The following is a 56497-nucleotide window of genomic DNA, read 5'->3' as shown; positions in this document are numbered from 1 at the left end:
GATCTCGAGCACGGAGCCGCCTCTGACCGCGACCGCCCCGTCACCACCCATCGTCACGACCACGAGTCCCGGCCCGGCCGCGACCCACTCCCGAGCGGCGTCGACCGGCGCCACACCGGGCAGCAGGAACGCGACGTCCTCGTCACTCGCCTTCACGACGTGTGCGCGCGCGATGCAGTCGAGCGCCGCCTGACGGACGCGGGCCGCGTCGTCGATGAGCGACGGCCGGATGTTCGGGTCGTAGGTGATGAGCGCCGAGGGACGACGCGCCTCGACCAACTCGCGGAGGCGGTCGGCACTCGGCTCGAGGACCGAGGCGATCGAGCCGGTGTGGACGACGGCGGCGTCCGGCGCACCCGAGGCCTCCAGATCGAGCGAGAGGTCGAACTCGTAGGTGGCCGCGCCTTCGGCGTCGAGGGTCGCCTGCGCCGTGGACGTCCGGCCGGTCGGAGCCGACACGAGGGTCACCGCGGACGCGTCGAGCCAGGAGCGGATCGCCGCGCCTCGCTCGTCGTCGCCCACATGGGTCACCAGGGCCGGGACGCGGCCCAGCCGACCGAGGGTGATCCCGACGTTCGCCGGGCTGCCGCCGGGACTCTCCGCCTGCGTCCCGTCGAGCCGCCGGACGATGTCGATGAGGGTCTCGCCGGCGATGAGGACGTCGGTCGTGGGGGCTGCGTGCATGGCATCTCTCTCTGCTGGGTCCTGGGTTCGGGTGGCGTCAACCGGCGTCGGTCGACACCGCGGCGATGAGCGAGTCGCGCTCGATGATCGGCATGGTGACCAGCTCGTGTCCGAGGGCGTGCTGACCGAGGAGCATCGAGGCTCCGAGCGCGCCGATCTCCTGGTAGGGCAGCCGTGCGGTGGTGAGGCCCGGGCGCAGGTAGCCGGCGAGGATCTCGTCGTCGAAGGAGACGACGGAGACGTCCTGCGGAATCCGACGTCCCTGTTCGAGCAGCACCTGGTAGGCACCGAAGGCGACGCCGTCGTTCGCCGCGAGGATGGCCGTGACGTCCGGGTGGCGCTCGAGGAGCGTGGCCGTCGCCTCGTAACCGGGTTCCGGCTGCCACTCGACGATGTCGACCCGAGCAGGTTCGATCCCGGCCTCCGCGAACGCCGCGGCGATGCCTGCGAAGCGGAGTGCCACCGTGGCCGTCTGTCGCGGATCGTTGATGACGTCCTGCGGCAGGTCGCCGACCACGCCGATCCGTCTGTGGCCCGCGTCGACGAGCCGTTTCGCGACCGCGTACCCGGCCGCACGTTCGTCGGGCAGGACGTTCGCGTGTCCCGAGGAGGACGCTCCGTTGAGCACGACGACGGGGACACCGGTCGAGGTGGCGGGGAGGTCGATGAGGCGGGCGCCGAGGAGGCCGATGAGGATGCCGTCGACCCGGTGGTCGATCATCGTCTCGAAGGCGCGGGCGAGACCACCTTCGATCCCCTCGGTCTCCGCGATGAGCATCGTGTGGTCGTGGGCCTTCGACACCTCGAGCGCACCGCCGATGAGCCCCGAGGCGTGCCGGGTGAGCGTGACCTCGTCGGAGATGAACCCGATCGTCCTGGTCTTCCCGCGGCGCAGCACCTGGGCCGCGGGGTTCGGGCGGTAGTCGAGCTCCGCTGCGGCGGCGCGTACCCGTTCGACGGCGTCCGCGGACAGCCGGGAACCGGGGCGGTCGTTCATGATCATGCTCACCGCGGCCTTGGACATGCCCGCGCGCTCCGCGACGTCCGCGAGGGTCGTGCGGCGGCGTTGCGTGGACATGACACTCCCTCGTGCGGTTTGCTGAATCAGTTCAGCATATCGCGCGGAGCTGTGTTATGTTTCGTCTGCTGAATCCGTTCAGCACCTCCATTCACGGCTCATCGTCCGCGCCCTGCGAACGGTCGGCCCCGATTTCGCAGGAGCAACAACGTGGTTGATCTGAGTCGCAGGGCGGCACTCGCCCTGCTCGGTCTCGGTCTGGCGGGCACGGCCATCTCCTGGCCGCGCCTCACCGGCGGAGACATCCCCGGCCGAGGTGACGACGCCCTCACCGTCGCCCTCTTCGGCACCGCCCAGGACGCCGCTGCCCGGCAGTCGCTCGTGGACGGCTTCCAGAAGCTGCACCCCGACATCCCCGTCCGGATCATCGCGATCCAGGGCCAGGACTGGGGCAACTTCTTCGCCAAGATCCTCACGATGGTCGCGGCCGGCACCCCGCCGGACATCGTGTCGGTCGCCACGGAGGGCACGCAGCTGTTCGCCGAGCGACTCGCCCACCCGATCGACGAGTACGTGCAGCGCGACGCCGCCGAGCTGCAGGAGTACTTCGACGACGTGAACCCCTCGCTCATCGAGTCGTTCATGTACAAGGGCAACCTGTTCCAACTGCCCGACAACTTCAACGCGGCGAACATGTACTACAACACCTCCGCGTTCGAGCGGGCCGGCCTCGAGCGCCCGCGCGACGACTGGTCGGTCGAGGACTTCTTCACCGTCGGCCGCACCATGCAGGCCAGTGCCCCCGGCTCGTTCCTGCCGTACTTCTGGAACAACCGTCTCTGGGGCGGCGTCGTGCCCTGGTTGTACATCAACGACACGAGCTTCCTCACTGAGGAGAAGGCACCCGGCGGCGACTGGATGTGGTCGAAGTTCTACCCGGACGAGACCCCGCGTGGTGGCGGATACCTGTGGGAGAACGCCGACGCACTCAGCGACCGCACCGTCGAGAGCTTCGAGGTCCTGCAGCGCATGGTCTCCGAGGGCATCGCCGCGAACCCCGCCCAAGGCGGCGGCAACGAGCTCGTCTCGCTCTTCTCCCGCGGCTCGGTCGGCATGACGCCGGCCGGCGGGTTCTGGGTCAAGGGCCTCAACGACGCCGGCCTGGGCGACGACGAGTACGACGTCACCTACTTCCCGAAGATGCGCGGCCAGCGCCACCAGTTCGGAGCCGGCGGCTACGCGATGATGCAGACCTCCGAACGGAAGGACGAGGCGTGGGAGTGGATGAAGTACTGCATCTCCGTCGAGGGCATGTCGATCGCACACAGCCAGCCCGACTCGTCACTGCCCCGGAGGTCGCTCAACGCCGAGCTGTACGGCGGTGACATCGGCCCGAAGCACTGGGAGGTCTTCTACGACACCCTCGACCGGTTCCCGACGACCGGCCCGATGCCCGCGCCACCCCAGCAGGCTGCCGTGGAGTCGGCTCTCATCAAGAACGTGGTCGGCACGATCACGAACGGCCCGAACGGCGTCCGCCGTGGCCTCGAGACGATGCAGCGGGACCTCGAGCTCGCACTGAAGGGACGATGATGGCACTGCAGTCACCGACGGCGACCCGGGCCCTGGTCGTCCCGCCCGAGGCCGAGACCGGACGCCGGAAGCGTGCCCCTCGCGGCAGCCGACTGCTCGTCTGGGTGTTCCTCGCCCCGACGCTCATCGGCCTCGGACTCTTCAGCTTCGTCCCGATCATCGGGTCGTTCGTCCTCGCCTTCTTCCGGTGGGACATCATCTCGGCACCCGAGTTCGTCGGCGTCGGCAACTTCGTCGACCTCGCCGCCAACCCCACGGTGCGCGTGTCCTTCCTGAACACGGTCGGCTTCGTCGTGGTGGCGGTCACGCTGCAGCTCGCCGTCGCCCTCCTGCTCGCGATCCTCGTGCAGTCGCGGATGCCGGAATGGTTGCGTACCTTCTTCCGCTCCGCACTGTTCTTCCCGTTGGTGCTGTCGGCCGCGTCCGTGTCGCTCGTGATGTCGTACCTGTTCAACCAGGAGTTCGGCCTCGTCAACGAGTTCCTCGGACTCTTCGGCGTCGGGAACATCGGCTGGTTGACGACCGGGTTCGGCGCGAAGATCGTCGTCCTCCTCGTCTACGTGTGGCAGAACTTCGGCTTCACCTTCCTGCTGTTCATCGGTGGACTGGCCGCGATCCCGCGCGAGGTCTACGAGGCGTCGTCCCTCGACGGCGCGTACGGCTGGAGCCAGTTCCGGAACGTCACCCTGCCCCTCGTGAGCCCGACCATGCTCGTCGCCTCCGTCATGGCCATCATCAGCGCCCTGCAGATCTTCGACCAGCCGTACGTCCTCACGCGCGGTGGGCCGGGAGACGACACCCGCACCGCGGTGATGGTGATCTACGAGTCCGCGTTCCAGCAGCTCGACTTCGGTCTCGCCGCAGCGATCGGCATCGTGCTGACGCTCCTGATCATGCTCGTCACCGCCGCACAGTTCCGACTGAGCAAGCGTTTCGTCTTCTACGGATGAGGTCCCAGATGTCCATCGCAGCAGTCACCCCCGACTCATCACGCCGCCGACTCGCCACGGCCGGGAAGTTCCTCGTCCTCGTCATCGCCGCGTTCCTCACGCTCGCGCCCGTCGTGTGGACGCTCATCACCGCGCTCACCCCCGCGAACGTCGCCACCGGGCAGACCGAGTTCGGCCCGGGCGCGTTCATCGACGTCTTCCAGAAGATCCCGATCCTGCTCTACACGTGGAACAGCGCACTGGTGACGCTCCTCATCGCGGCCGGACAGATGCTCAGTGCGGCGATGGCCGGCTACGTGTTCGCGCGCTTCGACTTCGGCGGCAAGCGCATCCTGTTCGGACTGATCCTCGCCACGATGATGGTGCCGATGCAGGTGACGATCGTCCCCGTGTTCATGCTCATCCGCGGCATGGGACTGTCGGACACGCTCCTCGCGCTCATCATCCCGATGATCCCGACGGCGTTCGGCACCTTCCTCATGCGGCAGTACTTCATGGGGTTGCCGCCGGAGCTCGCCGAGGCGGCGCAGATCGACGGGGCGGGACCGTGGAAGATCTTCTTCCGCATCTACCTGCCGCTCGCCGCCCCGGGCCTCGCGATCGTCGGCATCCTCGCGTTCAACTACCACTGGAACGAGTTCTTCCGACCACTGATCCTCACGATCAGCGAGCAGAACTTCACCCTCCCGCTCGGGCTCGTGACCCTGCAGGGCAACCTCGGCACCGGGTCGGTCGCGACCGTCCTCGCCGGTGTCGTCCTGTCCATGATCCCGGCTGCGCTGGTCTTCGTCTTCGGCCAGAAGCCGCTGCGCGAAGGGCTCACCGCCGGCGTCAGCAAGTGACCGACACCACCGCCCTCCCCTCGATCCGACCGATCTCGAACCGAAAGGAAGCCATGACCGGCCTCCACGCAACGCACGTCCTCGACCGCGGCTTCCCGCTGCTGCACCCCCGACCCGAGGCCGGGTGGTTGAACGACCCCAACGGCATCATGTTCGTCGACGGTCGCTGGCACGTCTTCTTCCAGTACAACCCGGGGTCGGCCAGGCACGAGGACATCCACTGGGGTCACGTGAGCTCGCCGGACCTGCTCGCCTGGGAGGAACACCCGGTGGCCCTGGCTCCACGCCCGAACACCACCGACGGCTTCGGCTGCTGGAGCGGCGTCGGGGTCGTCGATCAGGGCCGGCCGGCCGTCGTGTACTCGGGCGCGCGTGATCGACACGGGTTGTCGGAGGTCGTCGTCGTCCACGGCTCGGCGGATGCGCAGGACTGGAGCGGCGAACGTGTCGTCGCGGCCTCGCTCCCCGCCGATGAGCGCGTGACGATGGTGCGCGACCCGTTCGTCTTCGAGCTGGGTGGGCGCCGCTGGGCGATCCAGGGCGCGGGTCGCTCCGACGTCGGTGGCGCACTGCTCCTCTACGGCGTCGACGACCTCGACGCCTGGACCGAGGAGGGGTACCTGCTGACGGCCGAGGCGCCGGTCGTCTCGGAGCTCGCTCCGTGCGAAGGGTGGGAGTGCCCCCAGCTCGTGCGCGTCGGCGACGACTGGGTGCTGCTGGTCTCGCTGTGGCTCGACGGCCGTCCGCACCGCGGGGTGGCCTGGGTCCTCGGCTCGATGGAGCTCGACGACGCCACCGGGCGACCCGTGTTCAGCGCCCGCCGGACCGGCATCATCGACGAGGGGTCGAGCTTCTACGCGCCGCAGGCCGTGCAGTCCGACGGCTCGGACGGACAGTCGGAGCGGGTACTGCTCTGGGGCTGGGCCCAGGAGATCGCACCCGAGGGCGTGCGTGGCCGGACGCAGGCGGACACCGACGAGCAGGGGTGGTCGGGCATGCTGACGTTCCCGCGCGAGCTCGTGGTCCGCGGCGACGAGGTCGAGCTGATACCGGCGCGGGAGCTGACGAGGCTCCGTGCCGAGCTCGTCGACGCGGCGGAACTCCCTGATCAGGCGGAGGTGCGACTCACAGGCGCAGGCACGGCCTCCCTCGAGCTGGAGGGCTCGGACACGCAGCTGATCTGGCGGGGCGAGCTGATCGAAGGCGACGAGGTCCGGATCCTCATCGACGCGTCCATCGTCGAGATCCACCACACCGGGCACCCCGCTCGGACCTTCCGCGCGTATCCGGCCGATGGCGAGCGGTACGCCGTGCGGCACGATGCGACCGTGCGAGCCGACGCCTGGTCGCTGGCCCTCCCCGTCGCGGGCGGCGTGTCGGCGTCCCGCTGACCCGGAGACGCGGTGACGCGCAGCGCTGGGTGCGCCGCGCGTCACCGCATGCGGTTGCCGGACCTACTTCGCGAGGAAGTCCAGGACGGCCCGGTTCCATTCCTCCGCGTGGCTGACGTTGACGCCGTGCGGCGCACCCTCGACGACGTACAGCGTCGACGACGGGATCGCCGCGTGCGTCCGTGCACCGGAGCCCTCGAAGGGGACGGTCGCATCGCTGTCGCCGTGGATGACGAGGGTCGGGACGGTGACGTTCGGCAGGTCGTCGCGGAAGTCGGTGTTCGCGAACGACGCCATGGCCTCGAGTGCGGCGGGCTTGAACGCCTGGTGCGCGAGCGCGAGGGCCTCCTGACGCTGCTCCTCTGTGACCTTCAGCTCGCCGTCCACTGAGAAGAAGTCGGTCGTGAACTGGTCGTAGAACGCGTCCTGATCCGCCGTGAGCCCGGCCGTCATCTTCGCGGCCTCGGAGACCGGGAGGGGCCCGTCAGGGTTTCCGGCCGTCTGCAGCAGGTACGGCGGAACCGCGGAGGCGAAGACCGCGCTGTGGATGCGCTCCGAACCGTGGCGGCTGAAGTACCGGGCGACCTCACCGCCACCCATCGAGAACCCGACGAGCGTCACGTCGCGCAGGTCGAGCGCTTCGAGCACCGCCTGCAGGTCGTCGGTGAGCCGGTCGTAGCCGTAACCGGTGAGCGGCTTGTCGCTGCGACCGAAGCCGCGGCGGTCGTAGGTGATGACGCGGTAGCCTGCGGCCTCGAAAGCCGGGACCTGTTCCTTCCACGACGCACCGGACAGCGGCCAACCGTGGATGAGGACGACCGGGCGTCCCGTGCCACCGGTGTCGTCGACGTGCAGGTTCGTGTCCTTCAGCAGGCCGTGGTGTGCGGTGATCTCCGTCATGGTGCTCCTCTCCCGGGCCGCGGGTCGCGGCCACTCAGACCAGCTTCGGCGGAGGCGGTGCGAGCGGATGGGGGCTTGCGAACCGCGAGGCGATGTCCTATCCGCTGAAGACTCCGGCGACGTGGCGACCAGTGACGTTCACCGCTCGGTCGGGAGCAACCCCAACCGCCGCGCGGTGGCCAGCGCGTCCTCGCGGGAGTCGACGCCGAGCTTCCGGTAGACGTTCCGGAAGTGGAACTTCACCGTGTTCGCGGACACGTACAGCGCTAGTGCGATGTCCTGCCGGGTCCGGCCCTCCGCAGAGAGCTGCAGGATCCGGCGCTCGGTGGCGGTGAGCTCCACGAGCTGCACGGTCTCCGGCGTCGGCTCGGGACTCGAGGCGAGCGTCCGCTCGATCCGCGCATGGGTCTCGCTGGGCGACATCATGCCGAGGAGGTGTCGGAGCGGCCTGCGCGGCGCGACCACGAAGGGCGTGAGCATCCCGGTCCGCGCCGTCGTGGCGATCGCCTGGAGGAGATGCCGCCGACCGTCCTCGTCCGAGTCGTCGGCGAGCGCCGAGGTGATGAGCAGCTCCGTCTGCGCACCGGCGTCGATGTGCTCCTCCGCGAGCCCGGCGGTGGCGAGTTCCCGCGCGAGGGGTTTGCGGTCGGTCAGGAGCGCGAGCCGCGAGGCGACCGCCGCGGTGTGGGCGTTCCGGTCACGACCGTCGAGGAGGACGCTGGCCTCCGTCGGGCGGTCGAGGGCGAGGAGGAGTGACGCTTCCACGGCGTCGAGGAGTCGCTCCGATCCGGCATGACGCAGGCTGCGACCGGCGAACACGCGGGTGCGCTCGATGAGCTGCAGCGCCGCCCGTCGATCGCCCCACAGGAGTGCGTGCTGCGCTTGCGCGTAGGTGATGAACGGGGCCCAGGACCGCTCACGGTTGACCTGGAGCTCCAGCGTCGCGAGCGCGGCCTCCGCCGCCGCACGGTCGACGCGGGCGATGGCGATCAAGGCGCGGGCGATGGACCCCGACAGTTGGACCAGGGGCACCATCCACCCGTGCGCGCCGCCCCCGTCGTCGTGGCGCTCGAGCCAGCGGTCCGCCTCCACGATCTCGCCGCGCACCGCGTAGAGCAGGGCGAGCTTGCCGGAGGCGTCCCCACCGTTCCGGCCGTCCCAGGACTCGTGCCGGAGCTCGTACGCCTCACGCAGCACGAGGCTCGCCTCGTGGAGGTCTCCCACGAGCAGTTTCGTGATCCCCACCTGCAGCAGGGCGGTGGGGACGCGGGGCGCGAACTCGGTCGGGCGGTGCACGCGGGCTCGGCGAGCGAGCTCCTCGGTGATCCGCGCGTAGTGCAACGCCCGCTGGTGCCGGCCGTGCACGCGGTAGGCGATCATGAACGCCGTCGATGCACTCAGGCTGATGCGCGCGAGCTCGGAGCGGGCGCGGTCACGGATGTCGTCGGGATCAGTCGGGAGCTGGAACCGCCCCACCGACTGGTCGAGTGCGTCGGTCTCCCCACGGATGTTGAGGCGGATCTCCCGGACGGTGAAGACGATGGGGTGGTTCGAGAGCACGCGCACCGGGAGTGCCTGCAGCGCGCGGTCGAGCGTCGCGAGGTCGAGCGCCATGAGGATCCCCCACTCGTACTCGATCACCGAGACGACCGTGTCCCAGTCCTCCTCCTGGATGGCCGTGGTGAGGAGACGGGTGACCGGGGCGACGTCCGTGGGGTGGAGGAACCCCGCCCCGAGGGAGGGAAAGTACCTCTTCCAACCGGTGTGCACGGGTCAACCCTAAGTGACCGCCACCTGTCGGGGAACACCCGGGGCAGGATGCGGGGTGGTCTTTGGCCGATCCGCCCGGACCGCGTCGGGGTTGCCGCTCTACTGATCCTCGGCCCCGCAGCTGGGGCCAGGTTTTCGGCGGGCGCACCGCCGCTTCACGGGGAAGGCGACACACATGCAGCAGCACACGGGTCGAAGGAGTCACCGCGCTCGGTGGCGGAACCGGTGGGGGGCACCGTCCGCCGGTCGCGCGACCATGGGGATCATCGGGGTGACCGTCCTGTCGGCGCTCTCGCTCGTCGGGGTCGGCTCGAGCGCGCAGGCGGTGCCGGGGACGCCGGGGACCCCGCAGTCGGGCTCGGTGGTCTACTCCGAGGACTTCGAGAACGGCGTGACGTCGCCGACGTACCTCGAGGACTACGTCGGAGCCGACGGCACGCGGTACACCGCGGACGCCTCCTGGCGCGACCACACCCAGTGCAACGGGAACATCACGAGCTTCGCCTCGTCCGCGGAGCCGCAGTGCCTCGCGGCGTCGGCGTCCGGTGAAGGGCGCACGCGGCAGCTCGCCTGGGCCCTCGGCGCCGGCGACACGGCCAACCACTCCGTGAGTGCCTGGACCTCGCAGCAGACCCTCACGATGAACCCGCCGAACGCGGTCGAGTTCGCGACCGTCGACCCGATCGCGCTCACGAGCGCGGGCCGGTACCTCACGACCTCGGTGGATCTCGCCGCGGTGTCCTGCAACGCGTCGCAGCAGCCCGTCCTCGAGTTCTTCCTCACCGACGACCAGGGCGGCGCGCACTCCGTCGGGGCAATCAACGGCTGTACCGCAGCGGGCTCCCGGTCCGTCACCGCACCGGCGACCGGCGCTGCGGGGGCCGAGAACGTCCGTGTCGGCACCTACGTCTCGCCGGGTGCGGTCCTGCTCCCCGGGGCGACCGTCGGCATCGTCGCCCGCAACCTGACCGGTGGCGGCACGGCCGGCAACGACCACGCCTTCGACAACATCCAGGTGCTCGACGTCTCCCCGCAGTTGGACAAGTCGTTCAGCCCGGCGAGCGTCGTCGCCGGTGAGACGTCCACGCTGACCCTCACGATCACCAACACCGACGAACTCGCGGCGAAGAACGGCTGGTCCTTCACGGACGCGCTGCCCGCCGGCCTGACGATCGCCGACGGCGACGCTTCGACCACCTGCCCGTCGGGTGTCGTCACCGCGCCCGAGGGCGGCTCGTCGATCGACGTCACCGGGAACCTCAGCCAGGGCATGACCTCCTGCGCCGTGACCGTCGAGGTCACGTCGCCCGTCGCCGGGACGTTCACGAACGGGCCCGACAACATCACGAGCGTGGGCCTCAACCCGCCGGCCGACGCCACGGTCGAGTTCGTGCCGCAGGCTCCCGCGATCACCGTCGTGAAGTCCGCGTCCCCCGTTGCGGCGGAGTACGCCGTCGGCGACGAGATCACCTACTCCTTCCTCGTCACCAACACCGGCAACGTCACGCTCACCGACGTCCAGGTCGACGAGGGCACGTTCACCGGGACCGGTGAACTCTCCGACGTCGTCTGCCCGCCGGGAGCCGCGACGCTCGCACCCGCGGCGGCGGTGACCTGCGAAGCCACGTACACGATGACGCAGGCCGACATCGACGCCGGTACCGTCTCCAACTCGGCCACCGCGACCGGGACACCGCCGCAGGGCCGGCCGCCGGTCTCACCGCCGTCCGAGGTCACCATCCCGGGCGTGGCCCAGGCCCCGGCGCTCACCGTCGCGAAGTCGGCGACGCCGACCACGGGCGCGAACGCCGGCGAGGACGTCACCTACTCGTTCCTCGTCACCAACACCGGCAACGTCACCCTGACCGACGTCTCGGTCGTCGAGGGCGAGTTCACCGGCACCGGCGAGCTCTCCGACGTGGTGTGCCCGGCCGCAGCCGGCTCGCTCGCCCCGGCGGCGACCGTCACCTGCGAAGCGAGCTACACGGTCACGCAGGCCGACGTCGACGCCGGCTCCGTGACCAACTCGGCGACCGCGACCGGCACCCCGCCGGCAGGCGGCACTCCCCCGGTCTCACCGCCGTCGGAGACCACGGTCGCGTTCCCGGCAGCGCCCGCCATCACGGTGGCGAAGTCCGCGACGCCGACCACGGTCGCGAACGCCGGCGAGGACGTCACCTACTCGTTCCTGGTCACCAACACCGGGAACGTCACGCTCTCCGACGTCTCGGTCGTCGAGGGCCAGTTCACCGGGACCGGTGAGCTGTCCCAGGTCGTCTGCCCGCCCGCGGCAGGCTCGCTCGCCCCGGCGGCGACCGTCACCTGCGAGGCCACCTACACGGTGACCCAGGCCGACGTCGACGCGGGATCGGTCACGAACACCGCGACCGCGACCGGCACCCCGCCGAACGGTGGCACGCCCCCGGTCTCGCCGCCGTCGGAGACCACGGTCGCGTTCCCGGCGACACCCGCCATCACGGTCGTGAAGTCGGCCGATGCAGTGGCCCAAGGCGGCCTCGCGGTCGGCCAGGTCGTCACCTACTCCTTCCTCCTCACCAACACCGGGAACGTCACGCTGACGAACCCGACGGTGGTGGAAGGGGAGTTCTCCGGCGCCGGCGAGGTGTCCGACGTCGTCTGCCCCGCCGAAGCCGCTTCGTTGGCACCGGGCGCGACGATCACCTGCGAGGCCACCTACACGGTCGTGCAGGCCGACGTCGACGCGGGCCTGATCACGAACTCGGCGACCGCGACGGCGACGCCGCCGAACAGCGTGAACGGTGTCCCGCCGGTCTCGCCGCCGTCCGAGGTCACGATCCCGTCGCCGCCCGTCCCCGGTCTCTCGGTGGTCAAGACGGCCGACGTCGAGCGGGCCACGACTGCGGGACAGGTCATCACCTACTCGTTCCAGGTGACGAACACCGGTAACGTCACGCTGCGTGACGTCGCGGTCCAGGAAGGTGACTTCACCGGTACCGGGACGCTCTCCGCGATCACCTGCCCGACGGGCACGGCGCTCCTCGCCCCCGGGCTCCAGGTCGTCTGCACCGCGACCTACACGGTCACCCAGGCGGACCTGAACGCGGGCTCGATCCGCAACACCGCCTTCGGGACCGGCGTGACGCCGGGCGGCGAGTCGTTCGCCTCCGGTCCGTCCACGGCCATCGCGAGCACGCCGGGTCCGGTGCTCGCCTCGACCGGAACGACCGTGGCACCGCTGGTGGTCGGGGCGGCGGTCCTGCTGCTGCTCGGTACCGGGCTCGTCATCCGACGCCGCCTCGTCACCGGGCGCTGACCCGGACCTGACCGATCGGGCGGGTCGGGCCTTCGGGCTCGGCTCGCCCGTCGTCCTGCCACCACCACTACCCTGTTGAGGCCATGAGATCCGCGACCACCACGACCCTGCTGCGTTGTGCGGCCTTCGGCGCCGTCGGTGCCGTCATCCTCTTCCTCGTCAGCCCGCTGACCTCGACCGCCGCGGTGCTCAACCCCGTGCTCTACGCCGCGATCGCCGCCGTCACGATGGTGATGCCGATGCTCGCCAGGCGCTGGACGGGCGTCCCCGGTGCGACGGCGCTCACCGCAGCCGTCACCGGGCTCCTCGCACTGCCCGTCACGGCCCTCGGCCCCGCGATCATCGTCGCGCTCGTCGTTCCGGCCGCGGCGATCGACCTGGTGCTCGCGCGCCGCCGTCACCCCGCCCGCACCACGACCTGGCTTGCTGCGGCGGCCGGCGGCGTCACGATCTGGGCATTGTCCTTCGCGGTGATCTCACCCGACCTCGTCTCGCCGGTGCTCGTCATCGTGCTGCTCGCGGTCCGCGTCGTGAGCTACGTCCTCGCCATGGAGCTGGCCGGTCTCGTCGCCGGGCGCCTCCGCCGATCCGGCGTGCGATCCGTACGTCGCGGCGACGCCCGCCGAGAATCCTCCGACGCCTGATCCACGTCAGCGTTCGACAGCAGCGTTCCACCGGGGACGGTCGGGGTCGGCGTCCCACTCCTCCAGCACCGCTGCTCCGGAGGCGACCGGGAAGGTCGTGATCAGGCGCTCGTCGATGCCGTACGCGAGCGCGACGGCGTCGGTCTCCGTCGGGTCGCCGAGCGCCAGACGCATCCGACCGGACGGGCCGTCGGCAGTCCGTGCCGGTCGTGCGAGCAGGTCCTGCGCGGCCGCCGTCACCCGCGACAGCAGGGACGACGCACGGGCCCACGGGACGAACTCGTCGTCGGGGAGCCCGAACGCGCGTGCGAGCGCTCCGTCCAGCCAGCGGTCGCGCTTCAACCCGTAGGGCGTCGGGACCGACGAGAGCAGGTAGCCGTAGACGTGGAGGAGCCCGGCGTTCCCGACCGGCCAGACCGCGGTGAGGTCGGCGCGCGCATGGAGCGCCTCGAAGAGCACACGAGGGATCACCGGCCCACCCGTGTGCTCGTCGATGACGGTCGACGCTCCCCAGGAGGCGAACCGGCGGGCCGCCGTGTCGTCGTCGATCGCCGCACCCAACCAGGAGTGCTCCTCGAGCACGGTCGAGGGTTCGGTCTCTGCTCGTCGCGCGAGCTCCGTCATCATCACAGCACCACAGCATAGGCGGCTCGTGCGTCGGTGAATTCACCCGCCGTTCACCCGCCATGGTGATTGCGTCCACACTCGCCATCCATGATGGACGCAGCGTCCGCAGGAGCGGCCGTGTGAACGACCCGCTCAGAAGGAGCGCCTGTGGCCCCCACCATCCTCTTCGATTTCGACGGCACCCTCGCCCTCGGCGACGGGCCGATCACGGCCTTCGCCCGCGCCATCGCCGAGCGCACCGGCGATTCCGAGTTCGCGATGCGCGCCGAGGCCGCCCTCGCCGCGTTCTCGAACGGCGAGACCGACGCCCGCGACGGCTACGACGCCGTGACCCGGATCGCCCGCGAAGCCGGCGTCGGTGCCGACGTCATCGGCGCGTCCTACGACGACTCGCGCGCTCTGCTCGGCTCGAGCGAGGCGGCGGTCGACTCCCCCGAGGGCCTGCCCGCATTCCTCGAGACGCTGGGCGCCCACGCCCGACTCGTCCTGGCCACGAACGCCCCCGGCGACGGCATCACGGCCGTCCTCCAGTCCTGGGGCGTCGCCGAGGCGTTCGACGCCGTGCACTTCACCGTCGGGAAGCCGGCAGGCCTCGTCCCGCTCATCCGCGACGCGCTCGCCGCCGGCCCCGTCCTCGCCGTCGGCGACATCGTCGAGAACGACCTCGCTCCCGCCGCCGAACTGGGCGCCGACACCGCCCTCGTCGGCGCGACCTTCGAGCGCTCGACGGCCACCGCCACGATGCGTGGGCGCTCGCTCGCCGATCTGTACGACCAGATCATCGCGTGGGCCGCAGCCGCATCGCGCCTCCCCGACGCCTCCCCGACCTCCAGTCCCGCTCCGTCCGCCTCCTGACCACCCTCCACCCTCGAAAGGCACCCCGAACATGCGCAAGACCCTGCTCCTCACCGGCGTCGCGGCCGTCGCCGCCCTCGCCCTCGCCGGCTGCAGCCCCGCCGCCTCCTCCCCGTCGGCGACGGGCACGGCGTCCTGGCCCGACTCCATCACCATCTCCCTCGTGCCGTCGGTGGAGGGCGAGGACCTCGCCGAAGCACTCGACCCGCTCACCAGCTACCTCTCGGAGAACCTCGGCATCGAGGTCAACGGGGTCGTCGCGACCGACTACGCCGCGACCGTCGAGGCCCTCGGCAGCGACCAGGCACAGGTCATCATCACCGACGCCGGCTCGCTCTACAACGCGACCGAACGCTACGACGCGAACCTCGTCCTGCGCGACGTCCGCTTCGGCGCCACCTCGTACGCGTCGGTCGCCTACACGAACAACCCCGACAAGTACTGCGCCGAGGCTCCGGTCATGGTCACCTACGCAGCAAGCGACACCCCGCTCTCGTACTGCAACGGCATCGAGCCCGGCGCCGACGCTGGGACCGGCTCCGGGCCGGCCGCGCTGAAGGCCCTCGACAAGATCTCGAAGGGCACCAAGGTCGCCCTGCAGGCCGCGACCTCGCCCGCCGGGTACCAGTACCCCGTGGTCGCCATGCGTGACGCCGGCATCGACACCGACGCCGACATCACCCAGGTGCCGGTCGAGGGCAACAACAACGCGGTCCTCTCCGTCTACAACGGCGACGCCGAGGTCTCGTTCGGCTACTGGGACGCGCGCACGACCGTCCTCAAGGAGGCGCCCGACGTCGCCGACAAGGTCGTCGCGTTCGCCTACACCGAGATGATCCCCAACGGCGGCGTCGCGGTCTCGAAGTCGCTCCCGGCCGACCTCACGAAGCAGCTCACCACGCTCATGGCGGGCTACGCGGACTCCTCCGATGCGGCGAAGCAGGTCATGTTCGACCTCGTCGGCCTCTCCGGCTGGACCGACAAGACCGCACCGGACGAGATCACCCGCTATGGCGAGATCCTCGACCAGTTCTCGAACTGACCCGTTTCAACCGATCGACCCTCTCCAGGAATCCGGTGCATGAACACTGATCAGCATCGCGCGGAGGCCCGAGCCCAGCTCGCGGCCTCCGCGTCGTGGTCCATCCGTCTCGACGACGTCTCGGTCACCTACCCGAACGGCACGAAGGCGCTCCGCAACGTCTCTCTCGACATCGCCGCCGGGGAGATGGTCTCCGTCGTGGGGCTCTCCGGCTCCGGCAAGTCGACGCTCATCCGCACGATCAACGGCCTCGTGCCGGCGACGAGCGGGACCGTCGCCGTCGGGCCGCACACCGTCACCGGTCTGCGCGGCCGACAGCTCCGTCGGCTGCGCGGGCACGTCGGCATGATCTTCCAGGGCTTCAACCTGGCCGATCGGACGAGCGTGTACCGCAACGTGCTCGTCGGCCGGTTCGCCGGCACCCCGACGTACCGGAACCTCCTCGGCCTGACGACCGCCGCCGACCGGGAGCTCGCCCTGCGCTCGCTCCAGTCGGTCGGCATGCTCGACAAGGTCTGGACCCGCGCGGCGCAACTCTCCGGCGGGCAGAAACAGCGCGTCGCGATCGCCCGCGCCCTCACGCAGCAGCCGAGCGTCATGCTCGCCGACGAGCCCGTCGCGAGTCTCGACCCGCCGACCGCGCACACGGTGATGAACGACCTGCGCCGGGTGAACACCGAGACGGGTCTCACGGTGCTCGTGAACATCCACCTCATGGACCTCGCTCGCACCTACACGACCCGCATGATCGGGCTCCGCGACGGCGAACTCGTCTATGACGGCTCCGCAGCCGACGCGACCGAGGCGGACTTCGAGCGGATCTACGGTCGCCCCATCCAGCCCGACGATCGGCTGGACCGATGACGGCGACCAGGACCGACGTGAAGCTGCCGCCCGGGACCGACTGGCAGCTGCCGCCCAGGCCGAGCACCCGGCTGCGGACCGCGCTCATCATCGGGGCCGTGGCCGCCTTCACGATCGCCACCTGCCTCCCGGCGATCGGCGGCGTACAGCTCGACTTCGGCGCGCTCATCTCCCACTGGGACAACGGCTCCGGTCTGCTCCTCCAGCTCTTCCAACCCGACGTCGCCTTCCTGCCACGGACGGTGCAACCGATGCTCGAGACGCTGCAGATGGCGCTCGTGGGTGCGGTGGCCGCTGCGCTGCTGTCCGTCCCGCTGACGCTGTGGGCGGCGGCCCCGACGAACCCGAACGGCCTGTCGCGTCGCATCCTGCGCGCGATCGTCAACGTCATCCGAGCGGTGCCCGACCTCGTCTACGCGACCATCCTCGTCGCCATGGTCGGCGTCGGTGCGCTGCCCGGCCTCCTGACGCTCTTCCTCTTCGACCTCGGCATCATCGTCAAACTCGTCTCCGAGGCGATCGACTCCGCCGACCACCCGTACATCGAGGCCGGCAAGGCCGCCGGTGGGACGCAGTCGCAGATCAACCGCGTCACCGTCCTCCCGCAGGTCTGGCCGCTGTTCGCGAACCAGTGGCTGTACACCCTGGAGCTCAACGTCCGCATCTCCGCCATCCTCGGCATCGTGGGCGCCGGCGGCATCGGTCGGCTGCTCGACGAGCGGCGGGCGTTCTACGCCTACGACGACGTCTCGGTCATCGTCCTCGAGATCCTCGTCGTGGTCGTCCTCATCGAGGTCGCGTCCAACCTGCTGCGGAGGCGACTCGTATGACCGCGACCGATCCGAACAGCTTGCTCCCCCGCCGTCCCTCGCGGCTCGTCCCGACCCTCGCGGCCGTCGCCGTCGGGATCGTCGTCATCGCCGCGACCGCCGGCTTGCCGATCGACTGGCGCGACCTCGGGACCGTCCCGGCGCAGCTCGTGCACTTCGGCGGGCTCATGTTCGAGAGCCCGAACTGGGAGAAGCTCCCGCGGGCCCTCACCGAGATGTGGCGGTCGATCTCGATGGCCTGGATCGGCGCGATCCTCTGCGTCCTCGTCTCGATCCCGCTCGGCATGCTCGCCGCCGGGTCGGTCGGTCCGGTCTGGCTGCGGCTGCCGCTGCGCGGGGTGTTCGCCGTGATCCGCGCGGTCCCGGATGTGATCATCGCCCTCATCCTGCTCACGATCACCGGACTCACCCCGTTCACGGGCGCGCTGGCGCTCGGGATCGCCGGCGTCGGCACCCAGGGGAAATGGGTCTACGAGACGATCGAGTCCGTGCAGGAGGGCGCCTCGGAGGCCGTCCGCGCTGCCGGAGGCGGTACCGCCGAGGTGACGCGCTGGGCGCTCTGGCCCGCCGCCGCACCGGCACTGCTGTCGCTCGCGCTCTACCGGTTCGAGATCAACATCCGCACCTCGGCGGTCCTCGGGCTCGTCGGCGCAGGCGGGATCGGCAGCATGCTGGCGAACTACACCAACTATCGCCAGTGGGATACAGTCGGGATGCTGCTGATCGTGGTGGTCGTCGTGACCATGACGATGGACGCGATCTCGGGAGCCATCCGACGCAGGATCACCCGGGGCCCCGGCATCGCCCGCACCACCCGTACCGCCCTTCCCGCCCGCACGACGAGGAGCCGCAATGTGGACAGGGTCCGCTGACGCCCCGCCGACGGCCAGGATCGCGATGCTCGCGCCGTCGCTCCAGCCCAGCGAACGCCGGGTGGCCGAGACGGTGGCCGAGGACATCGAGGCGAGCATCGAGCGCACCGCCCAGGAGGTCGCCGACCTCGCCGGTGTCGGCCGCGCCACGGTCATCCGCACCGCGCAGTCGCTCGGGTACGAGGGCTACCCGCAGTTGCGGGTCGCCCTCACCCGCGAGGTCGCGCTCGGGACACCGACCACCCGCGACGACGGCGACGACACGATGCTCGGCACCCTCCGCGGGGCCATCGACCACTTCGCCGGTCGCCTCGGCCAGACGACGTCGGCGATGACGGAGGAGACGCTCGAACGGTTCGTCCGCGTGCTCGACGAGGCGCCGAGACTGCTCATCGCGGCGAACGGCCTCTCCTCACCGCTCGGTTCCGATCTGGCGATGCGGCTCATCTCCGCAGGCCGGCCGGCCGAGTACCTGCCCGACACGCTCGGGCAGCAGATCGCCGCCACCCACCTCGGCCCGGGCGCGGCGTGTCTGGTCCTGTCGGGCTCGGGCGCGAACCGGGCGTCCGTCGACGTGGCCGCGGCAGCTCGGGCGAGTGGCGCGACCGTCCTCGCGATCACCTCCTTCCCGCGCTCGGCCGTCGCCGAACTCGCGGATGTCGCGCTCGTGGTCGCTCCCATCGACGCGACCTTCCGGGACGAACTCGTGCACACCTCCCGGGCGGCCATCATGCTGGTGACGGAATCCGTGGTCGGCCTGCTCGTGGGCCGACGGGGCGATCGTGCGCAGCGCGCCCAGTCGGCGACGCTCGCGGTCATCAGCGGCTCGCTGTCGGACGACGCCTCGGACTGACCCGGCTCGGGCAGACCGGCTCGGACCGGTGCCGGGATCCGCGAGAATGTTCCCCATGCCCCGTCATCGACTGCGTCGTCACCTGCTCACCGCCGTGATCGCGGCCACCGGTTCCCTCCTCGTCCTCACGGGCTGCGCCGACCCGGCGACGACGCCGACCGCGGACACCGACGCGACACTCCGCGTGGGCCTCGTCCTCGAGCCCTCGGACCTGAACATCCGCACGACCTCCGGCGTCGCACTCGAGCAGGTCCTCATCGACAACGTCTACCAGGGGCTGGTCTCGCGCACGACGGACAACGAGATCGTCGACACCCTCGCCGAGCGCCACGAGGTCAGCGCCGACGGGCTCACCTACACCTTCGTCCTCCGTGACGGCGTGACCTTCCACGACGGCGCTCCGCTCACCACCGCCGATGTGGTCGACTCGCTCACGCAGGTCCAGCAGAACGAGGCGTTCGTCGACCACCTCGACCTGGAGCAGCTCCAGAGCATCACGGCGGTCGACGAGCGCACCGTCCGGCTGCAGCTCAGCTCCCCCGACTCCGACCTGCTGTGGGCACTGACGGGTCGTGCGGGGATCGTCCTCCAGGCCGGGGCGGACAACGACCTGTCGACGACGGCGAACGGCACCGGGCCGTTCACGCTCACATCGTGGAAGCAGGGCGACAGCATCACCGTCGAGCGGAACGACGACTACTGGGGCGACGCTCCGAAGGTCCAGGAGGTCGTCTTCAGCTACATCCCCGACGCGTCCTCGGCCGTCAACGCGACCCTCGCGGGCGAGGTCGACGTGCAGATCGGTCTCGACGCGAACCTGCGGGACCAGGTCGAGCGTGCCGACGGCCTGACGATCGTCGAGGGGAAGACCACCGACAAGTACACCCTCGCCTTCAACAACCAGCGCGCGCCCCTGAACGACCCCCTCGTCCGCCAGGCCCTCCGGACGGCGATCGACCACGCCGCCATCGTCGAAGCGGTCGGTGGCGCCGCGGCCCTGCAGTACGGACCGATCCCGGAGCTCGACCCCGGCTACGAGGACCTCAGTGACGTCGTGAGCTACGACCCGGACGCGGCGAAGGCGCTCCTCGCGCAGGCCGGCCAGGAGGACCTCGCGCTCACGCTCACCGTCCCGAACCACTACGGCACCGCCGCGACCAATGTCCTGGTGTCGCAGTTCAAGGCCGTCGGCGTCACCCTGACGGTCGACAGCGTCGAGTTCCCCACGTGGTTGAACGACGTCTACACCAACCACGACTACGACCTCAGTCTCGTGAACCACGTCGAGGCACGCGACATCCAGCACTGGGCGGACCCGGACTACTACTTCGGCTACGACAACCCGGCGGTGCAGTCGTTGGTCGCCGAGGCGGAGGCCGCGATCGACCCGAAGGTCGCCGACGAACGACTCCGCGAAGCCGCCGCGCTGGTCTCGAAGGACCACGCCGCGGACTGGCTCTACACCGGGATCACCCTCACCGTCGTGCGCAACGGCGTCACCGGCTTCCCCACCGACTTCGTCAGCGAGCACCTCGACCTCCGGGACGTCGCCGTCACCGACTGATCGGCGGCGGGAGGCTAGTCGCGACCGGCGGCGCGCGTGGCGGAGGACACCAGGTCGTCCTTCGGCAACGCCGTGCCGTCCGTGAGGGCCTGCGTCCAGGACGCCGTCGTCGCCACGGCGGCGAAGTTCGAATCCAGCAGCGCCATAAGGGTCGTGTGCACCGTCTTCGCGTCGACGGACCCGGCCGCGTTCTCGAGGTCGATGGCTCCGGTCGCGTCGGAGAGCACCTCGACGTCGATACCGAGTTCTTCGGCGCCTGCTGCCGAGGCGATGACGCAGTTGTTGGTCATGTACCCGACGAGCGTGACGGTGTCGACGCCCTGCTCGCGCAGCCACGCCTCGAGCTCGGTCCCGGCGAAGACCGAACCGTACTGCTTCACGACGCCCTTCCAGGACGGCTGCACCCGGCGGGCGACCTCGGGGTGCAGCTCGAACGCACTCGTGTCCGGATCGAAGACCGGGGCCCCGCTGCCGGATGAGTGCTGGACGACCACGACGAGGACTCCGGCCGTCGTCGCCGCGTCGATGGCGTCCGCGATCCGCAGGATCGACTCGTCGCGCGGCGGGTACTGGATCGCGAGCGGACCGGCGAAGTACTCCTGCTGGACGTCGATCAGGATCAGGGCGCGACGGGTCGTGGTCACGGAGAACTCCTCGGTTCGGTGATGGCATCCACACGACGCCGGTTCCATCCTCCCGCGGAAGCGGACGACGTGCGCCACCGATAGTCTCGGCGCATGGGGATCAGGGGTGCGGGGATGCGTTCGGTCGGGATCAGTGCGGGACTCGCCGTGATGGTGGCGCTGTCGGCATCGGCGTGCGGATCGTCCGCGACGCCGAACGCGTCGCCGACCTCCGATGCACCGAGCACCCCGGAGTCGACCGACCTCCTCGCGTGCAGCGACCTCGCATCGCTCGACACCGTCGCCGGCGTCCTCGCGGCTGAACCGGCTGACGTCGTCGAGGCCGTGCAGCCGTCCGACGCCGTGGATCTGGCCGTCCTGACGGCGGCCGGCGGGCTCGCCTGCTCCTGGCGGGTGGGCGCCGGACAGCAGATGATCGGCGATGGAGCGGGCGACTGGGCCTACCTCTCGATCGAGATCCTGCCGGGCGCTGCCGACGACTGGGCACCGCCCTACACCGGCGACACACCGTCCGAGGACACGAGGACGATCGCCGGTGTCGAGGCGACCACCTCGTCGGGCGAGACCGGATGGCGCGTGTCCGCTCCCGTCGGCTCGGCCTGGGTCGAGCTGTCGATCACCGCCTCCGGGCTGACCTCGACCGGCAGCCGGTTCGACGGCACGCCGTCGGGCGAGGTCCTCGACAACCTCGCCTCGGCGGCGGAGACCACCTTCTCGACGGTGGAGCCCGCCTCCGAGGCTCAGCTCGCCTGGCCTGCGCTCGCGCCACGCGAGGGCGACGCGAGCTGCGACGGCGGGCTGGACGAGGCCGGGATCGTCTCAGCGCTGCAGTACGGCGAGGCCACCACCACCTGCACCGTCATCGACCCACGGGCCCAGCCGATCGGCGATCTGGAGGACGCCGCGAGCGCCCGCGTCGGTGCGTTCAGCTGCGAACTCTTCGCTGAGGGTTTCGGGTACACCGACATCCTGGTCGTGCGCGACGGCGCGACGATCATCGACGAGCTGACAGCTCAGCCCGACATGGCGGCGGCGCTCGAGCCGGTCATCCTCGAGGGCGCGGTCGACGGCGAATCGGCGTTCGTCGCGCGCCGCATGGACGGTCCGCGGTCGCCGCTCTACCTCACCGTCGGTGAGACGTTCTACGCCGTGAGTTCCGGCGACGGTGCACAGACGGTCGCGGAGGCGATCATCGCCCAGACGCGGTGACGGCCGGCAGCGCGATCACTCGGTGTCGAAACCGCAGGTCTGGATGGTCCAGGCGATGAACGCCTGGTAGTCCGGGTCGGTCGCGGCGCTCTGCACGGCCTGTGACTCGGTGAACCTCGGGTCGAGCCCGACGTCGGAGACGAGGCTGTCGGCCGGGAACTCGGCGAGGATCGCGGCGGTCTCCTCAGCGGAGGTCGCGAAGACCTCCGCGCCGGCTGCGACCTCGGCGCTCACGTCGTCCAGCGGCAGGAGGTCGCGGATCGTCGTGACCTGCGCCTGCACGGCCTCGAGGTCCTCGCCGACGGTGCCTGACTTCGCGGTCGCCGCCGCGCGGTTGGCCGCGCAGAACGCGGTGTAGTCGGCGGGCCCGTCTGCGGCATCGGCGGTCGCCGTGGCGGTGGGGGTCGACGACGGCGCCGCGGAGTCGCGATCCCCGCTGGACGGTGCCGAGCATCCGGCGAGGAGTCCGGCGACGAGGAGGCCGGAGCCCCAGACGAGGGCGATTCGGCTGCGGTGCGGTGCGGTCATGGACGAGGTCCCCTTCAACGATCTGCGAGTCGGCGCGATCCATGTTGCCGTACCCGTGGGCGGTCCGGAAAGCCCGCTGCGCGGTGCGGAGCGCCATCTCGTATCGTTGATCGACGTGAGCACCTCCCTTCCCACGACCTTCCCGCTGTCCACCGATCGACTCGTCCTCCGCCCGCACGAACCGTCGGACGTGGCCTGGTTGCTCGCGGTCTACGGACGGCCGGCCGTCGCCACCTACCTCCTCGACGAGCCGTGGACGGAGGAGGTCGCGCGGACGAAGAGCGCCGAGCGGCTCAAGCGCACCGGCCTGAGCAGCCCGTCGCGTGCGCTCGCGCTCATCGTCGAGCACGAGGGTGCGCCGGTGGGCGAGGTCCTGCTCTGGTACACCGACCACGAGCGGGGCGTCGCCGAGATCGGTTGGGTCCTCGACCCGGCACACAGCGGCAAGGGGTTCGCGAGCGAGGCCGTCGGCGCGGTCCTCGACCTCGCGTTCAGCACGCCGGGGATGCACCGGGTCGCCGCGCAGATGGACGGTCGGAACACCGCATCGGCGCGGCTCGCCGAGCGGGTCGGCATGCGGCGCGAGGCCCACCTCCGGCAGGACTGGTGGAACAAGGGCGAGTGGACCGACACGGTCGTCTTCGGCCTGCTGGCGAGCGATCGCCGCTGACGCCCGTCAGCCGACCTTCCCGACGACCGCACCGCGGTCGTCGGACTCCGTCATCGAACCGATCCCGAGCTGGGGACGGCGTGCACGTCGGTGATGCCACGCTTCGCCAGCGAAGCGGGATCCGCCGCGGTCCGAGACGTCACGACGGTGACTGCCTCGCCCTGTTCACGCAGCTCGTGCCAACGCTCGAACACGACGCCACCCGGTGCGAGGTCGGCCCGAGCGATCGGGAGGTCGTGCTCGTCCACATCGACGACGACGCCGACCGTGCGTGCGAGCACCCGGTCCCTCGCGCTGCCGCGCGCATCCGCGACGAGCTCGGCGAAGCGACGGCCGAGCGGCTTGACCGCGTTGTCCACGTCGAGCAGGCCGAGCGAGTACTCGAGGTCCTTGTAGTCGCCGAGCGACCGGGACACGTCGTGCGAGCACCACCAGGTGATCCCGTACAGACCGGGCGAGGAGAGCGCGCCCTCCACCGTCCGGGCCGCGAACTCCGGCATCTCGGTGTCCGCCAGGTTCATCGACGGAGCACCGACCTCCTGCAGCCACACCTGACGCCCCGAGTCGGTCGCGAACGCCTTCGACAGCTCGATCATCCACTCGGCGTGGCGGACGGATTGCGTGGACAGCCCGCCGTAGCGCTTCGCCGTGCCGTTGAAGATCCAGGAGTGCACGGTCGTGATGTCGCCGAGCCGCGAGGCGTGCACCGGGAGGAACGGATGCCCGTCCCGATACCAGAGGTGATCGTTCTCGCTGTGGGTGAGCAGGTGCCGGGGATCAGGGTCGACCGGCGCCTCCAGGAGTCTGGTCAACCAGTGCGCGACCTGATCGCTGTCAGCGGGCATCGCGGCCGGATTCGGTGGCTGGAACTGGTTGAGCTCGTTGCCGAGGGTCAGGCCGATGAGGTTCGGGCGGTCCCGCACGGCGTCGTAGACGGCGGACACGAGCGCGGCCTGCGCGTCGACGGCGGCTTCGTCGACGAACATGTTGCCGTCGTGCCAGTTGACGAGCCAGGCCGGGACGAAGTCGAACCCGGACATGTGCCCCTGGATGACGTCGACGGCGATGTCGAGTCCGAACTCGGCGGCGAGGTCGGCCACGAGCGAGACGTCGTCCAGTGCCTGGCGTCGGATGAGCGTCCGGTTCGGTTGCAGCACCGGCCAGAGCGGGAACACCCTGACGTGGTCGAGACCGAGACCGGCCAAGGCCTCGAAGTCCCTGCGGACGACGTCGGCGTCGATGCCCATCCACTGGAACATCCAGTCCTTGGAGGGTGTGTAGTTCGCTCCGAAGCGCGGAGTGTGGTCGGTCACGGTGTCACTCGTCCTTCTCGATGGGGGTCTGGTCCGGGGCCTGCGCCCGTGCGGTGGATTCCCGCACGATGAGTCGTCGCGCCGAGACGGTCTGCGAGGCGACCCGCTCGCCGTTCACGAGCCGCTCGAGCAGTTTCACCGCCGTCCTCGCGCTCTCCTCGACGGGAGCGTCGAGCGCGGTGATGCGGGGGCGCACGAGGGTCGACACCCACGAGTCCTCCCAGGCGATGACGGACAGCTGCTCGGGGACCCGGACGCCCAGCTCCGGCGCGTGCGCGATGATCTCGGCGGCCATCGCCTCGCTGTCGACGAGCAGTGCCGTGGCCGGGCCGGAGCGCCGCAGCACGTCGGCGACGGGATCCTCGGCGGACGGTTCCCAGTGCAGCACCGTCGGCGTCATACCCCGACGTTCCGCAGCCTCCACGAAGCGACGGTCTCGTTCCCTGGAGTGGACGAGGCCCGGAGAATCGCTCACGCGGGAGATCGCGCGGTGACCGAGTGCGGCGAGATGCTCCAGCACCTCCTCGTAGGCCGCGTCGTCGTGCACCGTGACGGCCGGCACGAGATCGTCCACCGGCGCACCGAGGAGGACGGCCGGCGCCCCCAGCTCGCGCACCTGCAGGATCCGGGGGTCGTCGTCGCGGACGTCGACGAGCAGGAACGCGTCCACCCGCTGCTCGCTCCACCACTCGCGGTACACGCGCTCCTCGTCGGTGTCCCGCACGAGCGTGAGCGACAACGACCAACCGATGGCTGCGAGGGGCTCGGTGAGACCGGCGATCAGCCGCATGAAGAAGGGGTCGCGCTCGAACGTGTCGCCGGAACGCGTCACGACGAGGCCGAGACTGCGCCCGCCGCGGCCGCTGACCTTGCGACTGGCGTAGTTCGGCCGCCAGTGCAGTTCGTCGGCTGCGCGGCGGATGCGGTCCGCCGTGGCCGTGGACACGTTCGGTCGTCCGTTGAACACGTGCGACACCGCCGACGGGGAGACCCCCGCGCGGGCGGCGACGGCGGCGATGGTCGCGCGAGCCGGTTTCTTGTCGTTCATCGTGTCCGAGAGTAGGGGCTTGACCGGATCTTGTAAAGCGGTATACATTGACCGCACGTTGATGTGTACCGCTACACAAGCCCCACGCGGAGAACACGATCACGTCCCATCCCGACGCACCGCAGCTCTCAGGAGGTCTCATGACCGATGGCATCAGCAGACGTACGTTCCTCGGCACGGTGATCGGGGGCGGGGTGATGATCCCCCTGCTCACGGGATGCGGCCCCCTCGTTCCGGCGTCCGGCATCCCCGGGTCGATCTCGGTGCACACGCAGTTGAGCGGCGCCGTCTCCGGAGCCCAGGTCTTCTCGGACGTCGTGGCCGCCTACTCCCGCGCGACCGACCGCGCCGTCGCCCTCCTGAAGAACGGCTCCGACCTCCCCATCGTCTTCGAGACGAGCTCGCTCGCGGGCAAGGAGGCCGACATCGCCATGGTGAACCTGCAGGGACGCACGCTCTCCTGGACCCGGCTCGGCGCCACGATCCCGGTGGAGGATCTGCTGGACGACTGGGGCCTCCGCGACAAGATCATCCCGGAGGCCCTCGAGGAGTGGACCGACGAGGACGGACACCTCCGCGCGTTCCCCTTCACCCGGACCAACTGGCCGGTGTCGTTCAACACCGGCCTGCTCGCGGAGGCGGGCGTCGAGTTGCCGACGACGTCCGACGAGCTCATCCTCGTCGCCGACGCCCTGCGGTCGAAGGGCATCGGGCCGGTCACCGTCGGAGGATCGGACTGGAGCGGGCAGAAGCTGTTCCTGCAGATCCTGCAGGGCTTCCTCACGAAGGACGAGGCCACCCGAGCGTTCTCCACCGGCAAGCTCTCCGAGTTCCCCGGAGCCGTCGCCGGCGTCGAGCACTTCGTCGAACTGCGGGATGCCGGCGTGTTCGTCGACAACGTGCAGGGGTACACCTCCGACTCGGAACTCACGCAGTTCAACACCCGGAAGGCCGCGATCGTGCCGGCGATGTCGTCCGCCCTCGCCCTCGTCCCCGCGGAGCGTGCAGCCGAGGTGACCGTCGGCGGGTGGCCGACACCCTCGCAGGGAGGCGTCGTCGACCATCCGACCGTCATCCAGAGCTACAACGGACACGGCATCTGGATCAGCGCGAACGGCGCGGAGAAGCTCGAGCTGCTGAAGCCCTTCATCCAGAACCTCTACTCCCCCGAGGTCACGAGCGAGTTCATCCTCGGCTCCGGTCGCGACATGAACCGGATCACGGACGTCGTGAGCACCGACTTCCCCCTCGTCGCGCAGGCCTCGCAGCTCACCACCGATCAGGTGACCCCGGTGATGCTGCCCGATCTGCTCATCCCCGATGCGGTCTTCGAACCGATGATCCGGGTGACCGCGATGGCCTACGGCTCCGCGAGCGCCGACCAGATCATCGACCGGTTCGAGCAGGCCTACGACGCGGCCTGAGGGCCCGAAAGGACATCATGACCGTGCTCGAAGTCACCCCCACGACGGGACGACCCGTCTCCGCCCGACCACCTGGCGCTCGTCCGCGTCGCTCTCCGCTCCGGGAGCGCTTCCCCGGCCTCGCCCTCCCGGCGCTCATCTGGTACGCGGTCTTCATGATCGGGCCGGTCGTCGCGATCTTCGTGATTGCCTTCCTACGCTGGCCGGGGATGCTCGAAACCCCGTCGTTCGCGGGCCTGGACAACTTCAGCGTCGTCTTCGCGGACGCCACCTTCTGGGCCGCCCTCGGCAACTCCGCCGTCCAGATCGTCGTCGGACTCCCGATCATGATCGTGCTGGCCTTTCTCCTCGCCTTCTACGTCGTCCAGAAGCCCCGTGGGCACCGCGTCCTGCGGTACATCCTGTTCATCCCTGCGCTCATCTCGGCGCCGGCGACCGCCATGGTGTTCTACGCCATGCTCAACCCGGACGGACTCGTCAACGGCCTGCTCGCGCCGCTCGGCCTGGCGGGCAACGCCTGGCTGGCCGACCCGTCGACCGCGCTCGGCGCCATCATCGCTGTGGAGCTGTGGAGCGGCATCGGCTACTCGGCCGTGCTCATCGCCGCCCGTCTCGACGGCGTCGACGCGGAGATCGTGCAGGCGGCCCGTGTGGACGGCGCGAGCGACTGGCGCATCGCCTGGCGCATGTACTGGCCCATCGCCCGCGACTTCATCGGCGTGGTCACCATGCTCCAGTTCCTGTCGCTGCTGTTCAACTCGGCGCAGACGGTCCTCCTCCTCACCCAGGGCGGACCGGGCACCTCGACGATGACGCTGTCGTACCTCATCTACAGCAAGGCGTTCGTCGAGACGGACCTCGGCTACAGCCAGGCGGTCGGTGTGGTTCTGTTCGTCCTCGGGCTGCTCGGCATGTGGCTGATCCGCCGGACCCTGCGCGCCACCCACTGATCGGATCAAGGAGACTCTCATGGCATCACGCACCGTCCTCCCCCTCCGTGATCGGTTGGGGTCCCTCACGAGCGGCACCCTCGCCTGGCTGTACGCGGCGATCCTCCTCATCCCCTTCTACTACTTCATCTCGTCGTCCTTCAAGACGAACGAGGAGATCTTCGAGTCGCCGCTGGCGCTGCCGACATCGTGGGACCTCTCGAACTTCGCCACCGCGTTCCGGCAGGCGGACCTCGGGCTCGCGATCGCAAACTCGGCGCTCACCACGATCAGTGCGCTCGTGCTCACCCTGCTGCTCGCCCTCCCCGCGGCGTTCGCGCTCGCACGGGCGCAGGGCCGGCTCGGGAAGGTCATCGAGAACGTCTTCAACCTCGGCTTCCTGATCCCCGCCTTCGCGGCGTTGTTCCCGACGTTCCTCCTCGCCGCCGCCGTCGGGCTGTTCCACACCCGCACCTTCGTCGTGCTCCTGCTCCCGGCCACCGCGCTCCCGCTGTCGATCGTGATCCTCACCGCGTTCATGCGGACCATCCCGCGCGAACTCGAGGAGGCCGCGTCCATGGACGGCGCATCCACCCTGCAGGTCCTGCGTCAGGTGTACCTCCCGATCTGCATCCCCGGCATCGCCACGGTGCTCCTGCTGAACTTCCTGTCGTTCTGGAACGCCTACCTCTATCCGCTGATCCTCATCGGCCCCGACACCGCCCAACGCACGATCCAGGTCGCGTTGCCGACGCTCAAGGTCGACGCCGGCACCGACTACGGTGTCCTCATGGCCGGAACCCTGCTCACCCTGCTTCCGGTCTACCTCGTCTACACGGTCCTCCAGAAGCAGATGCAGAAGGCGCTGGTGTCGGGAGCGGTCAAGGGATGACGCGGTCGTCGGCCGAGCTGAGCCTGCGCGAGCGGATCGGCCAGATCAACCAGCGTCTCAAGGGGTGGGAGGCCGTCGAATGGGTCGACGGCGCCCCACGGGTCACCGACGTGCTCCGGCGCGAGGTCGACCGGTGGGGTGGGATCGGCGCGATCTACGGCGTCCTGCGCGCCGACCCGTGGTCGCAGGTGCGCTGGGAGAACGGCGTCCCACCCGAACGGAGCGCCGAGGCCTACGCAGCGGTACAGGAGGTCGTCCGAACCCGCGGGTCCGGCCTCCCGACGCTCTTCGTCGAGGAGGTCCCGCACGGCCTCATGGCGCTCGGCGGCACCACGCTCCCGGTGAACCTCGCACTCGGTGCCGGGATGGACGTCGACCTCGTCGAAGGCCTCGGCGCCGAGGTGGCCGCCGAGGCCCGGGCGCGAGGCACGCACGTGGCGCTCGTCTCCGGGCTCGACGTGCTGCGGGATCCGCGCTGGGGTCGTGCGGAGGAGTGCTTCAGCGAGGACCCGGCGCTGGCGGCGCTGCTCGTGGAGGCGACCGTGCGGGGCATGCAGGGGCGGAACCCGCACGGGCAGCTCGCAAACGACCGCATCGCCGTGGTCGCGAAGCACCTCGCCGGGCAGGGTGCCGGCATCGGCGGCCGGAACGGATCCGGTGCTCCGATCGGACGCCGCGAGCTCGGTGAGATCCATCTGCGGCCGGCGTACGTCGCTGCTCGGGCCGGCGTGTCCGGGTTCATGGCGGCGTACAACGACATCGACGGTGTCCCGTGCAGTGCCAACGCGGACCTCCTCACCGGGGTCCTCCGCGAGGACTGGGGATGGGAGGGCATCGTCATGGCCGACGGCACGGCGGTGGACCGGTTGCGCGACAGTACGCCCGACCCGGCGAGCGCCGCGGCACTCGCCATCACAGCGGGGGTCGATCTGAGCCTGTGGGACGAGGCCTTCACGCACGTGGAGGAGGCGATCGAACGCGGACTCCTCGATCAGGCGCTCGTGACCCGCGCCGCCGACCGGGTCCTCGCGCTGAAGCGGCGTGTCGGCCTGCTCGAGGAAGCGCAGCCGGAACACGCCGTCGCAGGTCCGGCCGAAGATCGCCCTCCGAGGGAGTTCCTCGAACTCGCGCACCGCGCGGCGGCGCAGTCCTGCGTCCTCGTGCAGGACGATGGCGTCCTCCCGCTCTCCGCATCCGCGGTCGTCGCCGTGATCGGCCCGAACGCCGACGATCTCGAAGCCCAGCTCGGTGACTACACGCCGCCGCGGCCGGACGACGACCCGCAGGCCTCCACCGTGCGATCCGCACTCGAGGCACGGCACGGTACGGGCCACGTGCGATACGCGCAGGGCGCCTCGCACCGTTCCCGTCTTCCGGGTGACGTCGCGGAACAGGTGGACGCGGCGCTGTCCGGGGCGGACGCCGCGGTCGTCGTGTTGGGTGGGACGAGTCGACGACGCTACGACGACGAGTTCGCCGACAACGGCGCCGTCGACGGCCCCGCTCCCGACACCACCAACGGCGAGGGTGTCGACCTCGCGCGCCTCGCCCTACCCGAGTCGCAACTCGACCTCCTCCGTGCCGCTCGGGCAGCCGTCCCCGTCGTGATCGCGGTGCTGATCGACGGCCGCCCGCGCCCGCTCGAGCCACTCGTCACGCTGGCCGACGCACTGATCGTCGCCCCGTTCCCCGGCCCGAACGGTGGTGCGGCGATCGTCGACGTCCTCGCGACCGGGGTCGGTGGCGGGTTGCTCCCGGCGACCTTCCCCTCGGCCGACGGCGTGTGGCCCGTCGCGCACGACGAGCGTCGAGAGACGGCCCGCGGCTACGTCGACGCCCGCCATCCCGTGGGCGGACTGTTCGGCAGTGGCGCCTCCGCCGTGTCGGTCCGGCTGCGTCCCGTCGAAGCGACGCTCACCGCGGAGGCGCTGCGCGAGGGAGGCACGGTCACGCTGACCGCCGACCTCGTCAACGACACCGATCGGGCTGTCTCCCTGCCGGTGCCGCTCTACGGCCGCCGCCATGAGCTCGGCCTCCGTCCGCGCCGGCGCAGTGTGCTCGCGGTCGAACGGGTCGAGGTCGCTGCCCGGTCGACGGCCGCGGTCGCGTTCACCCTCGGTCTCGATGGACTCGGGTCCTGGGCGGATGGTCGTCCGGTGCCGGCTCCCGCGGAGGTGGTCGCCTGGACGGCCCCGAGCCACGACCCTCCGTCCGACGCCCTCGTCGTGCGGATCACCGATGAGGAAGGAGACACCGGATGGGGACACTGACCCCCTTCGCCCCGGACGCCCGCACCCGTGAGCTGCTCGCCGACGCCGCCGTGGAGGTGGGACGGGTCACCGACGGCCGCATCGGCGACCTGGTCGGCCGGGCGCTGCTCGCCACGCTCACCGAGACCGTCGGCGTCGATCCGGCGGGACGGGTGTTCGTCATCACGGGCGACATCCCGGCGATGTGGCTCCGCGACTCGACGACCCAGCTCACCCCGTATCTGCGGTTCGTCGAGCAGAGCGGGCAATTGGCCGACCTCGTGGAGCAGGTGGTCCGCCGGCAGTTCGGGTTCATCGCCCACGACCCCTACGCGAACGCGTTCAACGACGGACCGACGGGTGCCCGCTACGATCCCGCGGACGTGTGCGAGGATCCCGAGGTCTGGGAGCAGAAGTACGAGGTCGACAGTCTCGCCTACCCGGTCACCCTCGCTCACGCGCTGTGGCGCCGAACCGGACGGACCGGATTCCTGCTCGACGCGCCGACGCCCGGCGTGCTGCGGACCGTCGTCGATCAGCTCCGCGCCGAGCAACAGCACGAGACGTCTCCGTACCGGTTCGAACGGACGACCACCATCCCCACCGAGACGCTGCCGCGTGGCGGCCGGGGTTCCGCGGTCGCGCACACCGGCATGACCTGGAGTGGATTCCGCCCGTCCGACGACGCGTGCACGTTCGGGTTCAACATCCCGGCCAACCTCTTCGCCGCGGAAGCTCTGCTCTCGCTCGCCGAGATCGCGACCGAGGTGCTCGAGGACATGCCGTTGGCCGAGGATGCCCGCGCCCTCTCCGCCGAACTCGTCGCCGGCGTCCGGGCGCATGGGATCGTGCCCGGGCCGGGCGGGGTCCCGATCTACGCGTATGAGGTCGACGGGCTCGGGGGCCGCCTCATCATGGACGACGCGAACACCCCGTCGTTGCTCTCGCTCCCCCTGATCGCACCGACCGTCCTCGATCCGGCCGTCTGGGCGGCCACGCGCGACGTCGTGCTGAGTCCGGCGAACCCGTACTGGTTCGAGGGCTCGGTGTTGCGAGGCGTCGGCAGTCCGCACACCCGTGATCGGCGGGTCTGGCCCATCGCACTCGCCGTCGAAGGACTGGTGGGCACCCCGGCCGACCGTCGCCATCTGCTGCGCATGATCGCCGACACGGATGCCGGAACGGGCCGCGTGCACGAGAGCATCGACGTCGATGATCCCGCCGTCTTCTCACGCCCCTGGTTCTCCTGGGCCGAGTCGATGTTCTGCGAACTCGCCCTCACCGTCGTGGACGACGAGCGATCGCGCCCGACGCGCTTCGCCTGACGCGGTTCGCCTGACGACTCAGCGGCGCTCCGGGTCGGTGATCAGCAGCGCGTTGTCCGTTGCGAGACGCTCCAGCACCTCGTCCGTCGTCGACCGCTTCGCCTCCTCGACATCGGTGTCGGTCAGCGCGACGGCCTGCCAGAAGGCGACCCGGCCGTTCGGCGTCTCGATGGGTTCGACCACCGGGTCGAGTCTGACGGCGAGCGTCGTGAGGGCACCGTCGGGGTCGTCGGTCACGCCGTTCGCGAGTCGGATGCGATCCCCCAACCACAGCTCCTGCGGTCCGCTGCGCACGTACTGCGCCAGCACGACGAGCGCACGGTACGGCCATTCAGGCGGGGTCTCCTCGGTCGGTGACCGGCGCACACGCATGGTCAGCTCGTATCCGAAGCCACTGGTCGTCGGATCGTCGGAGTCCTTGCCCCACAGCTCCGTGAGCCCGTAGGTGACGTAGAACCAGTGGTCGGGCCCGGGGAGCGCCGAACACCCCTGCAGGGCGGACCCGAAGTGCAGGCCGGGCGAGTAGGCGACGTGGAATTCACGGGCCCCGGGGTAGTGCTGCGAGACCGCCTGCGTGACGGCGTCCCATCCCCGCTCGTCGAGGTCGTCGAGATCGGCTGGGCCGGCCGCCGCGGGATCGGGCGCGGCGGGCGGCGTCGGTGGCTGCTGGCGTTTGCGTCGGAAGAAGCCCATGCGACGAGTGTAGGCATCGGTCACTCGGACACGCCCATCGAGGTGGACGCGCGCGCCGACTGGCCCGTCGGATGAGGCGGATCACGGGTGCCGTCCATCGGTCGCGGCGGCGATACAGTGAATTTGCCCGACACCGGGCGGGACACCTGGGAGGCCCGATGCCACGTTGGATCGAAGGCACCGAGCGCCACCCACGGCTCGGCCTGCTGAGCCGGAGTCAGGGACCGCTGGCGCTGGGGGTCGGGATCGTCACGGCGATCGTCGGCATCACCAGTCCGGCCGTCCTCCGTGTCACCGAACTCCAACTGGCTTGGGCCGTGATGGGACTCGCGCTCGTCGCCACGCTCGTGCTTCCGTGGGAGCGGATCGCCCGCCCGTGGGCGCTCACCCTGGTCAGCGCAGACCTCGCCGTCGTGGGACTTGTGAACCACGCGGTGTCCCCCGTCCTCGGCGCCTCGATCGTACTGCTCGCCTTCCCCGTGCTCTGGCTGTCCTACAGCTTCGGACGCCTCGGCGTCGTCCTCGCTCTCGTGGGGAGCGTGCTCGTCGTCTGGCTGCCCGGCCTGCTGTACGGCGAGGGCCCCGTGAGCACGCAGGACGTGAGCGAGCTCATCGCGCTCACCCTGCTGCTCGTGCTGGTCATCCTCGCCGTCGGCCTGCAGTCGCAACGGTTCGAACGCGCCCAGGCGAGCGTGCGGGCCGAAGGCGAAGCGAAGGTCGAAGCCTTGGAGCGGCAGAACCGGCTGGCCGTGATGCTCCGCACCGTCGCCGACGAGGTGAACGTCGGACTGGTCTTCTTCGACGAACACGGCACCGAGATCCTCAACAACCGACTCGCCGTCGAACTCGCGGCACTGGCCGGCTACGACGCGTCGACCGGGGGCGCCCGCTTCATCTGGGCGGCGGACGGTCTCACCCCGCTGGCGGTGGAGGACCAACCGGTCCTGCGGGTCCTCGACGGACAGGACGTCCGCGACTTCTTCTACTGGGTGGGGCCTCCCGGCAGGCAACGAGCCCTCGTCGCGAACGGTCGGCCGGTCAGTGGCGCGGACGGGGCACCGAACGGGGCGGTCCTCGTCGGGCAGGACGTGACCGAGCTCACCGAAGCCGTCCGGATGCGCACCGAGTCACTGACGAGCCTGAGCCACGAACTGCGGACGCCCCTCACGAGCATCCTCGGCTATCTCGATATGCTCGACGACGACTCGGACGTCGCACCCCGGGTGCAAGCCCAGCTCGCCGTCGTCCGCCGGAGCGCCGATCATCTCGGGCGTCTGGCTGAACAGTTCCTCGCAGCGAGCGCACCCCACCTGGAGATCACCGACGAACCCGTCGACCTCAGCGCCATCGTGCTGGAGGCGGCCGACGAGCGACGACGGCTCGGCCTGCCCGACGGCGTGGAGCTGCGCACCGCTGCCGTGCCGACGCTGCAGCTCGTCGGCGATCGAGCACGCCTCCGGGAGTTGCTCTCGATCATGCTCGACAACGCGGTGACCTACACCCGCGCCGGCGAGATCTTCCTGAGCGTGCGCTCGGACGGCGTGGATGCGATCATCCGCGTCACCGACACGGGGATCGGCATCCCGGCGGACGAACTCACCCGGGTCTTCGAACGGTTCCACCGAGCCGGGAACGTGCGCGAGGAGACGATCCGCGGCTCAGGCCTCGGACTCACCATCGCCAGATCCATCGCGCACGCGCACCGCGGCACGATCGAGGCCTTCGCCACCGGTGACCCCGGGACGACCTTCATCGTCCGACTCCCGCTGGCCCGCCGGAACCGCTCGGCCGGCTGACACCGCCGACGAGGCGTCAGCGCGCCGGGGTCGTCGCTCTCGTCGGAGACAGCGAGCAGGACCGAGGACCCATACAAGTGCGCCGAATTCATCGCTGGCCACGTCCAGGCTGATCGTCGCGGCCGCGAAACGAGAGTCAAACCGGGAACCGGCGAACAGCGCGTGTCCGGCGCACCCTTGGGGGCACGGTCAGCGGAGGGGTGACCGCGCCAGTACCGCGGGGTCCTGACCCTCGCGGAGAGGAAGCAGGCTGTAGAGCACGCGGTACGGGCCCTTCGCCGGTGTGTTGCTGTACTGCTCCGGGCGGGTCAGCAGGTCCCAGTTTCCGCCCTGCACCCCCTCCTGCGCTGCGTCCACGCGGACGACGGTCCGCCAGGATGCGAGCACCTCGTACCAGTGGCGACGTCCCGCGAGCTCGTCAGGACTGTTCGGCTGGGCGTTGAGGTACATGCTTCCCTCAGCCACGATCAGCACCCCGCTGCCGGCGTCGTCGGTCAGCGCCGCCCAGCGGGTGTCGGCTTTGTTCCCGGTGTCCTGCGGTCGGCTGTATCTCGTGATCTGGTCCGCGACCCGGCCGGAGAACCTGCCGAAGAACGCCGAGCTGCGCCGGTCGACGGTCGACTCCCATGGTCCCCGTCCGTACCACTCGAGGTTCGCGAGTTCGGGCCGGAGACCGAAGGTGGTCCCGACGACCTGCGGATTGGGCGTGTCGGGCACGGGTTCGAACGTCGACAGCACGTCCACCTGCCCGTCGCCATGGATCGTGTAGACGATGGACTGCGGCGAGGTCGTGATGCGCTGGCTCGGACGGAACGGCACCGTGGTCGTGACGGACCCGCTCACCATGACGCGGACCGCGCCGGGCGTGTGGGTCGTCTCGACCGAGCCGACGGCCCAGGCCTCGCCGACACCACGCCAGGGCAGCGACGGCTCCGGGTGGGTCTCCCTGAACTCCGGGATGGACAGTTCGGGGTCGTTCGGGGCACGCCAGTAGTTCGGCATGAGGCCGCTCGCGAGCAGCTCCCGCTCGTCGTATCGCAGCGACGTCATCCGCCCCGTCGTGCGGTCGACGGTGACCGAGAAGCCGGTCCCGTGGACCTCGATCAAGCCATCGCTCTCCTGGAGTCGAGGCGCTGCTGCGTCCGACACAGCTAGCGGTTCCGGCGCAGCCCCCGGCACGGGGAGGGCGAACTGGGCTCGGGCGACGACGTGCCCTGCTGGCGCCCACCGAGTCGGTGCGTCGAGCTCGATCGAGAGCTCGAGTCGGTACTCGGCTCGGTGACGCCGCTCCGCCGGCAGTTCGCACGGCAGGGTGACCTCCGTACGCTGCGACGGCCCGATCGACAGTGCAGTGCCGATGATCGTTCCGCTGCTGACGGCTCGACCGTCCTCAGTGACCGCCCACCGCAATCGGTGCTCGTCCAGGCTCGTGAACAGGTACTCGTTCGTGATCGCGACGACCCAGCTGTCAGGATCCAGGAGCGTCATGCTCACCGGCTGATGCGCCAGCTTGGCCTCCTGCAGCTTCGGCGTCGGCGTGCGGTCGGCGAGCACCAGCCCACTCATATGGGCTCCCTCCTCATTGGGATCGTCGCCCCAGTCGCCGCCGTAGGCGAGGAACTCCTCCCCCGGCCGCCCCGGCACGTCCCACCACAGTCCCTTGTCGGCCCAGTCCCAGAGAAAGCCCCCGAGCACCTGGCCGGGGTGTTGCCGGATCGCGTTCCAGGTCTCGTCGAGATAGCCGGAGGTGTTGCCCTGGCTGAACGCGTACTCGACGAGGAGGTACGGCCTCGGGTCTCGGGTCGCTCGCTCGATCAGCTGCGGGACCGGTGGGTAGAAGTCGCCGTCGAAGTCGGAGTGGTCCGATGGGACGATCGGCGAACCGGAGCCGGTCGAATCCTGATAGCTGACCGGCCGTGACGGGTCGTAGGCCTTGGCCCAGTCGTACATGGCCCGCAGATTCGAACCGACGCCCGATTCGTTGCCGATCGACCACGCGATCACGCAGGGATGGTTCTTGTCCCGGTCGACCATGTTCCGCATGCGCCAGAGCAGTGGTGCTCGAAGCTCGGGTCGATCTCCCGGGATGTTCGGCCGTCCGTCGCCGTCGACGCGGTTGATGTGGGTCTCGTTGTTCGCTTCGTCGAAGATGTAGAGCCCGTACTCGTCGGCGAGCTCGTACCACCGGGGGTCGTTCGGGTAGTGGGAAGTGCGGACGGCGTTGATGTTGTTCCGCTTCATCAGGGTGATGTCGGCGACCATGTCGTCCAGGCTGAGGGTGCGACCGGTCCGCGGGTTCCACTCGTGTCGGTTGACGCCTCGGATCGAGAGCGGCCGGCCGTTGATCAGGAACACGCCGTCGACGATCTCGACGCGTCGGAACCCCACGCGAGTGGACACGCGATCGACGACCGAACCGTCCGTATCCACCAGTTCCACGACGAGGGTGTACAGCTCCGGGTGCTCGGCCGTCCAGAGCCGAGGCGGCCGCACGGACTCCGCCAGCGTGGCGGACACTCCCCCTTCGGACGCCTCCGATGAAACGGATGCGGCGCGCGACCAGAGCTGTGGCGCGTCGACGTCCGTCCCGTCGAACAGCGTCCCCCGCGCGTGGAGGCGCTCTCCGTGAAGCTCGCCTGAACCGTCCTGTACCTCGACGTCCAGCTCGAGTGTCGCCTCGGACCAGTCGTCCGCGAGCGGAGTCCTGACCGTGAAGTCACGGACGAACACGGACGGCCTGGAGAGCAGGTTGACACTCCGGAAGATGCCGGAGAGTCGGACGTTGTCCTGGTTCTCCAGGTAGGACCCGGTCGACCATCGGTACACCTCGACGGCGAGCACATTGGACCCGGCGTGCAGGTGCGACGTCACTTCGAACTCGCCGCGGGTGTAGCTGTCCTCGCGATAGCCGAGCGGATGACCGTTGATCCAGACGGTGTACGCCGACTCCACGCCCTCGAACTGGAGGAACGTCCGCCGACCGTCCCAGTCCGCCGGGAGTTCGAAGCTCGTCCGGTACAGTCCGACCGGGTTGTAGCGGGTCGGGGCGTGCGGGTAGTCGCCGGTCGGAAGCGGCTGCTCGTGGTGGCCGTTCGCGCCGGTCCACGGCAGCACGGTGTTGACCCCGATCGGGAAGTCGTACCCGTGCACCTGCCAGCTTGCGGGGACGGGGAGGATGTCCCAGTCCGAGTCGTCGACGTCCTCCCGCTCGAAGTCGGGCATCCGGGATGCGGGGTCCGGGGACCAGCGGAACCGCCAGTCACCGTCCAGGCTGAGCCTGAACGGCGAGGCGGAGCGGTCCGCCCGCACCGCACTCGCCAGGCTGTCGTACGTGACCAGCGTGGCATGTGCGGGTTCGGTCCCCCGCTCGTACACGGCAGGGTCGTTCCATTCGGGTGTCGCGTTCATGGTCTCCTCGGATGCGATCCGGTGTTGCAACATCGATAGGGGCGGTCGGTTTCCGGTGTCAGCGCAGGCCGATCGTGAGCAGGAGATTCCCGTACAGACGTTCGTCTCCGGTCGCGATGACGACGCCGACGTCCGGGGATCGCACGCGGTCGTAGAACGCGAAGCGCTCGACCCGCTCGATCGGCACCTCGGAGCCCAGTGCCCGCGCGTAGTCGTCCTGCGCGGGGGCCTCGACGCCGGGCGGGGTCTGCATGACGGTCGCCGACTCGACGTTCACGACCGTGAGCACGGCGTCGAGCACCGTCGTGACGTCCAGCAGGCCGGGGCGAAGGTTGAGATGGATGAGTCGTGCGCCTGGACGGGTCCCGGTCAGGTAGGGGTAGTTGCCGTCGGCGATGAGGACCCCGGAGCCGTGGCCCGACGACGCGAGCGCTTCGAGCAGCGGCGGGTGGACGAGTGGGCCGGTGATCACGCGGACGCTCCAGCCGTCGCAGGGACCGTCGCGCCGTCTGCTGCGTAACCGTGCCATCCCGGGATCGTCCCGTCGACGTCCCACAGCTCGAGCCAGCTGCCGGCGCCCGGCCAGAGGAACACCTGACCCTTGATGAGTCGGTTGTTCCGTTCTGCTGAACGCAACTCCTCCAGCTCGGCAGGGGTCAGGGGGTCTTCGATCACGGCTTGCAGGTTGGCGACGAACTGCGACTCCTTCACCGAGAACGGGATCGGGATCTGACCGCGCTGCACCGCCCATTTGAGGCAGACGAGCGCCGGATGGACGCCGTGCGCACGGGCGATCGATGCGACGACGGGGTGGTCCATGTCGGAGACGTCGGAGTCGATGCGGTCACGATCCGGTCGCGACGGCGACCCGAGGGGAGAGTAGCCCACCGGCTGGATGCCGTGGTCGAGGCAGAACCGGAACAGCTCGGGCTGTTGGAAGCACGGGTGCAGCTCCATCTCGTTCAGCGCGGGGCGGATCCGCGCATCGGAGATGATGGCCGTGAGCTTGGGGATGGTGACGTTCGAGGTCCCGAGGTGCCGGACGACCCCCTCATCGACCAGGCTCTCGAGGGCATGCCAGAGGGCCATGAACTCCTCGTGGAGGTAGGGGCGCGCGTGCTGGTCGCGGTCGGCCGCATCCGCGAACGGTGCGTGGTGGTTCGGGAACGGCCAGTGCACGAAGACGGCGTCGAGGGTGTCGAGTCGGAGGTCCCGGAGGGATCGTCGGACCGAGGCGATCGCGGCCGCCGGCTCGTGGGCGTCGTTCCACACCTTCGACATGACGAAGAGCTCCTCGCGCGGCACGCCGCGGGCGATCTCTTCCTGGAGCACGGCACCGACCTGCGCCTCGTTGCCGTACACCGAGGCGCAGTCGATCAGGCGGTACCCGGCTCGGATCGCTCCGCCGACCGCCGCCGCCACGTCGTCCGCGCCGTATCGGTCGGACCCGAACGTCCCCATTCCGATCGCCGGTATCGACGCCCCGCTGGCGAGTCGTCGGGTGGGCACGCTGTCGATCTTGATCATGTCTGTGTTCTCCGTTTCATTCGGTTCGAGCGTGGTCACCGGACGGTGCCACCGGAGCGTTCCGCAGCCGTGCATCATCGCCTCGGCTCGCCGCCACTAGATGTTGAGGCCGTGGAAGAAGTCGGTGCGGAGCGCCGGGCCCGCGGGCGCCAGCTCGATCCGCACCACGGCGCCACCTGGACCCGTCAGCTCCGAGTCGGGCAGCACGACCTCGAGATGCTCGCGTGTGCGTGTCCACTCGGCGGGTTCCCGTGAGCCGAGGACCCGGACGTCGACGATCGGCCGGTTGAGGAGCCGACAGTCCGAGCCGAAACTGCGGATGCGCATCCGGCCGTCTTCCGGACGGAGAAGTCCGATCCCGTAGACGTACTCGTGGCCGACCTCGGTCATCCGCGTGAATCGGATGTCCTCGGCGGTGTACACGGCCGCCGCGGCGTCGGTGAACGAGCCGGCGGCGGGTGCGGTCGGCCCTTCCCCGAACACGATCCACGGGCGCGACCCGTAGATCGCCTCTCCGTTCACGGCCAACCAGTCACCGACCGCTTCCAACAACGCGACCTCCTCCTCGGGGATCGTCCCGTCGGGACGCGGACCGACGTTGAGCAGGAGGTTCCCGTTCTTCGAGACGACGTCGACGAGTTCCTGGATGAGCTCGGAGGCGTCCTTGTAGTCGTGCCCCTCCACCCAGCTCCATGAGGTCCGGGACACCGAGGTGTCGTTCTGCCACACCTCCGGCCGGATGCCGTCCATGGTGCCACGCTCGATGTCGAGGACCGCGGACCCGGGCGCGAACGACTCCCACTTGTAGTTGATGACGACCTCACGTCCCCACTCGGCCGCCCGGTTGTAGTAGTACGCCGCCAGCCTCCGGAGGTAGGGCTCGAACGAGGGAGTCTCGATGCCGGTGTCGAAGTACAGGATCTGCGGTCGGTAGGAGTCGATGATCTCGACCGTGCGCAAGAGCCAGTCCTCCAGGAAGCGCTCGGTCGGGTTCGTCTCCTGGCGCATCGCCGGTCCGTAGAGGTCGCTGTAGGCGGGGTCGCGGACGTCGGAGTCGAACGTCGTCCCGTCGTTCATGAAGAACCAGTGTTCGGCCCGGTGGCTCGACGCGCCCGTGACCAGCCACGACTGGTCGACCGCTTCGAGGAGGTCGCCCATCACGTCACGCTGCGGGCCGACCTCGGTCACCTTCCACCGCGAGCGGGCGGTGTCGTACATCGTGTAGCCGTCGTGGTGTTCGGCGACGGGCACCACGAACTGCGCGCCGGCGCGTTTGAACAGTGCAGCCCAGGCCTGCGGGTCGAAGCGCTCCATGCGGAAGTGCGGCAGGAAATCCTTGTATCCGAAGCGGTCGTGCGGGCCGTAGGTCTCCACATGGTGGTCGAAGGCGGGGGTGCCGCGCCGATACATGGTGCGCGAATACCACTCGTTGCCGAACGCCGGCACGGAGAAGGCACCCCAGTGCAGGAACACACCGAACTTGGCGTCGCGGTACCACTGCGGAGCCCGATAGTGCGACAGCGAATCCCAGGTGGCGTCGTACGGACCGGCGTCGATGACGGCATCCACCGCTGCGAGCGCTACACGGTTGTCCGAGACGTCGACCGGTGCCGGCAGGGAGGTGGGGTCGAGCGGTTCGAGGTTCATGGGTCTCCATTCGTGGTCGCGGCTCATCGGCCGCCGAAGGCGCCCGCGCCGATCGCGGCCACCAGTTGTCGTTGGGCGACGGCGACCACGACCACCACCGGGGCGATCGTCATCACACATGCCGCCATCAGCAGTTCCCATTGCGTGCCCGTCTGGGTCGTGAAGCCGGCGATGCCGATGGGGATCGTCCACTTGTCGGAGCTGTTGAGGATGATCAACGGCCACAGGAAGCTGTTCCAGCTGCCGAGGAAGCTGAAGATCGCGAGTACCGAGATGGCCGGTCGCACGAGGGGGACGATGACGCTGGTGAGGATGCGCCAGGTCGAGGCACCGTCGAGCCGGGCCGCCTCCTCCAGTTCCGCTGGGATCTGCAGCATGAACTGCCGGAGCAGGAAGGCCCCGAACGCGCCGAACAGGCCCGGGAGGATGAGCGCGATCCAGGTGTCGGCGAGCCGGACCTGGTCGAAGCCGAGGAAGAGTGGCACGACCGCGACCTCGGCCGGCAAGGTCAGCGTGATGATGAACAGCACGAAGACGGCGCTCCGACCGGGGAATCGCAGCCGGGCGAACGCGAACGCCGTCAGGGTCGCGACGATCAGGGTCAACAGGGTCGAGACGGCCGCCACGACCAGGCTGTTGGTGAGCAGCCGTCCGAAGTCGACCTCGACCCAGGCGTCCGCGAAGTTCGACCAGAGGACCTCGGAGCCGATGAACGTGATCCGCGCACCGAACACCTCGTTCGCCGGCTTCAACGCGGTGAAGAACGTCCAGATGAGCGGGAACGAGAACACGAGCGCGAACAGCCAAGCGATCGTCGAGTTGGCCACGAACCCGAGCGTGCGTCCCCGGTGACGCCGCCGAGGGCCTCGTACCGCGAGCTGCTGATCAGTCATAGTGCACCCATTTCTTCTGTCCCCAGAGTTGGAACAGGGTGAAGATCGCGATGATCACGAACAGGACGGTCGCGATGGCCGACGCGTAGCCGAGCTGGTTGTTGGAGAACGCGGTCTGGTAGAGGTACAGCATGATCGTCATGGTGCTGTTGCCGGGTCCGCCGCCCGTGATCACGTAGGCCTGGGCGAACGTCGACCACGCGCCGATCACGGTCAACACCGTGGTGAAGAAGAGCGCCGGGCTGACGAGCGGAAGGGTGATCGAGAACAGCCGACGGAACCGACCGGCGCCGTCGATGCGCGACGCGGCGATGACATCGGGGCTGATCGAGTCGAGCCCGGCTCCGAGCACGATCATGTTGTAGCCGAACGACTGCCAGAGCGACACGCCGATCACGACGGCGAGCGCCCAGTTGCCGTCGCTGAGCCATGGGATCGGCGCAAGCCCGACGGCTGCGAGCGCCTGGTTGACGGCCCCGTCCTGCTGGAACAGCAGACGGAACACCGCGGCGTTCGCCACCATCGGCGACAGGGCCGGGATCAGGAAGATCACGCGCAGCCAGTTCCGACCGGCGATGCGGGTCTGCAGCCACATCGCCATCGCCAACGAGATCGCGATGTTCGCCGGAACGTAGACGAGCACGAAGATCGCCGTGACGAGGACGCTGTTGAGGAACTGCGAATCACGGAACAGCCGGGCGTAGTTCTCCCAGCCGGTGAACTCCGTCCCACCGAGCACGGTCGAGTCGGAGAACCCGAGGATCAGCGACGCCAGTTGCGGGACGACGATGAAGACCACCAGCCCGATGAGCCCTGGGAGGACGAATACCCATCCCACCCAACGCGGGCCCCCGAGGGGCCGGCGGCGAGGCCGACCCCTCGGACGCTCCGGTCGGGTGACCGCGCCGTCGATGACCGCGCCGTCGATGACCTCACCCTCCGCGCTGTCGAGACGCACGAACGTCATTGCGCGAGGCCTGCCTTCACCTGTTCGAGCACCTCGGCGACCGTGCGTTGACCGGAGAACGCCTCCACCTCGTACTGCGTCAACAGGGTGTCGAGCTGGGACTGGTTCGCGGGCACCGGAGACGGCGTCGCATCACCGGTCATCTGCCGGATCACCTCGGTGAACTCCGGTGACCCGACATTGGCGGACCAGGCGTCGAGCGAGTCGAGCCGGGCCGGCACGGACGCCTGCGACTTCGTCACCTCGTCGAGACCCGCCTTGCTGGTCATGGCCGTGATGGCCTCGAACGCCTTCTGCTTGTCACCACACGTCTTCGTGATGCCGAAGCCCGAGCCGCCGATGAAGCCCTTCGACTGCCCGTTCGCACTCGGGATGACGGCGATGCCCACGTTGTCCTTACCGAGCGACTCCTGAGCGTGCTGCAGATCCCAGAGCCCCTGCATCTCCATTGCGGACTGGCCGGTGTTGAACGCGTCGATGTCGGGGAACGTTCCGCCGGCGGCCGCCTCGAGCGGCTTCGCGACCTTGTGCACGGTGGCGAGGTCGACGAGCAGTTGCAGCGCGTCGTGGAAGGCCGGGTCGTCGAGCAGCGGACCGTTCTCGTCCGCGTAGGGATGTCCGTCCGCCGCCATCAGCGTGCTGATGGGGTTGGACCCCTGGCCGATCGCGAACCCGTAGACGCCGTCCTTCGTCGTGGCCTTGGCCGCGGCGATGAAGTCGTCGGTGGTCCAGTCGTTCGACGGCTCGGCGACGCCGGCGTCCTTGAACATCTGCTTGTTGTAGAGGATCACGGTCGGACCGGCGTTGAACGGAAGGGCGTAGAGCTCACCGTCCACCCGGAGCTGCTCGAGCATCGCCGAACTGTAGGCGGACAGATCGAGCTTATTCTCCTTCGCCAGTTCGTCGAGCGGCTCCAGCCCCTCGACGTACGGGTTCACCCGCCCGTTCTGGAACGTGACCAGGCAGGGCGCGCTGCTGCTGCGCATCACCGTGGGCAGCTTCGTGTAGTAATCGCCGATCGGCGGTCCGGAGAAGCTCACCGACATCGAGGGGTCGGCGTGCACTCCTCCGGCGATGTAGTCGGCCCACTGCTGTTTGTCGGCCTTCCCACCGACCCAGGTGTACATGGTGACCGTATCGCCGTCGAGACCCGACGCCCCACCGTCGGCTCCTGAACATGCGGCGAGCCCGAGCACCAGGGCCCCGGCGGTCGTGGTGACGCCCACGCGCCTCCACCTCCGGGCACCGTTCGTCTGTGTCTGCATACAACTCCTCCTTGAGTGTTTGGGCGAAACGTTACGTTCTCCGTGAATGCTAAGAAAGCGAAATCCACGAGTCAAGCACAGGTGTCGACTTCGAAATCTTTCGTACGGCGGTATCATCAGGGCGATAGGCGTGAGAACATCCGCGTGGCCCATGGTCGAAACGATTCGTGCTGATCAACAAAGGTCGCACGAACAGACGGCCGAGCTGGCCTATGCTGAGCGGAAACGCCTCTCGCTCGGCGGTGCCCGAGCAAGAGTGGTGAGCGGCGACACCAGGAAAGGCTGGGCTGTGACGACCTACAAGGACATTCAGCGGGCCACGGGCCTCTCGCTCGCGACGATCTCGAAGTACTACAACGGGCGCAACGTCCTCGAAGCCAACCGGGACGCCATTCAGACGGCCGCGCGCGAGCTGGGGTTCCGGCCGAACCAGAACGCCCGATCGTTGCGCTCACGGCGATCGAGGACCGTCGGCGTCCTGCTTCCGGCGATCAACAACGACTTCCACCTCACGATTGTCGCCGGCGTCGAGGAAGCGCTCCGCCCGAGAGGGTTCAGCGTCATCGTGGCAGCCAGCCCTGATCCGGCCGACGACTCCGTCAACCTGCTCATGGATCGGATGGTCGACGGGATCATCGCGGTGACACCGCCACATGACGTTCCGGCTCTCCGCGCCGCCGCTTCGCAGGTCCCGGTCGTCATGGTGGACTGGCACATCGACGACGTGCATGCCGACGGCGTCTTCCTCGACAACATCGCGGCGGGCGCGCTCGGGGCGCGCCACCTGCTCGACCATGGTCACCGCCGCATCGGCTTCGTCGGCGGCGAATCGACGATCTCCTCGATGCGACTGCGCACGGAGGGCTTCGAGACGGCGCTGTTCACGCAAGGGATCCAGGCCGACCCGGCGCTCGAACGCTTCGTGCCGCTGACGGTCGACGCCGGATACCGAGCCACCCAGGAACTGCTCGCACGATACCCCCGTCCCACGGGGCTCTTCGCGGCGAACTACGAACTCACCCTCGGCGCGGTCACCGCGATCAACGATTCGGGTCTCCGCATCGGCCGCGACATCTCGGTGGTGGGGTTCGACAGCCGCGAACTGGCACAAGCGCTCGTCCCGAAACTGACGGTCATCGTGCAACCGACCCGCAAGATCGCCAAGCACGCCGCGCGCCTCATCGCAGACCACATCGAGGCCGGCGAACGCCCGGCCCCAACGGTCAAGTACCTCGAGGCGCACCTCATCCCTGGCTCCTCGGTGTCCCGCGTCGACGACTGAGCTGTACCTTCGTCTCCGACCTCGGTCCCGATGTCCGAGCTCGGGCCCGGTCTCCTGCCCGTAGGACGGGTTCAGGGAGTGCACGTGGGGGCGGCTGACGGCTCCGGTCGTTCCTCGGCTCACCACATCGAGCAGCCCCGCTCGGCATCGACACGTCGCCCGAGCCAATCCAGGCTCAGCCCCGTCGACCTCAGTGCCATCGTCCTGGAGGCGGCCGACGAGCGATGACGGATCGGCCTCCCCGACGGTGTGGATCTGCGCACGGCTGCCGTGCCGACGCTGCAGCTGGTCGGTGATCGAGCACGCCTCCGGGAGTTGCTCTCGATCATGCTCGACAACGCGGTGACCTTCACCCGCGTCACCGACACGGGGATCGGCATCCCGGCGGACGAACTCACCCGGGTCTTCGAACGGTTCCACCGAGCCGGGAACGTGCGCGAGGAGACGATCCGCGGCTCAGGCCTCGGACTCACCATCGCCAGATCCATCGCGCACGCGCACCGCGGCACGATCGAGGCCTTCGCCACCGGAGACCCCGGAACGACCTTCATCGTCCGCCTCCCGCTGGCCCGCCGGAACCGCTCGGCCGGCTGACACCGCCGACGAGGCGTCTCAGTCGCCGAGGCAACCGGGTCGAGCAAGGGTCACCACCAGAAGGGCGCTTGCGTCACGTAGGGCGATTCGAGCCTGGCGACCTCGTCGTCCGTCAGCTGCACGTCCAGTGCGGCGGCGGCATCCGTGAGGTGTGCCGGTTTGGTGGCACCGATGATGGGAGCTGCGACCGTCGGGTTCCGCAGGACCCAGGCCAGTGCGACCTGCGCCATCGGGATGCCTCGCTCGACCGCGATCTCCTCGACGGCGTCGATGATCGGGCCGTCGGCGTCCGTGTCGAACGCCTTCGCCACCTCATCGATGTTCGAGCGGTCCGTGGCTGCACCGCGCGGACGGGCGAGCCGTCCTTTACCGTTCGGCGAGTACGGCGTGAGGCCGACGCCGGTGTCCGCACACATCGGGATCATCTCCCGTTCCTCTTCGCGTTTCAGCAGGTTGTACTGGTTCTCCATCGCGACGAAGGGTGTCAGCCCGTGGACCGCTGCGGCCGTCTGCAGCTTCGCGAACTGCCAGGCGTACATGGAGGAGGCGCCGAGGTAGCGCACCTTCCCCGCGCGGACGATGTCGTCGAGCGCTTGCATCGTCTCCTCGACCGGGGTCTCCTCGTCGAAGCGGTGGACGTAATACACGTCGATGTGGTCGGTCCCGAGTCGTCGCAACGAGGCGTCGACCTGTTCGAGGATGGCCGTTCGGGAGAGTCCCGATCCCCCGGGCCCGTCATGCATCCTCCCCGAGACCTTCGTCGCGAGGACGATGTCCTCACGGCGGCTGAACCGCGTGATCGCGCGTCCGACGTACTCCTCGCCGCTGCCCTGTTGGTAGACGTTCGCGGTGTCCCAGAACGTGATCCCCAGCTCGACCGCCTGCCGGAAGAACGGCGCTGACGCCGCTTCGTCCAGGGTCCAACGGTGGAGTCCGCGGTTCGGATCGCCGTAGGTCATGCAGCCGAGCGCGAGGCGGCTGACGCGGAGTCCGGTCGCTCCGAGGCGGGTGTACTCCATGCTTGGTGCTCCTTGCTTCAGTGTTGGGGCGAGGGGTGTTCGGAGGTGGCCGCCCAGCTGGCGAGGAGTTTGAGTGACTCCTCGCTCGGTGAGCCGGGTTCGGCGCTGTAGATCAAGAAGTTCAGGCCGGGCTGGTCCATCGGCTCCATCGCCTCGTAGATCATGCGGAGCTCGCCGACGACCGGATGATGGAACACCTTCTCGCCGGACGTGTGATGGCGGACGTTGTGCGCGCCCCAACGGACGCGGAACTCCTCGCTGCGCGTGGACAGCTCACCCACCAGGTCCTGCATGGCCCGATCGTGCGGGTTGCGCCCCGCCTCGGTGCGGAGGATCGCGACGTTGATGTCGGCCGAGGTCGACCAGCTCGGGTAGAACGCCTCCGCGAGGTCGCGGTGCAGGAACACGAACCGAGCCAGGTTCACCGGGCGCTCCGGGAGCGCGTAGAGGTCGGCGTACAGCGCGCGGAAGAGTGCGTTCTCGGCGAGCACGTCCATCCGGCCGTTCCGGACGAACGCCGGGCCTGCGGTGATGGAGTCGAGGGCGAGTTGCATACCGGGCCGCACGCCGGCCGGCGCAGACCGTCGGCGGGCCCTGATCGGCGATTCGTTCGCCGCCCGAGCGAGGTCCGTGAGGTGGGAACGCTCCGCGTCGTCCAACCGCAGTGCGGTGCCGATCGCGTCGAGGACCGCCTCCGACACCCCCGAGAGGTTCCCGCGCTCGAGACGCGAGTAGTACTCGACGCTCACTCCGGCGAGCATCGCGACCTCGGTGCGACGCAGCCCCGGTACGCGTCGGTTCGTTCCGCCAGGCAGCTCCACCTGCTCTGGCGTGAGTCGGTCCCGACGGGTCGTCAGGAACTCGCGCACCCCGTCTCGATTGTCCATGCCGACAACGATATGACGCGGCCTCCGGCGCTGGGGTGTTCCCGCAGGACACCCATCCTCGACCTCGTGAAGCTCGTTTTGAGCAGGCGCGCAGCGTCTCACGTGCTCGGGCCGCCCTGAGACGTGCCCTGGCGGAGTATCCCTGCTTCGCCGCCGGTGGTGTGTGATCGAGGGATGCAGATCGACCACGGGAACGGGGCAGCACACCGCGTGTCATCGCCGACCTCGGACGATGGCCTCGCCGACCGTGAAGGCCGGACGCCGCGACAACGCCTGACGCTGCTGCTGGCTGCGCTCGGGTTCTTCCTGATCACCCTCGACATCCTCATCGTCACCATCGCGCTCACCAGCATCGCGCGAGACCTCGGCGGAACGACGGCATCGCTGCAGTGGGTGATCGACGCCTACACCGTGCTGTTCGCGGCCCTCCTGCTCCTCGCCGGCAACCTCTCGGAGCGGTTCGGCGCGAAGCGGGCGTTCGGCATCGGCATCACCGTCTTCCTCGTCACGTCGATCGCGTGTGCGGTGGCCCCGTCGATCGGTGTCCTCATCGCCGCTCGAGCCCTGCAGGGCGCTGGTGCGGCGTTGATGCTGCCGGCGTCCATGGCGCTCATCCGTGAGGCGTTCCCGGGAGGTCGCGAGCGCGCTCGCGCCCTGGGTGTCTGGGCGGTCGGCGGCGCGGTCGCCACCGCACTCGGGCCGGTCCTCGGTGGCGCGTTGACGACGCTCGACTGGCGACTGGTGTTCGCGATCAACCTGCCCGTCTGCATCATGATGATCACCCTGCTCCGGACGGTCGCGTCGTCCCCTTCACGGCCGGAGCCGTTCGACTGGGCCGGACAGTTCGTCTGGCTCATCGCGGCGACGGCGCTGGTGTTCGGACTCATCGAGGGCGGGGCGAACGGGTTCGGCAGTCCCGTCGTGGTCGCAAGCCTCGGCGTCGCGCTGGTCGGCATCGTCGGTTTCCTCGTCATCCAGGCCAGGAGCGCGCACCCGATGATGCCGTTGGATCTCTTCCGATCGAGCGGTATGCGCATCGCCCTCGCCGTCGGATTCGCGTTCATGGTGAGCAACTTCGGGACGGTGTTCGTCCTGAGTCTGTTCCTGCAGCAGCAGCTCCGACTGCCGCCGCTGCTCGCGGGCCTGGTGTTCCTCCCGTCGGCCCTCTTCGCCGTCGTCGGCAACATCGTCAGTGGCACCGTCGCCAACCGGTTCGGGGTGCGCGTCCCGATCGTGTCGGGGTTGCTCCTCATGGTGGTCGGGCTCGTCGGCACCGTCGCCACCGTTAACCTGGGGTCGCCGATCTGGGTGGGCCTGTTCGCTTGCTTCACCGCCGCGGGAGGTTCCGTGGCGATGCCGCCGGTGACCTCCGTGGTGCTCGCCAGCGTCCCAGCATCGCGCGCCGGCACCGCGAGTGCGGTCTTCAACACCTTCCGCCAACTCGGCGGTGCGGTCGCCATCGCGGTCTTCGGGGCGCTCCTCACGGGCTCGACGGGATTCGTCGCCGGGCTGCAACTCAGCCTCGTCATCGCTGCCGCGCTCATCCTCCTCACCGCGATCGCGAGCGTGTTCATCAGGCCGGCGGACGGGTCGTCATGACGCCGCAATCGACCAGACGGGATCAGTCAGTGTCATCGTCAGCGCCCGGCGTGCGGCCGGGATCGATGCGCAGCCGCTCCTCGCTCCGCTCCACGTCCGCGAACCGCTGCCCCTCGACGACGAACAGCACCTTCTTGGGAACCGTCTTCAGCCAGATCCTGCCGCCGTTCGCCAGTTCCCAGTACGGGTCGCCGGCCTGGGAGCCGGAGGACTGACCGAGGTGCACGCTCAGCGCCGATTGCAACTCCTGAGCGGCACCCCGCAGCGCGCCGGGGTCGTCGCTCTTGTCGGAGACCGCGATCACGACCTGGGCGATCGCTTCATCTGCGACGAGCGAACGAACGGTCGGCAGGTTCACGGGATACCCGGAACGGTGCTGGACACCGCTCGACCTCTCCAGTTTGAGCTGCCACCCGAGACGCTCCGCAAGCGCCTTGAAATCGTCGCGACCCAGCGGCCATGACACCAATGCGAAGGCTTTGCTGACGGCATCGATCTGTGCGTTCGTGGCTCTGGCGAGTGCACCCATCAGCTCATCCTACGGCTGTCTCCGCACCGGATTCGGCGGCGGACGAGGAAGCGCCCCGAAAACCAGAACAGCCGCTGACCTGGGTGATCCAGGGCAACGGCCGGGTGAAGCTGATGGAGCCGCCCAAGGGAATCGAACCCTTGACCTTCTCATTACGAGTGAGGGCGATGGAGTCCGTCGGCGTCCGCGGTAGTCGGCTGATCAGGGTTTTTCCAAGCCAGGGTCCGCGTGAGTTTGTCATGTCAGTCCCGCGTTGCTGTCATCTGCGCCTCGCGAATGAGCCCCCCCCCCCCCGCCGTCATCAATCAGACTCCCGGGCGAAACCCCGCCCTCTGAGGTTTCGAGCAGCTCGGGTTTAGACACCGAGTTCTGAGCATCCGACACGAGCGGAATCTCGCCACATCGCCGGACCGACTGGCGGGTGGTCAGAAACGATCGTTCCCGACAGGTCCAGCGCCGGTCGCAGGGCCGCAACGTGTGCCCACCGTTCACCCCGCAAAAAATGCAGCAGTGATCCGATCGGCGAACTCTCGTGACGGCTCTTCCTCGCTGAGCAGGAAGCCCGTCGACAGGACGATCTGCATTTGGAGGAGGCGGTGTGCGTCGAGGTCCTGGTCCATCGACTCAGGCGCGCCATGAGAGATGTGGACGTTGTCTCGTGTCGGCGCATAGCTGCCCGCCAAGGCACCGGACGGGTGAGCAAACTTCGTTTCCTCGAGCCACATCGCGTACGTTGACCAAGGCTTCACTGAGGTCGACTCGACCGCCGACCAGATCCTTGTCGCCTGCTGGTGAATGGTGCCGTTCGATTCATTCTCAAGCTCAAAAGCGTTCATCTCCGCGCGGTCGAAGTCCGCGCCGTGACCCGCATCTTGCAGGTAGTCCAGCAGCCGATTCGTGTCCCTCCGATCCTTCTCCAGCATCGTGTCTACGGCTTTGGCGCGTTCAGACGGAGTGAGATCTTGAAGCCAGTGGAGACGAAGTGCGATCTCGAGGACGAGACGGCGATTCGGCGCCGCGGCCGACAGGAGGTCTTCGTGGGCTAGCGCAGCGATGACTCGACTCTGCACGAACGCCGCGCGGCACAGCCCGACGATGACTTGGGTGGTACGTCCTTGGAACGCAATGTCGTCGAACGCCACTCGCAGAATCGCATCTGCCGATTGTGCAATCATCTCAGCATTGACCACTCGTGCCGGACGCGCATTCAGCGCCTGTCGCTTCTTCCTTGCCCTACTTCCGCTCATACCTCGACGCTAGCCCGAGATCCGGACATCCCGGACACGCGATCCCGACCCTGAAAACACGAGCACCTCTCACTCCGGCCGCCCGATGACGCCCAAGGAGCTACTCGGCATCCCTCCTTGCCTGAAGGACAAGACCTTCACTCCACTGCGGATTGTTCTGAACCTCAGCCTTCGATGAGCGGAAAGCGAGAATGACGACAGTGATCGGAAGCATGAAACCGGCAACTACCACAACCCACGGTTGCTCTACCGGTGGGAACACCACGAAGAGAAGCCAAACGAGACTGGCCGCCCCAATCACGATCGAAGCATTGGTCACCAAGAGCGAAATAGTTCTCGCCCTCGCGTAGGCTTTTTGTGGCAAGACTTCAATATCTCGCAAGGGATTATCGACCGTTATCGTGGGTTTGTTTTCAATAAGGAACCGGCATCGAAGAGATGTGCCCTTCTTAATGAGAGCCGGCGGTATGCAGTAGGAACCCTCTTGTGAATCGTGCCGCAGATGAGCCACGCGCGGTTCACTCTCTGGTGCATCCAAGTCGACGAGTATGCGCTCTGAAATCTGAAAACGCAGAGGCCTTGCCGCATCGAAGCTATCCGATCCGATATCCGCTCGCCCCGTCGCTTCAACGGTGAGCGTCGCCAGGTAAGGATTCTCCAGCGTGGCACCGTTGTGCATCAGGGTGAGCCCGAGGCCCTGGGCATTGGGTCCCAGTAGTCGTTCGACTGAGTATCTGTACACCAGCTCGCGCTTCGGGTTCTGCTGACGCGAGAGCCATACCGGAACACCGATGGTGACCGCGAGGGTCACGCACGCAATCGCGAACATTAGCCAGTTGATTGTCTCCACCCTCGAATTGAATCGGAAGGGACGGAGTTTTCCACGAACGGCGCGACACCGTCAAGGGCCGACACGAGGAGTACATCAGCAGGATCAGAACCGATTGCCAGTGTCGTGTAGGTCGCTGACTCGGAAAAATTGCGCTGATAATATATATCAAGTCGAGCTAGCAGCGCTCGGCTCAAACGCTACCGCGGCGTTCCCACCACGCACAGATGCCAGGCGAAGCGCTGCCAGGTGAAAGCGCAAGGCTGCGTCCGTCGCGTGAACGATGACAGCTGGGTCGGCGGTGAACAGGGCCCGGTTGGAGGTGTCGTCTTGGAAGTCCACGGCGGATAGCGTCATGGTCCGCGATGCAGACGGATGAGTGAGGCCGCTGATCATTTGCCAGGTGGCGCGAGCTACCGTGCTCCTACTACCGATCTCACTAGAGGCCTGGGCGATGATCGGCCCGAACCCGGGGAGCCCTCGTTGAAACACCGTCACTTCGATGCCGGCGACAGCAGCAAGGGCCCGGAGGTGCGCTTTCCGTTCGCGTATCTGCCTCGCGTTCTCACGACGATGGCGCTGATGCTCGGCGACGACAGCTTTGCTGTCTCCAGGGAGCGAATCCGTGATGACTGTCGCGAGTTGGTCATCGCGGAGTACGTCATCCATTCGGGCCTGCAACGATCTGCCGACCCGTTCTCCGCGATCGTGCGGCTGGAGTAGCCAGGTTGCCAGCGCTGCTGCTTCTGTTGCAGTGCGCAGAATGGCGTATTGCGCGACCATCGGCAGCCGGAGCCCGCCTTGGACGTGAGGATCCAGGAGCACGAGGCGGACAGTGCGCAACGCGTCAAGCGAAACAGACAGACAGTTCCCGACGAGATGGCTCGTCTGGAGGTAGTCCATGAGAGCGTCGTCGCCTGCGAGGTCGGAAGCCGGCAACGCGAGGTCGAAGTGCTTCCCGTCACGATGGCACTCGAGTTCCTCGATCAGTCTGAGCTGCCGAACGAGCGCCTGCACCGCCGCTTCAGGCTCCTGCCTCACATCGACACCTTCGCGATCGCCCGCGAGACCGACGAAGCTCCGACGCCGAGCACTTTGGCGATGTGAGCGACGCTGCGCCCCTCGGATCGCATGCGGAGCGCTTCTGCAGTGCGTTCCTCGGTCATAACCGAGGGCCGGCCTCCGATCCAGCCTTGAGCGCGAGCATTCGCCAGGCCTCGACGAGTGTTGTCTCGAATGGTGTCGACGCGGAGTTGAGCGAAGACCGCGATGATACCGAACAGGCTGCGAATGTTCACACCTCGGTCATGGAACTCGGCGATCGTCTGGATCGCCATGACCGCGGGACCAGCGATGCGATCCAGCGCGCGAATCACGAGCGTGTCGCCGTGACGGAGGTAGTCGAGGCAGGCAACCCACTGAGGGCGCTCGGACACACGGCTCGGCTCACCGCGGTCGACGAAGACTCGCGATGCACCTGCAGCGAGCAACTCTCGCTCCTGAGACTCCGGGTTCTGCTCACGAGTGGAAACGCGGGCGCACACGATCACGTTGGCCATAGGAGAAATCTACGGCCACCCACCGATAACGGTCGGTAGGCGGTTTCGGAGCATGGAGGTTTCGGGTGACAGTTTCGGTTGGCGTCTGCACGGCGTGTCGCAGGCCTCGGCGCCGAGCGCCCACGCTGCTCCGAAAACGATCGATTGTGAGTGCACTAGTTGAACGATAGGTCGTTCCGTCGAGCGGAGGTCTCGGGTGAACGCTTGGGGCGACATCGATACGGTGTGTCGCTCACCCGACAGCCGGGCTCCTGCTGCATCCAGAGACGACAGCACATCGCACGCGGTGTCGGCGGCTAGTCATCCGAGCGAGTTCGGCGATGAACGAAGAGATCATGACGGTTACCCTCGTCGTCTAGATACTCTGTGACAAGCTCCTCGCCCCAGGTCTCGCGGCCAGGTATCTGAAGGCCGGTCAGAGGACTGTCGCTGGTGTGATGGACGATCCAACGTTCTGCCTGCCCCGCAACTCTGCGATTCACGAACTCGACGAGCGAATCCTGCGTGTTTGGCAGCCCGCTAGCGACCATGTCAAAGCCAGGCTCGCGAAACTGCAGAACGAGGCGGGGACCGAGCGGCACCCAAACAATCGGAGCGGTCGCGTATCCAACTGGAGCATCGTCAGGTGTCCACCAACAGACCGGCTCGTCACTAGTCAACACAGCTACACGAGATGTCCTCAGCAATCCCAATCTCTTCCCCGCCAAGTACTGCTGCAGCCCGACATCGTCTGTGTCTGGATCACCAAGCGCCATCCTCAGGCTCTCCTGAACAAGGATCGCTTGGGGCGGTACCAGCCGCGGGAATCCCCGCCCCTTCATTGACTCAACGAACTTCTCGACATCGTGAGAGCTCGATGGCAGTCCCTGATCAGACAACCAGGATCGCACTCTGACTTCGTCCAGGCTTGCCAAAACCATCATGCGCGCATGGTGCGTGGCGATTGACGCAAAATCGTCTCGCCAACGCTTACCTCGCACAGTTTGTAGCGCAGTGAACTGGATCAGGCGGTACCAGTCCTCCTTGTCAGGTTCTGACCCCGGTTTCTGGAGTTTATGGAGCGTAGCCGCGATGGCGCCCTCAACTTCGGCCAGCGCAGACTCTATAGCTTCGGGGTCGTGGGTCAAGCGGTCATCCTCGCGAGCGAGGTCCTCGGTCTCGATACGGTAGAACCCTCGCTCCCTGAGCGCCTTGCGAATGGAAGCTTTGAATGGAACTTCTGGATGGTCCCGGTCAACCTGAATGACGAGCCCAGCGGCATCTGCAAAGTTGCGCAGGTACATCTTGGGAACGGTGTGATGCTGCCGAACTGTCATGTACAAAGTATTCAGGACGATCCCGGCTCGCGCCATTGAGTCGGCTCAGTGTCTTTCAAGCCCCGATGACCGTCCAGGTCTGGGCGAGGATACGTTCACAGGATCTCGACTTTGCTCATATCGATGGTGAGGTGCGGGTCGTGGTGTGCTTTTGTACCTGTACGGGCCACGGTGGTTTCCCGATTACGTCAGCGCCGATCTCCTGGTGCGAGTAGAAATATGCCCGGCGTCGACGCGCCGAGCCTGTAGACAACTCACTCAGAATATGCACAATACATATATCTTATGCAATCTATTGATTCCGTACCGGCCTCACCCATACCGACAAGCGGATCCCTCACGAGACACCTGGACAGAACGCTGCGTCCGCTATGTCTGCAAGCGAGCGGTAACATAGTTGGTGAACGTCGAGGTGTCGGCATAGTAGTTCGGGTAGGCGGCTTGCAGCTGGCTGATGCGAGCGATATAGACAAGAACTACGTGGAGGTCGTCGTCGTCGAGTGCTTCAAGTTCAGCTAGCCGTGACTCAGCATCAGCCATTCGCTCATGAACTGCGACAGTCAGCGTCCCGGCCGACCGGCGAAGTTCCAAATTTAGAGTGTTACGTCGATCGCT

The 56497-nt window shown here is 68.5% G+C and carries 50 protein-coding genes (1 of these 50 cut by a window edge); 24 read left to right on the top strand and 26 right to left on the bottom strand.

The features are described from left to right. On the bottom strand, nt 1–684 hold the 5' portion of the coding sequence (locus tag BIU99_RS02555) for a carbohydrate kinase (RefSeq protein ID WP_071259155.1). The gene continues 234 nt to the left of window position 1, outside the view; 684 of the gene's 918 nt are visible here — the first part of the coding sequence; its start codon is at nt 682–684; the stop codon falls past the left edge of the window. Nucleotides 685–721: 37 nt separating this feature from the next. Continuing rightward, nucleotides 722–1762, bottom strand: coding sequence for a LacI family DNA-binding transcriptional regulator (locus BIU99_RS02550; RefSeq protein WP_064294696.1), 1041 nt, complete (start codon nt 1760–1762; stop codon nt 722–724). Between the two features lie 150 nt (nt 1763–1912). Between BIU99_RS02550 and BIU99_RS02545 the strand changes: the two genes are divergently transcribed. Genes BIU99_RS02545 through BIU99_RS02530 form a run of 4 tightly spaced genes read left to right on the top strand, consistent with a single transcriptional unit; the run spans nt 1913 to nt 6478 of the window. After that, nucleotides 1913–3295, top strand: a complete 1383-nt coding sequence (locus BIU99_RS02545; protein ID WP_071259152.1) for an extracellular solute-binding protein — start codon at nt 1913–1915, stop codon at nt 3293–3295. Beyond that, complete coding sequence (locus BIU99_RS02540; RefSeq protein ID WP_079002957.1) at nt 3295–4245, top strand: carbohydrate ABC transporter permease; 951 nt, start codon at nt 3295–3297, stop codon at nt 4243–4245. The genes BIU99_RS02545 and BIU99_RS02540 overlap by 1 nt, the downstream gene beginning before the upstream one ends. A gap of 8 nt (nt 4246–4253) precedes the next feature. Next, the gene (locus tag BIU99_RS02535; RefSeq protein ID WP_064294695.1) at nt 4254–5087 is read left to right on the top strand and encodes a carbohydrate ABC transporter permease; all 834 of its coding nucleotides are present in this window, start codon (nt 4254–4256) and stop codon (nt 5085–5087) included. A gap of 53 nt (nt 5088–5140) precedes the next feature. Next, nucleotides 5141–6478, top strand: a complete 1338-nt coding sequence (locus BIU99_RS02530; RefSeq protein ID WP_071259368.1) for a glycoside hydrolase family 32 protein — start codon at nt 5141–5143, stop codon at nt 6476–6478. Between the two features lie 63 nt (nt 6479–6541). On the opposite strand, the gene BIU99_RS02525 is transcribed toward BIU99_RS02530, so the two are convergent. Together BIU99_RS02525 and BIU99_RS02520 are read right to left on the bottom strand one after the other, a co-directional pair. After that, a complete protein-coding gene (locus tag BIU99_RS02525; RefSeq protein ID WP_071259149.1) occupies nt 6542–7378 on the bottom strand; it encodes an alpha/beta fold hydrolase in 837 nt (278 codons plus the stop codon). 138 nt (nt 7379–7516) lie between these two features. Continuing rightward, on the bottom strand, nt 7517–9148 hold the full coding sequence (locus BIU99_RS02520; protein ID WP_071259147.1) for a LuxR C-terminal-related transcriptional regulator: 1632 nt from the start codon (nt 9146–9148) through the stop codon (nt 7517–7519). Between the two features lie 175 nt (nt 9149–9323). On the opposite strand from BIU99_RS02520, the gene BIU99_RS02515 reads away from it, so the two are divergent. After that, nucleotides 9324–12443 carry a DUF11 domain-containing protein gene (locus BIU99_RS02515; protein ID WP_083397153.1) on the top strand — a complete coding sequence of 1040 codons (3120 nt, stop codon included), beginning with the start codon at nt 9324–9326 and terminating at the stop codon, nt 12441–12443. A gap of 83 nt (nt 12444–12526) precedes the next feature. Then, a complete protein-coding gene (locus BIU99_RS02510) occupies nt 12527–13087 on the top strand; it encodes a hypothetical protein (RefSeq protein WP_071259141.1) in 561 nt (186 codons plus the stop codon). 6 nt (nt 13088–13093) lie between these two features. Here BIU99_RS02510 and BIU99_RS02505 read toward each other — a convergent pair whose 3' ends face one another. Further along, nucleotides 13094–13711: an amino acid deaminase gene (locus BIU99_RS02505; protein WP_175484338.1), complete on the bottom strand. Its 618-nt coding sequence runs from the start codon at nt 13709–13711 to the stop codon at nt 13094–13096. A gap of 150 nt (nt 13712–13861) precedes the next feature. On the opposite strand from BIU99_RS02505, the gene BIU99_RS02500 reads away from it, so the two are divergent. Genes BIU99_RS02500 through BIU99_RS02470 form a run of 7 tightly spaced genes read left to right on the top strand, consistent with a single transcriptional unit; the run spans nt 13862 to nt 20594 of the window. Beyond that, complete coding sequence (locus BIU99_RS02500) at nt 13862–14569, top strand: HAD family hydrolase (protein ID WP_071259135.1); 708 nt, start codon at nt 13862–13864, stop codon at nt 14567–14569. A 31-nt stretch (nt 14570–14600) separates the two neighbouring features. Then, nucleotides 14601–15611 (top strand): phosphate/phosphite/phosphonate ABC transporter substrate-binding protein, encoded by a 1011-nt coding sequence (gene phnD / locus BIU99_RS02495; RefSeq protein WP_071259133.1) that lies wholly within the window; start codon nt 14601–14603, stop codon nt 15609–15611. Between the two features lie 39 nt (nt 15612–15650). After that, complete coding sequence (gene phnC, locus BIU99_RS02490) at nt 15651–16475, top strand: phosphonate ABC transporter ATP-binding protein (RefSeq protein WP_071259130.1); 825 nt, start codon at nt 15651–15653, stop codon at nt 16473–16475. Then, nucleotides 16472–17305 carry a phosphonate ABC transporter, permease protein PhnE gene (gene phnE / locus BIU99_RS02485; protein ID WP_071259127.1) on the top strand — a complete coding sequence of 278 codons (834 nt, stop codon included), beginning with the start codon at nt 16472–16474 and terminating at the stop codon, nt 17303–17305. Before phnC ends, phnE (BIU99_RS02485) begins: the two co-directional genes overlap by 4 nt. Further along, complete coding sequence (gene phnE, locus BIU99_RS02480) at nt 17302–18177, top strand: phosphonate ABC transporter, permease protein PhnE (RefSeq protein WP_083397152.1); 876 nt, start codon at nt 17302–17304, stop codon at nt 18175–18177. The genes phnE (BIU99_RS02485) and phnE (BIU99_RS02480) overlap by 4 nt, the downstream gene beginning before the upstream one ends. Next, the gene (locus tag BIU99_RS02475; RefSeq protein ID WP_071259124.1) at nt 18158–19030 is read left to right on the top strand and encodes a MurR/RpiR family transcriptional regulator; all 873 of its coding nucleotides are present in this window, start codon (nt 18158–18160) and stop codon (nt 19028–19030) included. The genes phnE (BIU99_RS02480) and BIU99_RS02475 overlap by 20 nt, the downstream gene beginning before the upstream one ends. Before the next feature lie 55 nt (nt 19031–19085). Beyond that, complete coding sequence (locus BIU99_RS02470; protein WP_139205313.1) at nt 19086–20594, top strand: ABC transporter substrate-binding protein; 1509 nt, start codon at nt 19086–19088, stop codon at nt 20592–20594. Nucleotides 20595–20608: 14 nt separating this feature from the next. Here BIU99_RS02470 and BIU99_RS02465 read toward each other — a convergent pair whose 3' ends face one another. Next, nucleotides 20609–21238 (bottom strand): isochorismatase family protein, encoded by a 630-nt coding sequence (locus BIU99_RS02465; protein ID WP_071259118.1) that lies wholly within the window; start codon nt 21236–21238, stop codon nt 20609–20611. Between the two features lie 93 nt (nt 21239–21331). On the opposite strand from BIU99_RS02465, the gene BIU99_RS02460 reads away from it, so the two are divergent. Then, nucleotides 21332–22447 (top strand): hypothetical protein, encoded by a 1116-nt coding sequence (locus BIU99_RS02460; protein ID WP_139205312.1) that lies wholly within the window; start codon nt 21332–21334, stop codon nt 22445–22447. Between the two features lie 15 nt (nt 22448–22462). Here BIU99_RS02460 and BIU99_RS02455 read toward each other — a convergent pair whose 3' ends face one another. Next, entirely contained in the window at nt 22463–22975 is a 513-nt protein-coding gene (locus BIU99_RS02455; protein ID WP_071259113.1) for a hypothetical protein, read from the bottom strand. A gap of 115 nt (nt 22976–23090) precedes the next feature. On the opposite strand from BIU99_RS02455, the gene BIU99_RS02450 reads away from it, so the two are divergent. After that, the gene (locus BIU99_RS02450) at nt 23091–23645 is read left to right on the top strand and encodes a GNAT family N-acetyltransferase (RefSeq protein WP_071259366.1); all 555 of its coding nucleotides are present in this window, start codon (nt 23091–23093) and stop codon (nt 23643–23645) included. A 50-nt stretch (nt 23646–23695) separates the two neighbouring features. Here BIU99_RS02450 and BIU99_RS02445 read toward each other — a convergent pair whose 3' ends face one another. Both BIU99_RS02445 and BIU99_RS02440 read right to left on the bottom strand, forming a co-directional pair. Continuing rightward, entirely contained in the window at nt 23696–24958 is a 1263-nt protein-coding gene (locus BIU99_RS02445; protein ID WP_254773550.1) for a glycosyl hydrolase, read from the bottom strand. Between the two features lie 4 nt (nt 24959–24962). Further along, a complete protein-coding gene (locus BIU99_RS02440) occupies nt 24963–26006 on the bottom strand; it encodes a LacI family DNA-binding transcriptional regulator (RefSeq protein WP_071259110.1) in 1044 nt (347 codons plus the stop codon). Nucleotides 26007–26146: 140 nt separating this feature from the next. On the opposite strand from BIU99_RS02440, the gene BIU99_RS02435 reads away from it, so the two are divergent. Genes BIU99_RS02435 through BIU99_RS02415 form a run of 5 tightly spaced genes read left to right on the top strand, consistent with a single transcriptional unit; the run spans nt 26147 to nt 32825 of the window. Next, on the top strand, nt 26147–27430 hold the full coding sequence (locus tag BIU99_RS02435; protein WP_071259107.1) for an ABC transporter substrate-binding protein: 1284 nt from the start codon (nt 26147–26149) through the stop codon (nt 27428–27430). A gap of 17 nt (nt 27431–27447) precedes the next feature. Further along, nucleotides 27448–28380 (top strand): carbohydrate ABC transporter permease, encoded by a 933-nt coding sequence (locus BIU99_RS02430; RefSeq protein ID WP_064294678.1) that lies wholly within the window; start codon nt 27448–27450, stop codon nt 28378–28380. A 19-nt stretch (nt 28381–28399) separates the two neighbouring features. Further along, the gene (locus tag BIU99_RS02425) at nt 28400–29251 is read left to right on the top strand and encodes a carbohydrate ABC transporter permease (protein ID WP_071259104.1); all 852 of its coding nucleotides are present in this window, start codon (nt 28400–28402) and stop codon (nt 29249–29251) included. Further along, nucleotides 29248–31521 (top strand): glycoside hydrolase family 3 N-terminal domain-containing protein, encoded by a 2274-nt coding sequence (locus tag BIU99_RS02420; RefSeq protein ID WP_071259102.1) that lies wholly within the window; start codon nt 29248–29250, stop codon nt 31519–31521. Before BIU99_RS02425 ends, BIU99_RS02420 begins: the two co-directional genes overlap by 4 nt. Next, nucleotides 31509–32825 (top strand): glycoside hydrolase family 125 protein, encoded by a 1317-nt coding sequence (locus BIU99_RS02415; protein ID WP_083397150.1) that lies wholly within the window; start codon nt 31509–31511, stop codon nt 32823–32825. The genes BIU99_RS02420 and BIU99_RS02415 overlap by 13 nt, the downstream gene beginning before the upstream one ends. Nucleotides 32826–32843: 18 nt before the next feature. Here the strand turns inward: BIU99_RS02415 and BIU99_RS02410 are convergent, their stop codons facing one another. After that, the gene (locus BIU99_RS02410) at nt 32844–33518 is read right to left on the bottom strand and encodes a suppressor of fused domain protein (RefSeq protein ID WP_083397149.1); all 675 of its coding nucleotides are present in this window, start codon (nt 33516–33518) and stop codon (nt 32844–32846) included. A gap of 158 nt (nt 33519–33676) precedes the next feature. On the opposite strand from BIU99_RS02410, the gene BIU99_RS02405 reads away from it, so the two are divergent. Next, nucleotides 33677–35314: a PAS domain-containing sensor histidine kinase gene (locus BIU99_RS02405; RefSeq protein ID WP_071259099.1), complete on the top strand. Its 1638-nt coding sequence runs from the start codon at nt 33677–33679 to the stop codon at nt 35312–35314. Between the two features lie 189 nt (nt 35315–35503). Here the strand turns inward: BIU99_RS02405 and BIU99_RS02400 are convergent, their stop codons facing one another. The 7 genes from BIU99_RS02400 to BIU99_RS02370 form a co-directional block, all read right to left on the bottom strand. Then, nucleotides 35504–38722 (bottom strand): glycoside hydrolase family 2 TIM barrel-domain containing protein, encoded by a 3219-nt coding sequence (locus BIU99_RS02400; protein ID WP_175484337.1) that lies wholly within the window; start codon nt 38720–38722, stop codon nt 35504–35506. 58 nt (nt 38723–38780) lie between these two features. Further along, nucleotides 38781–39194, bottom strand: a complete 414-nt coding sequence (locus BIU99_RS02395; protein WP_064294673.1) for an RbsD/FucU family protein — start codon at nt 39192–39194, stop codon at nt 38781–38783. After that, nucleotides 39191–40249, bottom strand: a complete 1059-nt coding sequence (locus BIU99_RS02390) for an aldo/keto reductase (RefSeq protein ID WP_071259360.1) — start codon at nt 40247–40249, stop codon at nt 39191–39193. Before BIU99_RS02390 ends, BIU99_RS02395 begins: the two co-directional genes overlap by 4 nt. Nucleotides 40250–40345: 96 nt before the next feature. Then, entirely contained in the window at nt 40346–41896 is a 1551-nt protein-coding gene (locus tag BIU99_RS02385; RefSeq protein ID WP_071259093.1) for an alpha-L-fucosidase, read from the bottom strand. Nucleotides 41897–41919: 23 nt separating this feature from the next. Next, on the bottom strand, nt 41920–42789 hold the full coding sequence (locus tag BIU99_RS02380; protein ID WP_071259090.1) for a carbohydrate ABC transporter permease: 870 nt from the start codon (nt 42787–42789) through the stop codon (nt 41920–41922). Then, nucleotides 42782–43756: a carbohydrate ABC transporter permease gene (locus BIU99_RS02375; protein WP_071259087.1), complete on the bottom strand. Its 975-nt coding sequence runs from the start codon at nt 43754–43756 to the stop codon at nt 42782–42784. The genes BIU99_RS02380 and BIU99_RS02375 overlap by 8 nt, the downstream gene beginning before the upstream one ends. Continuing rightward, on the bottom strand, nt 43753–45021 hold the full coding sequence (locus tag BIU99_RS02370) for an ABC transporter substrate-binding protein (RefSeq protein WP_071259084.1): 1269 nt from the start codon (nt 45019–45021) through the stop codon (nt 43753–43755). Before BIU99_RS02370 ends, BIU99_RS02375 begins: the two co-directional genes overlap by 4 nt. A 289-nt stretch (nt 45022–45310) precedes the next feature. Here BIU99_RS02370 and BIU99_RS02365 point away from each other — a divergent pair, with 289 nt between their 5' ends. Together BIU99_RS02365 and BIU99_RS02360 are read left to right on the top strand one after the other, a co-directional pair. Continuing rightward, entirely contained in the window at nt 45311–46303 is a 993-nt protein-coding gene (locus BIU99_RS02365) for a LacI family DNA-binding transcriptional regulator (protein WP_064294668.1), read from the top strand. Between the two features lie 249 nt (nt 46304–46552). Beyond that, nucleotides 46553–46897 (top strand): ATP-binding protein, encoded by a 345-nt coding sequence (locus tag BIU99_RS02360; RefSeq protein ID WP_064294667.1) that lies wholly within the window; start codon nt 46553–46555, stop codon nt 46895–46897. 50 nt (nt 46898–46947) lie between these two features. Here BIU99_RS02360 and BIU99_RS02355 read toward each other — a convergent pair whose 3' ends face one another. Further along, nucleotides 46948–47916: an aldo/keto reductase gene (locus BIU99_RS02355; RefSeq protein ID WP_071259082.1), complete on the bottom strand. Its 969-nt coding sequence runs from the start codon at nt 47914–47916 to the stop codon at nt 46948–46950. Nucleotides 47917–47933: 17 nt separating this feature from the next. Beyond that, nucleotides 47934–48803: a helix-turn-helix transcriptional regulator gene (locus BIU99_RS02350; protein ID WP_071259079.1), complete on the bottom strand. Its 870-nt coding sequence runs from the start codon at nt 48801–48803 to the stop codon at nt 47934–47936. Nucleotides 48804–48977: 174 nt separating this feature from the next. Between BIU99_RS02350 and BIU99_RS02345 the strand changes: the two genes are divergently transcribed. Then, nucleotides 48978–50402 carry an MFS transporter gene (locus BIU99_RS02345; protein WP_083397147.1) on the top strand — a complete coding sequence of 475 codons (1425 nt, stop codon included), beginning with the start codon at nt 48978–48980 and terminating at the stop codon, nt 50400–50402. A 22-nt stretch (nt 50403–50424) separates the two neighbouring features. Here the strand turns inward: BIU99_RS02345 and BIU99_RS02340 are convergent, their stop codons facing one another. The 7 genes from BIU99_RS02340 to BIU99_RS19870 all read right to left on the bottom strand — a co-directional run bounded on the left by BIU99_RS02340 (nt 50425) and on the right by BIU99_RS19870 (nt 56422). Next, a complete protein-coding gene (locus BIU99_RS02340) occupies nt 50425–50931 on the bottom strand; it encodes a DUF6301 family protein (protein WP_071259077.1) in 507 nt (168 codons plus the stop codon). 488 nt (nt 50932–51419) lie between these two features. Further along, the gene (locus BIU99_RS02335; protein ID WP_139205311.1) at nt 51420–52178 is read right to left on the bottom strand and encodes a hypothetical protein; all 759 of its coding nucleotides are present in this window, start codon (nt 52176–52178) and stop codon (nt 51420–51422) included. A gap of 100 nt (nt 52179–52278) precedes the next feature. Continuing rightward, nucleotides 52279–53028 (bottom strand): hypothetical protein, encoded by a 750-nt coding sequence (locus BIU99_RS19645; protein WP_139205310.1) that lies wholly within the window; start codon nt 53026–53028, stop codon nt 52279–52281. Between the two features lie 147 nt (nt 53029–53175). After that, entirely contained in the window at nt 53176–54048 is an 873-nt protein-coding gene (locus tag BIU99_RS02330) for a hypothetical protein (protein ID WP_071259073.1), read from the bottom strand. After that, nucleotides 54045–54566, bottom strand: coding sequence for a recombinase family protein (locus BIU99_RS02325; RefSeq protein ID WP_071259070.1), 522 nt, complete (start codon nt 54564–54566; stop codon nt 54045–54047). Before BIU99_RS02325 ends, BIU99_RS02330 begins: the two co-directional genes overlap by 4 nt. Before the next feature lie 296 nt (nt 54567–54862). Continuing rightward, nucleotides 54863–55882 (bottom strand): DUF4238 domain-containing protein, encoded by a 1020-nt coding sequence (locus BIU99_RS02320; protein ID WP_256374737.1) that lies wholly within the window; start codon nt 55880–55882, stop codon nt 54863–54865. 369 nt (nt 55883–56251) lie between these two features. After that, nucleotides 56252–56422, bottom strand: a complete 171-nt coding sequence (locus tag BIU99_RS19870; protein ID WP_175484335.1) for a hypothetical protein — start codon at nt 56420–56422, stop codon at nt 56252–56254. Nucleotides 56423–56497 lie beyond the last annotated feature (75 nt).

The organism is Plantibacter sp. MMLR14_011 (genome assembly GCF_001865025.1).
Taxonomy (GTDB): Bacteria; Actinomycetota; Actinomycetes; order Actinomycetales; family Microbacteriaceae; genus Plantibacter; species Plantibacter flavus_A.
Note: the sequence above shows the minus strand (reverse complement) of the source record. Positions and strands in the feature narration are given on the sequence as shown.

Excerpts from the sequence above, each read along its gene's own strand:
- BIU99_RS02550 (WP_064294696.1), bottom strand. The coding sequence starts at position 1,762 with ATGTCCACGCAACGCCGCCGCACGACCCTCGCGGACGTCGCGGAGCGC.
- BIU99_RS02540 (WP_079002957.1), top strand. The coding sequence starts at position 3,295 with ATGGCACTGCAGTCACCGACGGCGACCCGGGCCCTGGTCGTCCCGCCC.
- BIU99_RS02535 (WP_064294695.1), top strand. The coding sequence starts at position 4,254 with ATGTCCATCGCAGCAGTCACCCCCGACTCATCACGCCGCCGACTCGCC.
- BIU99_RS02530 (WP_071259368.1), top strand. The coding sequence starts at position 5,141 with ATGACCGGCCTCCACGCAACGCACGTCCTCGACCGCGGCTTCCCGCTG.
- BIU99_RS02525 (WP_071259149.1), bottom strand. The coding sequence starts at position 7,378 with ATGACGGAGATCACCGCACACCACGGCCTGCTGAAGGACACGAACCTG.
- BIU99_RS02515 (WP_083397153.1), top strand. The coding sequence starts at position 9,324 with ATGCAGCAGCACACGGGTCGAAGGAGTCACCGCGCTCGGTGGCGGAAC.
- BIU99_RS02510 (WP_071259141.1), top strand. The coding sequence starts at position 12,527 with ATGAGATCCGCGACCACCACGACCCTGCTGCGTTGTGCGGCCTTCGGC.
- BIU99_RS02505 (WP_175484338.1), bottom strand. The coding sequence starts at position 13,711 with ATGACGGAGCTCGCGCGACGAGCAGAGACCGAACCCTCGACCGTGCTC.
- phnD (WP_071259133.1), top strand. The coding sequence starts at position 14,601 with ATGCGCAAGACCCTGCTCCTCACCGGCGTCGCGGCCGTCGCCGCCCTC.
- phnC (WP_071259130.1), top strand. The coding sequence starts at position 15,651 with ATGAACACTGATCAGCATCGCGCGGAGGCCCGAGCCCAGCTCGCGGCC.
- phnE (WP_071259127.1), top strand. The coding sequence starts at position 16,472 with ATGACGGCGACCAGGACCGACGTGAAGCTGCCGCCCGGGACCGACTGG.
- phnE (WP_083397152.1), top strand. The coding sequence starts at position 17,302 with ATGACCGCGACCGATCCGAACAGCTTGCTCCCCCGCCGTCCCTCGCGG.
- BIU99_RS02475 (WP_071259124.1), top strand. The coding sequence starts at position 18,158 with ATGTGGACAGGGTCCGCTGACGCCCCGCCGACGGCCAGGATCGCGATG.
- BIU99_RS02470 (WP_139205313.1), top strand. The coding sequence starts at position 19,086 with ATGCCCCGTCATCGACTGCGTCGTCACCTGCTCACCGCCGTGATCGCG.
- BIU99_RS02460 (WP_139205312.1), top strand. The coding sequence starts at position 21,332 with ATGGGGATCAGGGGTGCGGGGATGCGTTCGGTCGGGATCAGTGCGGGA.
- BIU99_RS02455 (WP_071259113.1), bottom strand. The coding sequence starts at position 22,975 with ATGACCGCACCGCACCGCAGCCGAATCGCCCTCGTCTGGGGCTCCGGC.
- BIU99_RS02440 (WP_071259110.1), bottom strand. The coding sequence starts at position 26,006 with ATGAACGACAAGAAACCGGCTCGCGCGACCATCGCCGCCGTCGCCGCC.
- BIU99_RS02435 (WP_071259107.1), top strand. The coding sequence starts at position 26,147 with ATGACCGATGGCATCAGCAGACGTACGTTCCTCGGCACGGTGATCGGG.
- BIU99_RS02430 (WP_064294678.1), top strand. The coding sequence starts at position 27,448 with ATGACCGTGCTCGAAGTCACCCCCACGACGGGACGACCCGTCTCCGCC.
- BIU99_RS02425 (WP_071259104.1), top strand. The coding sequence starts at position 28,400 with ATGGCATCACGCACCGTCCTCCCCCTCCGTGATCGGTTGGGGTCCCTC.
- BIU99_RS02420 (WP_071259102.1), top strand. The coding sequence starts at position 29,248 with ATGACGCGGTCGTCGGCCGAGCTGAGCCTGCGCGAGCGGATCGGCCAG.
- BIU99_RS02415 (WP_083397150.1), top strand. The coding sequence starts at position 31,509 with ATGGGGACACTGACCCCCTTCGCCCCGGACGCCCGCACCCGTGAGCTG.
- BIU99_RS02410 (WP_083397149.1), bottom strand. The coding sequence starts at position 33,518 with ATGGGCTTCTTCCGACGCAAACGCCAGCAGCCACCGACGCCGCCCGCC.
- BIU99_RS02405 (WP_071259099.1), top strand. The coding sequence starts at position 33,677 with ATGCCACGTTGGATCGAAGGCACCGAGCGCCACCCACGGCTCGGCCTG.
- BIU99_RS02400 (WP_175484337.1), bottom strand. The coding sequence starts at position 38,722 with ATGAACGCGACACCCGAATGGAACGACCCTGCCGTGTACGAGCGGGGG.
- BIU99_RS02390 (WP_071259360.1), bottom strand. The coding sequence starts at position 40,249 with ATGATCAAGATCGACAGCGTGCCCACCCGACGACTCGCCAGCGGGGCG.
- BIU99_RS02385 (WP_071259093.1), bottom strand. The coding sequence starts at position 41,896 with ATGAACCTCGAACCGCTCGACCCCACCTCCCTGCCGGCACCGGTCGAC.
- BIU99_RS02380 (WP_071259090.1), bottom strand. The coding sequence starts at position 42,789 with ATGACTGATCAGCAGCTCGCGGTACGAGGCCCTCGGCGGCGTCACCGG.
- BIU99_RS02375 (WP_071259087.1), bottom strand. The coding sequence starts at position 43,756 with ATGACGTTCGTGCGTCTCGACAGCGCGGAGGGTGAGGTCATCGACGGC.
- BIU99_RS02370 (WP_071259084.1), bottom strand. The coding sequence starts at position 45,021 with ATGCAGACACAGACGAACGGTGCCCGGAGGTGGAGGCGCGTGGGCGTC.
- BIU99_RS02355 (WP_071259082.1), bottom strand. The coding sequence starts at position 47,916 with ATGGAGTACACCCGCCTCGGAGCGACCGGACTCCGCGTCAGCCGCCTC.
- BIU99_RS02350 (WP_071259079.1), bottom strand. The coding sequence starts at position 48,803 with ATGGACAATCGAGACGGGGTGCGCGAGTTCCTGACGACCCGTCGGGAC.
- BIU99_RS02345 (WP_083397147.1), top strand. The coding sequence starts at position 48,978 with ATGCAGATCGACCACGGGAACGGGGCAGCACACCGCGTGTCATCGCCG.
- BIU99_RS02340 (WP_071259077.1), bottom strand. The coding sequence starts at position 50,931 with ATGGGTGCACTCGCCAGAGCCACGAACGCACAGATCGATGCCGTCAGC.
- BIU99_RS02335 (WP_139205311.1), bottom strand. The coding sequence starts at position 52,178 with ATGAGCGGAAGTAGGGCAAGGAAGAAGCGACAGGCGCTGAATGCGCGT.
- BIU99_RS02325 (WP_071259070.1), bottom strand. The coding sequence starts at position 54,566 with ATGGCCAACGTGATCGTGTGCGCCCGCGTTTCCACTCGTGAGCAGAAC.
- BIU99_RS02320 (WP_256374737.1), bottom strand. The coding sequence starts at position 55,882 with ATGACAGTTCGGCAGCATCACACCGTTCCCAAGATGTACCTGCGCAAC.
- BIU99_RS19870 (WP_175484335.1), bottom strand. The coding sequence starts at position 56,422 with ATGGCTGATGCTGAGTCACGGCTAGCTGAACTTGAAGCACTCGACGAC.